Source organism: Pseudomonas sp. BN606 (assembly GCF_029873115.1).
Lineage (GTDB): Bacteria > Pseudomonadota > Gammaproteobacteria > Pseudomonadales > Pseudomonadaceae > Metapseudomonas.
This window is the reverse complement of record NZ_SSOF01000077.1, coordinates 229,856-284,984: the sequence shown is the minus strand read 5'-3', so window position 1 is coordinate 284,984 and position 55,129 is coordinate 229,856. Positions and strand designations below refer to the sequence as shown.

Annotated in this window: 56 protein-coding genes and 1 pseudogene (2 of these 57 cut by a window edge); 42 read left to right on the top strand and 15 right to left on the bottom strand. The window is 64.5% G+C overall.

What is annotated here, in order from left to right; all coding sequences use genetic code 11:
- From E8E75_RS20270 to E8E75_RS20210, 13 genes are all read left to right on the top strand, one after another.
- Window positions 1-486 carry the end of a PleD family two-component system response regulator gene (locus E8E75_RS20270; protein WP_120654321.1) on the top strand. The gene continues 1,131 nt to the left of window position 1, outside the view, so only the last 486 of its 1,617 coding nucleotides appear in the window; its start codon lies beyond the left edge, outside the window; it ends in the stop codon at window positions 484-486.
- Between the two features lie 74 nt (window positions 487-560).
- Window positions 561-2,525 (top strand): methyl-accepting chemotaxis protein, encoded by a 1,965-nt coding sequence (locus E8E75_RS20265; RefSeq protein ID WP_120654320.1) that lies wholly within the window; start codon window positions 561-563, stop codon window positions 2,523-2,525.
- A 194-nt stretch (window positions 2,526-2,719) separates the two neighbouring features.
- On the top strand, window positions 2,720-4,498 hold the full coding sequence (locus tag E8E75_RS20260) for a protein-disulfide reductase DsbD (RefSeq protein ID WP_120654319.1): 1,779 nt from the start codon (window positions 2,720-2,722) through the stop codon (window positions 4,496-4,498).
- A 122-nt stretch (window positions 4,499-4,620) separates the two neighbouring features.
- Entirely contained in the window at window positions 4,621-5,064 is a 444-nt protein-coding gene (gene aroQ, locus E8E75_RS20255) for a type II 3-dehydroquinate dehydratase (RefSeq protein WP_120654318.1), read from the top strand.
- 26 nt (window positions 5,065-5,090) lie between these two features.
- Window positions 5,091-5,555, top strand: coding sequence for an acetyl-CoA carboxylase biotin carboxyl carrier protein (gene accB / locus E8E75_RS20250; protein ID WP_120654317.1), 465 nt, complete (start codon window positions 5,091-5,093; stop codon window positions 5,553-5,555).
- A gap of 17 nt (window positions 5,556-5,572) precedes the next feature.
- Window positions 5,573-6,922, top strand: a complete 1,350-nt coding sequence (accC, locus tag E8E75_RS20245; protein ID WP_120654316.1) for an acetyl-CoA carboxylase biotin carboxylase subunit — start codon at window positions 5,573-5,575, stop codon at window positions 6,920-6,922.
- 125 nt (window positions 6,923-7,047) lie between these two features.
- Window positions 7,048-7,926 carry a 50S ribosomal protein L11 methyltransferase gene (prmA, locus tag E8E75_RS20240; RefSeq protein WP_120654315.1) on the top strand — a complete coding sequence of 293 codons (879 nt, stop codon included), beginning with the start codon at window positions 7,048-7,050 and terminating at the stop codon, window positions 7,924-7,926.
- A gap of 49 nt (window positions 7,927-7,975) precedes the next feature.
- Window positions 7,976-9,343 (top strand): DUF3426 domain-containing protein, encoded by a 1,368-nt coding sequence (locus E8E75_RS20235; protein ID WP_120654314.1) that lies wholly within the window; start codon window positions 7,976-7,978, stop codon window positions 9,341-9,343.
- A 178-nt stretch (window positions 9,344-9,521) separates the two neighbouring features.
- Window positions 9,522-10,517 carry a tRNA dihydrouridine synthase DusB gene (gene dusB / locus E8E75_RS20230; RefSeq protein WP_153918064.1) on the top strand — a complete coding sequence of 332 codons (996 nt, stop codon included), beginning with the start codon at window positions 9,522-9,524 and terminating at the stop codon, window positions 10,515-10,517.
- A complete protein-coding gene (fis, locus tag E8E75_RS20225) occupies window positions 10,514-10,834 on the top strand; it encodes a DNA-binding transcriptional regulator Fis (protein WP_120654312.1) in 321 nt (106 codons plus the stop codon). Before dusB ends, fis begins: the two co-directional genes overlap by 4 nt.
- 115 nt (window positions 10,835-10,949) lie before the next feature.
- The gene (purH, locus tag E8E75_RS20220) at window positions 10,950-12,557 is read left to right on the top strand and encodes a bifunctional phosphoribosylaminoimidazolecarboxamide formyltransferase/IMP cyclohydrolase (protein WP_153918066.1); all 1,608 of its coding nucleotides are present in this window, start codon (window positions 10,950-10,952) and stop codon (window positions 12,555-12,557) included.
- 226 nt (window positions 12,558-12,783) lie between these two features.
- Complete coding sequence (gene purD / locus E8E75_RS20215) at window positions 12,784-14,073, top strand: phosphoribosylamine--glycine ligase (RefSeq protein WP_120654310.1); 1,290 nt, start codon at window positions 12,784-12,786, stop codon at window positions 14,071-14,073.
- Between the two features lie 111 nt (window positions 14,074-14,184).
- Complete coding sequence (locus E8E75_RS20210) at window positions 14,185-16,962, top strand: hybrid sensor histidine kinase/response regulator (protein ID WP_280359659.1); 2,778 nt, start codon at window positions 14,185-14,187, stop codon at window positions 16,960-16,962.
- 124 nt (window positions 16,963-17,086) lie between these two features.
- On the opposite strand, the gene E8E75_RS20205 is transcribed toward E8E75_RS20210, so the two are convergent.
- On the bottom strand, window positions 17,087-18,166 hold the full coding sequence (locus E8E75_RS20205; RefSeq protein WP_120654308.1) for an exo-alpha-sialidase: 1,080 nt from the start codon (window positions 18,164-18,166) through the stop codon (window positions 17,087-17,089).
- Between the two features lie 21 nt (window positions 18,167-18,187).
- Entirely contained in the window at window positions 18,188-18,457 is a 270-nt protein-coding gene (locus tag E8E75_RS20200; protein ID WP_120654307.1) for a MoaD/ThiS family protein, read from the bottom strand.
- A 139-nt stretch (window positions 18,458-18,596) separates the two neighbouring features.
- Between E8E75_RS20200 and E8E75_RS20195 the strand changes: the two genes are divergently transcribed.
- The 15 genes and pseudogenes from E8E75_RS20195 (at window position 18,597) to E8E75_RS20125 (ending at window position 32,241) form a co-directional block, all read left to right on the top strand.
- Window positions 18,597-19,193: a MarC family protein gene (locus E8E75_RS20195; RefSeq protein ID WP_120654306.1), complete on the top strand. Its 597-nt coding sequence runs from the start codon at window positions 18,597-18,599 to the stop codon at window positions 19,191-19,193.
- A gap of 216 nt (window positions 19,194-19,409) precedes the next feature.
- On the top strand, window positions 19,410-21,212 hold the full coding sequence (gene atzF / locus E8E75_RS20190; RefSeq protein ID WP_256660908.1) for an allophanate hydrolase: 1,803 nt from the start codon (window positions 19,410-19,412) through the stop codon (window positions 21,210-21,212).
- A gap of 2 nt (window positions 21,213-21,214) precedes the next feature.
- Window positions 21,215-21,931 carry a GntR family transcriptional regulator gene (locus E8E75_RS20185; protein WP_120654304.1) on the top strand — a complete coding sequence of 239 codons (717 nt, stop codon included), beginning with the start codon at window positions 21,215-21,217 and terminating at the stop codon, window positions 21,929-21,931.
- A gap of 86 nt (window positions 21,932-22,017) precedes the next feature.
- Window positions 22,018-23,283 (top strand): urea ABC transporter substrate-binding protein, encoded by a 1,266-nt coding sequence (gene urtA / locus E8E75_RS20180; protein WP_120654303.1) that lies wholly within the window; start codon window positions 22,018-22,020, stop codon window positions 23,281-23,283.
- A 208-nt stretch (window positions 23,284-23,491) separates the two neighbouring features.
- Entirely contained in the window at window positions 23,492-25,060 is a 1,569-nt protein-coding gene (gene urtB, locus E8E75_RS20175; protein ID WP_120655341.1) for an urea ABC transporter permease subunit UrtB, read from the top strand.
- Window positions 25,060-26,148, top strand: a complete 1,089-nt coding sequence (gene urtC / locus E8E75_RS20170; RefSeq protein ID WP_120654302.1) for an urea ABC transporter permease subunit UrtC — start codon at window positions 25,060-25,062, stop codon at window positions 26,146-26,148. Before urtB ends, urtC begins: the two co-directional genes overlap by 1 nt.
- Window positions 26,149-27,009, top strand: a complete 861-nt coding sequence (gene urtD / locus E8E75_RS20165; RefSeq protein WP_153918068.1) for an urea ABC transporter ATP-binding protein UrtD — start codon at window positions 26,149-26,151, stop codon at window positions 27,007-27,009.
- Between the two features lie 102 nt (window positions 27,010-27,111).
- Window positions 27,112-27,810 carry an urea ABC transporter ATP-binding subunit UrtE gene (gene urtE / locus E8E75_RS20160; protein WP_120654300.1) on the top strand — a complete coding sequence of 233 codons (699 nt, stop codon included), beginning with the start codon at window positions 27,112-27,114 and terminating at the stop codon, window positions 27,808-27,810.
- 74 nt (window positions 27,811-27,884) lie between these two features.
- Window positions 27,885-28,724 (top strand): urease accessory protein UreD, encoded by an 840-nt coding sequence (locus E8E75_RS20155; protein WP_153918070.1) that lies wholly within the window; start codon window positions 27,885-27,887, stop codon window positions 28,722-28,724.
- Complete coding sequence (ureA, locus tag E8E75_RS20150; RefSeq protein ID WP_120654298.1) at window positions 28,724-29,026, top strand: urease subunit gamma; 303 nt, start codon at window positions 28,724-28,726, stop codon at window positions 29,024-29,026. The genes E8E75_RS20155 and ureA overlap by 1 nt, the downstream gene beginning before the upstream one ends.
- Window positions 29,027-29,034: 8 nt before the next feature.
- Complete coding sequence (locus E8E75_RS20145; RefSeq protein WP_120655340.1) at window positions 29,035-29,535, top strand: GNAT family N-acetyltransferase; 501 nt, start codon at window positions 29,035-29,037, stop codon at window positions 29,533-29,535.
- Window positions 29,536-29,539: 4 nt separating this feature from the next.
- Window positions 29,540-29,845 carry an urease subunit beta gene (locus E8E75_RS20140; protein WP_021222397.1) on the top strand — a complete coding sequence of 102 codons (306 nt, stop codon included), beginning with the start codon at window positions 29,540-29,542 and terminating at the stop codon, window positions 29,843-29,845.
- Window positions 29,846-29,926: 81 nt separating this feature from the next.
- Window positions 29,927-31,627, top strand: a complete 1,701-nt coding sequence (gene ureC / locus E8E75_RS20135; protein WP_280359658.1) for an urease subunit alpha — start codon at window positions 29,927-29,929, stop codon at window positions 31,625-31,627.
- A gap of 94 nt (window positions 31,628-31,721) precedes the next feature.
- A complete protein-coding gene (locus E8E75_RS20130; RefSeq protein ID WP_120654296.1) occupies window positions 31,722-31,967 on the top strand; it encodes a type II toxin-antitoxin system Phd/YefM family antitoxin in 246 nt (81 codons plus the stop codon).
- Window positions 31,957-32,241 (top strand): annotated as a pseudogene (locus E8E75_RS20125) (type II toxin-antitoxin system RelE/ParE family toxin). The gene E8E75_RS20130 and the pseudogene E8E75_RS20125 overlap by 11 nt, the downstream one beginning before the upstream one ends.
- A gap of 8 nt (window positions 32,242-32,249) precedes the next feature.
- On the opposite strand, the gene E8E75_RS20120 reads toward E8E75_RS20125, so the two are convergent.
- Together E8E75_RS20120 and E8E75_RS20115 are read right to left on the bottom strand one after the other, a co-directional pair.
- Window positions 32,250-32,516: a DksA/TraR family C4-type zinc finger protein gene (locus E8E75_RS20120; protein WP_120654295.1), complete on the bottom strand. Its 267-nt coding sequence runs from the start codon at window positions 32,514-32,516 to the stop codon at window positions 32,250-32,252.
- A gap of 97 nt (window positions 32,517-32,613) precedes the next feature.
- The gene (locus E8E75_RS20115; protein ID WP_120654294.1) at window positions 32,614-33,480 is read right to left on the bottom strand and encodes an oxaloacetate decarboxylase; all 867 of its coding nucleotides are present in this window, start codon (window positions 33,478-33,480) and stop codon (window positions 32,614-32,616) included.
- Between the two features lie 192 nt (window positions 33,481-33,672).
- Here E8E75_RS20115 and E8E75_RS20110 point away from each other — a divergent pair, with 192 nt between their 5' ends.
- The 3 genes from E8E75_RS20110 to E8E75_RS20100 all read left to right on the top strand — a co-directional run bounded on the left by E8E75_RS20110 (window position 33,673) and on the right by E8E75_RS20100 (window position 35,131).
- Window positions 33,673-34,119 (top strand): YqaA family protein, encoded by a 447-nt coding sequence (locus E8E75_RS20110; protein WP_120654293.1) that lies wholly within the window; start codon window positions 33,673-33,675, stop codon window positions 34,117-34,119.
- A gap of 168 nt (window positions 34,120-34,287) precedes the next feature.
- Window positions 34,288-34,641 carry a DUF6152 family protein gene (locus tag E8E75_RS20105; protein ID WP_120654292.1) on the top strand — a complete coding sequence of 118 codons (354 nt, stop codon included), beginning with the start codon at window positions 34,288-34,290 and terminating at the stop codon, window positions 34,639-34,641.
- 7 nt (window positions 34,642-34,648) lie between these two features.
- Window positions 34,649-35,131 (top strand): hypothetical protein, encoded by a 483-nt coding sequence (locus E8E75_RS20100; RefSeq protein WP_120654291.1) that lies wholly within the window; start codon window positions 34,649-34,651, stop codon window positions 35,129-35,131.
- A 37-nt stretch (window positions 35,132-35,168) separates the two neighbouring features.
- On the opposite strand, the gene E8E75_RS20095 is transcribed toward E8E75_RS20100, so the two are convergent.
- Window positions 35,169-35,438, bottom strand: coding sequence for a PsiF family protein (locus tag E8E75_RS20095; RefSeq protein ID WP_120654290.1), 270 nt, complete (start codon window positions 35,436-35,438; stop codon window positions 35,169-35,171).
- Between the two features lie 118 nt (window positions 35,439-35,556).
- Here E8E75_RS20095 and E8E75_RS20090 point away from each other — a divergent pair, with 118 nt between their 5' ends.
- The 3 genes from E8E75_RS20090 to osmE (E8E75_RS20080) all read left to right on the top strand — a co-directional run bounded on the left by E8E75_RS20090 (window position 35,557) and on the right by osmE (E8E75_RS20080) (window position 37,863).
- Window positions 35,557-36,822 carry an Hsp70 family protein gene (locus E8E75_RS20090; protein ID WP_120654289.1) on the top strand — a complete coding sequence of 422 codons (1,266 nt, stop codon included), beginning with the start codon at window positions 35,557-35,559 and terminating at the stop codon, window positions 36,820-36,822.
- 112 nt (window positions 36,823-36,934) lie between these two features.
- Window positions 36,935-37,300: an osmotically-inducible lipoprotein OsmE gene (gene osmE / locus E8E75_RS20085; protein WP_120654288.1), complete on the top strand. Its 366-nt coding sequence runs from the start codon at window positions 36,935-36,937 to the stop codon at window positions 37,298-37,300.
- A gap of 224 nt (window positions 37,301-37,524) precedes the next feature.
- On the top strand, window positions 37,525-37,863 hold the full coding sequence (gene osmE / locus E8E75_RS20080; protein WP_120654287.1) for an osmotically-inducible lipoprotein OsmE: 339 nt from the start codon (window positions 37,525-37,527) through the stop codon (window positions 37,861-37,863).
- A gap of 46 nt (window positions 37,864-37,909) precedes the next feature.
- Here the strand turns inward: osmE (E8E75_RS20080) and E8E75_RS20075 are convergent, their stop codons facing one another.
- The gene (locus E8E75_RS20075) at window positions 37,910-39,958 is read right to left on the bottom strand and encodes an AsmA family protein (protein ID WP_153918073.1); all 2,049 of its coding nucleotides are present in this window, start codon (window positions 39,956-39,958) and stop codon (window positions 37,910-37,912) included.
- Between the two features lie 284 nt (window positions 39,959-40,242).
- On the opposite strand from E8E75_RS20075, the gene E8E75_RS20070 reads away from it, so the two are divergent.
- On the top strand, window positions 40,243-40,653 hold the full coding sequence (locus E8E75_RS20070) for a phage infection protein (RefSeq protein WP_280359657.1): 411 nt from the start codon (window positions 40,243-40,245) through the stop codon (window positions 40,651-40,653).
- A 249-nt stretch (window positions 40,654-40,902) separates the two neighbouring features.
- On the opposite strand, the gene E8E75_RS20065 is transcribed toward E8E75_RS20070, so the two are convergent.
- Together E8E75_RS20065 and E8E75_RS20060 are read right to left on the bottom strand one after the other, a co-directional pair.
- Window positions 40,903-41,964 (bottom strand): fatty acid desaturase, encoded by a 1,062-nt coding sequence (locus E8E75_RS20065; protein WP_153918078.1) that lies wholly within the window; start codon window positions 41,962-41,964, stop codon window positions 40,903-40,905.
- 8 nt (window positions 41,965-41,972) lie between these two features.
- A complete protein-coding gene (locus tag E8E75_RS20060) occupies window positions 41,973-43,076 on the bottom strand; it encodes a ferredoxin reductase (protein ID WP_153918080.1) in 1,104 nt (367 codons plus the stop codon).
- A gap of 140 nt (window positions 43,077-43,216) precedes the next feature.
- On the opposite strand from E8E75_RS20060, the gene E8E75_RS20055 reads away from it, so the two are divergent.
- The 6 genes from E8E75_RS20055 to E8E75_RS20030 all read left to right on the top strand — a co-directional run bounded on the left by E8E75_RS20055 (window position 43,217) and on the right by E8E75_RS20030 (window position 47,548).
- The gene (locus E8E75_RS20055; protein ID WP_120654284.1) at window positions 43,217-43,852 is read left to right on the top strand and encodes a TetR family transcriptional regulator; all 636 of its coding nucleotides are present in this window, start codon (window positions 43,217-43,219) and stop codon (window positions 43,850-43,852) included.
- A 170-nt stretch (window positions 43,853-44,022) separates the two neighbouring features.
- On the top strand, window positions 44,023-44,523 hold the full coding sequence (gene ureE, locus E8E75_RS20050) for an urease accessory protein UreE (RefSeq protein WP_153918082.1): 501 nt from the start codon (window positions 44,023-44,025) through the stop codon (window positions 44,521-44,523).
- Entirely contained in the window at window positions 44,520-45,194 is a 675-nt protein-coding gene (locus tag E8E75_RS20045; RefSeq protein ID WP_120654282.1) for an urease accessory UreF family protein, read from the top strand. The genes ureE and E8E75_RS20045 overlap by 4 nt, the downstream gene beginning before the upstream one ends.
- A gap of 14 nt (window positions 45,195-45,208) precedes the next feature.
- Window positions 45,209-45,820, top strand: coding sequence for an urease accessory protein UreG (ureG, locus tag E8E75_RS20040; protein WP_120654281.1), 612 nt, complete (start codon window positions 45,209-45,211; stop codon window positions 45,818-45,820).
- Between the two features lie 27 nt (window positions 45,821-45,847).
- Window positions 45,848-46,420, top strand: coding sequence for a HupE/UreJ family protein (locus E8E75_RS20035; protein WP_153918084.1), 573 nt, complete (start codon window positions 45,848-45,850; stop codon window positions 46,418-46,420).
- Between the two features lie 216 nt (window positions 46,421-46,636).
- Window positions 46,637-47,548 (top strand): glycerophosphodiester phosphodiesterase, encoded by a 912-nt coding sequence (locus E8E75_RS20030; RefSeq protein ID WP_120654279.1) that lies wholly within the window; start codon window positions 46,637-46,639, stop codon window positions 47,546-47,548.
- Here the strand turns inward: E8E75_RS20030 and E8E75_RS20025 are convergent.
- Window positions 47,529-48,293, bottom strand: coding sequence for an SDR family oxidoreductase (locus tag E8E75_RS20025; RefSeq protein ID WP_120655339.1), 765 nt, complete (start codon window positions 48,291-48,293; stop codon window positions 47,529-47,531). The two genes, E8E75_RS20030 and E8E75_RS20025, sit on opposite strands and share 20 nt — an antisense overlap.
- Before the next feature lie 567 nt (window positions 48,294-48,860).
- Between E8E75_RS20025 and E8E75_RS20020 the strand changes: the two genes are divergently transcribed.
- On the top strand, window positions 48,861-49,184 hold the full coding sequence (locus E8E75_RS20020) for an antibiotic biosynthesis monooxygenase (RefSeq protein ID WP_120654278.1): 324 nt from the start codon (window positions 48,861-48,863) through the stop codon (window positions 49,182-49,184).
- A gap of 99 nt (window positions 49,185-49,283) precedes the next feature.
- Here E8E75_RS20020 and E8E75_RS20015 read toward each other — a convergent pair whose 3' ends face one another.
- From E8E75_RS20015 to E8E75_RS19990, 6 genes are all read right to left on the bottom strand, one after another.
- Window positions 49,284-50,216: an ornithine cyclodeaminase family protein gene (locus E8E75_RS20015; protein ID WP_120654277.1), complete on the bottom strand. Its 933-nt coding sequence runs from the start codon at window positions 50,214-50,216 to the stop codon at window positions 49,284-49,286.
- Between the two features lie 103 nt (window positions 50,217-50,319).
- Window positions 50,320-51,036 carry an ABC transporter ATP-binding protein gene (locus E8E75_RS20010; RefSeq protein ID WP_120654276.1) on the bottom strand — a complete coding sequence of 239 codons (717 nt, stop codon included), beginning with the start codon at window positions 51,034-51,036 and terminating at the stop codon, window positions 50,320-50,322.
- Entirely contained in the window at window positions 51,033-51,908 is an 876-nt protein-coding gene (locus E8E75_RS20005; RefSeq protein WP_120654275.1) for an ATP-binding cassette domain-containing protein, read from the bottom strand. The genes E8E75_RS20010 and E8E75_RS20005 overlap by 4 nt, the downstream gene beginning before the upstream one ends.
- Window positions 51,905-53,191 (bottom strand): high-affinity branched-chain amino acid ABC transporter permease LivM, encoded by a 1,287-nt coding sequence (livM, locus tag E8E75_RS20000; protein WP_120654274.1) that lies wholly within the window; start codon window positions 53,189-53,191, stop codon window positions 51,905-51,907. Before livM ends, E8E75_RS20005 begins: the two co-directional genes overlap by 4 nt.
- Before the next feature lie 2 nt (window positions 53,192-53,193).
- A complete protein-coding gene (locus tag E8E75_RS19995) occupies window positions 53,194-54,108 on the bottom strand; it encodes a branched-chain amino acid ABC transporter permease LivH (RefSeq protein ID WP_120654273.1) in 915 nt (304 codons plus the stop codon).
- A 226-nt stretch (window positions 54,109-54,334) separates the two neighbouring features.
- On the bottom strand, window positions 54,335-55,129 hold the 3' portion of the coding sequence (locus E8E75_RS19990) for a branched-chain amino acid ABC transporter substrate-binding protein (RefSeq protein ID WP_120654272.1). The gene runs 327 nt beyond the window's last position; 795 of the gene's 1,122 nt are visible here — the last part of the coding sequence; the start codon falls outside the window, past its right edge; its stop codon occupies window positions 54,335-54,337.

Genomic DNA, 55,129 nt, shown 5'->3' with positions numbered 1-55,129 from the left:
CGCGACAGCCTCACCGGGCTGTTCAATCACACCCATACGCTGCAACTGCTGGAGGACGCCTGCTCCCGCGCCCGCCGGGAAGGCAAGCCGCTGTGCTTCGCCATGCTCGATATCGATCACTTCAAGAAGGTCAACGACACCTATGGCCATCCCATGGGCGACCGGGTGATCAAGAGCCTTGCGCTGTTCCTCAAGCAGCGCCTGCGCAAGACCGACCATATCGGCCGCTACGGTGGCGAGGAATTCGCGGTGGTCCTGCCGGATACCGATCTCGACGCGGCCCATCGCGTGCTGGAGGAAATCCGCCGGCGCTTCGCGGAGATCCGCTACCCGGCCCAGCCCCACGACCTGTCCTGCACTTTCAGCTGCGGTATTGCCCAACTGCATGACGACCTCGATATCAACCAGCTGTCCAAGCAGGCGGACGAAGCGCTCTATTGCGCCAAGCACGGCGGTCGTAATCGGGTTGAGCTGCACCGCGACTGAGAACCGTCGTCACGGGACTGTCACCAAACAGCAATATCATCTAGCCATCCCCTCAGCTGTCTGTCGAGGACGCGATGCGCCTGAAACTGCTCACCAACCTCATTACCTTGCTGCTGGTCACCGTGTGCCTGGCATTGGGAGCCACGCTCTGGTGGTCGCAGCGGGCACTTGAACGCCCCTATCAACTCATGGAGCAGTACCTGGACCTGGCCCAGCGTTTCCAGGGTGAGGTGGTGGACAACGTTCAGGCCTACCTCAACAGCGGCGATGCGTTGCGTCACAGTGCCGCCGCCCAGGGCATCGACAGCCTGGAGCAACGCCTCGCCCAGCTCCCGAGCGAACTGACCCAGGACCTGCTCCCCAGCTTTGTTGAGCTGCGCGAATTCACGCGCGACGAACTGCTCGCAGCCGGCAAGCTGGCAGGTGATCCCCAGGGCCTGCTGATCCAGGCCGAGCGGGAAATCGCCGGCTCCCTCGACCAGCTCGCCCAGTACGCCGACTCCGCCAGCTCGCCGCCTGCCAGCGATTATCGAGCCCCCTTGTTCGCCGCCGCCCAGCACCTCAACCGCCTCAGCCAGGCCCGCGCGAAGCTGGTGGCCAGCGGGCGCGACGAACTGGCCGCCGACGTCGAGCGCGAACTGGAGGCACTCGGTCGTGACAGCGCCCGGCTGGACCAACTGCCCCTGCTCGGCGTGGCCGACAGCAGCAATTCGGCCGCCGATGACTTCGCCGCGATGATGGGCCTGGAAAGCAGCAATGAAACCAGCCAGACCGAAGATCGCGGCATCGCCCTCAAGCGTGAACTGGCCGGTCTGCTCAAGCGTTATCCGGGCGAACTGGCGCGCACCCGCGACCTGATCCAGCGGCGCAGCGAACTCGCCGCTGCCACCACCCAGCGCGTGGATGCCCTGCAAACCGCACTGGCCGCCCTGGAGCCCGAAGTGCGTGCCGAACACGGTCGCATCCAGGCTGAAGTGCGGGTCATGCAAGGCCTGATGATCGGCCTGATTCTGCTCATCGCCCTGTGCATCGACCGCATCCAGCGCCGCCTGACCCAGGTGCTCGGGCGTCTGGTCAGCGCCCTGGGAGCCTGGGCCGCCGGCGATTTCAGCCGCCCCATAGCCCTGGGCTCCCGCACGCTCGACCTGCGTCGCATCGAAGACTCGCTCAATCGCCTGCGCGACTATCTCGGCGAACTGGTGGGCACCATTCGCCAGCACGCCGAGAAAGTCGCCGGCAGCAGCAGCACCCTGGCCGAGCTGAACAACGGACTCCACGCCGGCGCCGAGGACCAGGCGGGCGGCACCGCACAGATCCGCGATGCCCTGGGCGAACTGGAAAACACTATCCAACAGGTGGCCGGCGATGCCAGCCTGGCCGCCGATGCCAGCCGCGATGCCGGTCTGGCCGTGGAACAGGGCCAGAGCGTGATCGACCAGAGCCTGGCCGGACTTCACCAACTGGTGGGCGAAGTGCAGAACAACGCCCAGGCCGTGGAGCGCCTGGCGGAAGAGACCGAAACCATCGACAAGGTGCTGACGGTGATCCGTGGCATCGCCGAGCAGACCAACCTGCTGGCGCTCAACGCCGCCATCGAGGCCGCTCGGGCGGGTGAAATGGGCCGCGGCTTCGCAGTGGTCGCCGAGGAAGTGCGCTCCCTTTCCCAGCGCACTGCGGGGGCCACGGCTGAAATCCAGCAGCTGATCGCTCGCCTCCAGCAGGCTGCACGGCAATCGGTCGACGCCATGCGTATCCAGGTCGAACATGCCGAAGCCAGCGCCGAACAGGCCGCCGCCGCCGACGGCGCACTGGTGGAAGTGGTCAGTGCGATTCGCACGATCGCCAGCATGGCCGAACGGATTGCCGACGCCACTGCCCAGCAGAGCGGCGCAGTCAGCGAAATCCGCGACCACAGCGAACAGATCCACCAGCTCGGCGGCAGCAACCTCGCGCGCATTGACGAAAGCCGCAGCCAAGGCGAACGCCTGCTGCGCCTGGGGGGTGAATTGCACACGGCCGTGCAGGCCTTCCGCGTCTGACGAAACGGCGCGACCTATTGTCGCGCCCATTCAATCGCCCGACGATTCCGCGTGGCGCACAGAAGTCCATCATGCCTATAGGCACCGTCCGCACGACCTTTCGCCCTGAGGACAAAACCGCTTACAGCCCGGAGCCTGCAGGAAGCCGTCGAGGTCCGTTATGATGCGAGCGTTTTCCGCCCCAAGAGACCTCCATGCGCCGTCTGCTGAGCCTGATCTTTCTGCTGGTGGCCCTGCCCGCCGCCGCAGGGTTGCTGGACAACCGCCCGAGCCCGACCCTGGGTGCCTCCCTCAATAACAGCGGAGACTTCCTGCCGGTTCGCGAGGCCTTCCGCCTCAGCCTCGTGGAAAGCAGCCCCACCTCGGTGAAGCTGCGCTTCACCAATGCCGAGGGTTATTACCTTTATCGTCACCGCTTCCAGTTCCGCGCAGAGCCCGCCGACAGCGGCCTGGGCCAGCCCGTGCTGCCGGCCGGCAAGCACAAGACCGACGAGTACTTCGGCGACGTCGAGGTGTACTACGGCGTCACCGACGTCAACCTGCCGGTGGACCCGTCACGCAAGGCCCCCACCGAGTTGCGAGTGACTTACCAGGGGTGCGCCGACAAGGGCCTGTGCTATCCGCCAGAGACCGAGGTCATCAAACTGGCTGAGGGTGGCGCCAGCAGCGGCATTGACTCCTTGGGCAGCAGCACCGCCGGCACGGGCTGGGGCTGGCACGAACTGGCCCTGTTCTTCCTCGCGGGCCTCGGTCTGACCTTCACGCCCTGCGTGCTGCCAATGCTGCCGATTCTTTCCGGCGTGGTACTGCGCGGAAAGGCCGGCGGCGGACGCGGCCTGACGCTTTCGTTGGCCTACATCCTACCGATGGCCGCCTGCTTTGCCCTGCTGGGTGCGCTGATGGGGTTGTTCGGCGCCGAACTCAACCTGCAGGCACGCTTGCAGTCGCCCTGGGTACTGGTGCCCTTCGCCGGCTTCTTCACCCTCTTCGCGTTGGCCATGTTCGGCCTTTATGAACTACGCCTGCCGCGCTTCATCAGCGGCCCGCTGGATTCGCTGGCGGGCAGCACCAAGGGTGGCTCGATCTGGAGCGCCGCGCTGCTCGGCGTGGTCTCCAGCCTGCTGGTCTCGCCCTGCGTCTCTGCGCCGCTGGCCGGAGCCCTGCTCTATATCAGTGCAAGCGGCGACGCCCTGGGAGGCGGCCTCAAGCTCTTCGCCCTCGGCCTGGGCATGGGCGCCCCGCTGGTATTGTTCGCCACCGGCGGCGGTGCGCTGCTGCCCAAGGCAGGCCAGTGGATGGTCAGCGTACGCAATGCCTTCGGCGTGCTGCTGCTGGCGGTAGCGGTATGGATGCTCGAACGCGTCCTGCCCGGCCCCCTGGCATTGGGCCTCTGGGGCCTGCTTGCCGGCGGCGTTGCGCTGTTCCTCGGCGCCCTGGAATTCACCCCCAAGGCTCCGCGCGAGCGCCTGGGTCAACTGGCAGGACTGGTCCTGCTGGTCTACGCAGTGGCTGCCTGGTCGGGCGCCCTCAAGGGAGAATCCGATCCGTTGCGTCCGCTCGGCCGTGCGCACCTGGTTGGTGCGCCGTCCGTCGCCCCGGCCAGCGGAGCATGGCAAACGATCAAGACTCCGGTGGAACTCACCGGGGTCCTCGCAGAGGCCAAAGGCTCTGGCCAGCCGCTGCTGCTGGACTGGTATGCCGACTGGTGCATTAGTTGCAAGGTGATCGAGCGTGAAGTCCTTACCGCCATGGAGGTTACCTCGCAGCTGGGCGGCTACCGCCTTATCCGCTTCGACATGACCGAGAGCAATCCGGAACAACGCGCCCTGCTCGATCGCTACAAGCTGTTCGGGCCGCCGGCCATCCTGTTCTTCAACGGCAAGGGTGACGAATTGGCCGATCTGCGTGTCGTAGGTGAAGTCGATGCCAAGGCCTTCGCCGCCCGTCTGCAACAGGCGAATGCGTCGCGCTGACGCATGCAACGTCATATATTTGCCGCAAACACCGGGCATCTTGTCGATTACTGTCGGCAACTGGACAGCCTTTTCCGCTGTCCGGCATAGTGCCGCCTGGCCTCCAATAAGGAACAAACAGCATGGCCACCCTGCTCGTCCTGCACGGCCCCAACCTCAACCTGCTGGGCACCCGCGAACCCGATAAGTACGGGGCCACGACCCTGGCCGAGATCAACCAGGGCCTGGAGCGCCGCGCTCGCGAGGCCGGCCATCACCTGATGTACCTGCAGAGCAATGCCGAGTACGAACTCATCGACCGGATTCATGCGGCCCGCGGTGAAGGAGTGGACTTCATCATCATCAATCCTGCTGCTTTCACGCATACAAGTGTCGCCCTACGTGACGCATTGCTCGCAGTGAGCATCCCATTCATCGAAGTGCACCTGTCCAACGTGCACAAACGGGAACCTTTCCGCCACCACTCCTACTTCTCCGACGTTGCAGTAGGAGTGATCTGCGGTCTGGGTGCCACCGGCTACCGCCTGGCCCTGGACGCGGCGCTAGAACACCTTGAACGCCCCTGACCTCACCCCTTGGGAGTTGATGATTAATGGATATCCGTAAAGTCAAGAAACTGATCGAACTGCTGGAAGAGTCCGGTATCGACGAACTGGAGATCCGCGAGGGCGAAGAGTCCGTGCGCATCAGCCGTCACAGCAACAAGGCCTTCGCGGCCCAGCCGGTTTACGCCGCCGCCCCGGCACCGGTAGCAGCACCTGTTGCCGCTGCCGCTCCGGTCGCCGCAGCTGAAGCCGCTGCACCGGCAGCACCGAAGCTGAACGGCAACGTCGTGCGCTCTCCGATGGTCGGCACTTTCTACCGTGCCGCCTCCCCGACCTCGGGCAACTTCGTCGAAGTCGGCCAGAGCGTGAAGAAAGGCGACATCCTCTGCATCGTCGAAGCCATGAAGATGATGAACCACATCGAAGCCGAAGCCAGTGGCGTGATCGAGTCCATCCTCGTGGAAAACGGTCAGCCGGTTGAGTACGACCAGCCGCTGTTCACCATCGTCTGAACCGCGGAGAGCCTGCGATGTTGGAAAAAGTCCTGATCGCCAACCGTGGCGAGATCGCCCTGCGCATCCTGCGCGCCTGCAAGGAACTGGGCATCAAGACGGTGGCGGTGCATTCCACGGCCGACCGTGAGCTGATGCACCTGTCCCTGGCCGACGAGACCGTTTGCATCGGCCCGGCTTCGGCAGCCCAGTCCTACCTGAACATCCCGGCGATCATCAGCGCCGCCGAAGTAACCGGCGCCACTGCTATCCACCCGGGTTACGGCTTCCTGGCCGAGAACGCCGACTTCGCCGAGCAGGTGGAGAACTCCGGTTTCGCCTTCATCGGCCCGAAAGCCGACACCATTCGCCTGATGGGCGACAAGGTATCGGCCAAGGACGCCATGAAGCGCGCCGGCGTACCGACCGTGCCGGGCTCCGACGGCCCGCTGCCGGAAGACGAGGAAACCGCGCTGGCCATCGCCCGTGAAGTGGGCTACCCGGTGATCATCAAGGCCGCCGGTGGCGGTGGTGGTCGCGGCATGCGCGTGGTGTACGAGGAAGAAGAACTGATCAAGTCGGCCAAGCTGACCCGCACCGAAGCCGGTGCCGCGTTCGGCAACTCCATGGTCTACCTGGAGAAGTTCCTCACCAACCCGCGCCACGTCGAAGTCCAGGTCCTGTCCGACGGCCAGGGCAATGCCATCCACCTGGGTGACCGCGACTGCTCCCTGCAGCGCCGCCACCAGAAGGTGCTGGAAGAAGCCCCAGCCCCGGGTATCGACGAGAAGGCCCGCGCCGAAGTACTGGACCGCTGCGTCCAGGCCTGCATCGAAATCGGCTACCGCGGCGCTGGCACCTTTGAGTTCCTCTACGAGAACGGTCGCTTCTACTTCATCGAGATGAACACTCGCGTGCAGGTGGAGCACCCGGTCACCGAAATGGTCACCGGCATCGACATCGTCAAGGAAATGCTCAGCATCGCCGCTGGCAACAAGCTGTCGATCAAGCAGGACGACGTCGTCATCCGTGGCCATGCGCTGGAATGCCGGATCAACGCCGAAGACCCGGACAACTTCATGCCGAGCCCTGGCAAGGTGACCTACTTCCACGCCCCAGGCGGCAACGGCGTTCGCGTCGATTCGCACCTGTACAGCGGCTACGCGGTTCCGCCGAACTACGACTCGCTGATCGGCAAGCTGATTACCTACGGCAAGGACCGCGACGAAGCCATGGCGCGCATGCGCAATGCGCTGGACGAGATTGTCGTTGACGGCATCAAGACCAACATCCCGCTGCACCGCAACCTCACTCGCGACAAGGGTTTCTGCAAGGGTGGCATCAACATCCACTACCTGGAAAAGAAACTCGGCATGGACAAGCACTGATTCAGGGTGCCTGATCCACGATCACAGGGGCTGCCATATGGCGGCCCTTGTGTTTTTCCGGCCTGTGCTCAAGTAAGCTTGCGCGCCTGCCGCATGTGCACGCTGAATTTTCAAGAGGTCCCGTCATGCCCTGGTTACAAGTTCGACTCGCCATCACCCCGGAACAGGCGGAAACCTACGAGGACGCCCTGCTGGAAGTGGGCGCTGTCTCGGTAACCTTCATGGACGCCGAAGATCAACCGATCTTCGAACCGGACCTGGGGACCACCCCACTCTGGTCCAATACCCATCTGCTCGCCCTGTTCGAGGCCGATACCGACGAAGCCAACCTGGTGGCGCACCTGGAACTGCTGACCGGCGGCGCGCTACCGGAGCACCAGATCGAGCGCATCGAAGACCAGGACTGGGAACGCAGCTGGATGGACAACTTCCAGCCCATGCGCTTCGGCCGCCGCCTGTGGATCGTACCGAGCTGGCACGACGCCCCCGAGCCGGGCGCGGTGAACCTCCTGCTGGACCCGGGCCTGGCGTTCGGCACTGGCACGCATCCAACCACCGCCCTCTGCCTGGAATGGCTCGATGGCCAGGACCTCGACGGCTGCGAAGTACTGGATTTCGGCTGCGGCTCGGGCATCCTCGCCATCGCCGCGCTGCTCCTGGGTGCGCGCCAGGCAGTCGGCACCGACATCGACCCGCAAGCCCTGGAAGCCTCCCGCGACAATGCCTCGCGCAACGGCATCGACCCGGCGCGCTTCCCGGTCTACCTGCCGGCCGACCTTCCAGCCAAACCCGCCGAAGTGGTAGTGGCGAATATCCTTGCCGGCCCGCTGGTCTCGCTGGCGCCACAGATCACCAGCCTCGTGGCAGCCGGCGGACGCCTGGCGCTGTCCGGCATCCTCGCCGAGCAGGCCGAGGAAGTGCGCACGGCCTATGCCGGCGCCTTCGACCTCGACCCTACTGCAGAGAAGGACGGCTGGGTACGCATCAGTGGCGTGCGCCGCTGAAAGCCAGCAGATCGAGTAAAATAGCCTTTCGTTTCGACCGGATCGCCGCATGACCGACAGCTTCGTCACCCAGTGCCCGCATTGCCAGACCAGTTTCCGCGTCAGCCGCGCACAGCTGGCCGTAGCCCATGGCGCCGTGCGCTGTGGCGCTTGTCTGCATGTGTTCAATGCGGCTCAGCAGCTGTTGGCGGCCAAGGGCCAGGCGATAGCGCCGGCGACCCCGAAGCCCAAGCCCGCGGCACCGACAGCGCCACCCAGGCCGGCAACACCCCAGGCACCGGCCGCGCCAGTGCCCAGCGTCGCCACCGTGCTCAAGCCGCCGGTTGCACCGCAGACGACGCCGGTCAAGCCAGCCAGTAGCGACACCCTGTGGATTCACGACGACCTGGACCTCGACAGCCTCGACCTGGACGAAGAACTGGCCAAGCTGGAGCAGGAAGAGCAGCGCCTGTCCCGTGACCTGCTGGGCCCCGCCGCACCCGTGCGGACCGAAGCGCAACCGACGCCGCGTCACGATGAAGGTTGGGCCGAAGCTCTGCTGGAGGCCGAGGAGCCCTCTGCGGAACTGGCCGCCGAGCGGGACGACGAGCACGAACCCGAAGCTGGGCCTGACTTCGAACTGCGCGCCGAGCCAGTTGCCGAGCCGGTGAGTCGCACGCCAGTGGAGCCGCCCAAGCCTGCTCCGGCAGAGCGCACCGAACCCAGCCTGTCCATGGACCTGGTAGAGGACGAGCCCGGCCCGGACTTCAGCCTGGGTTCAGCCCGCGACGACGAACCCGAAGACCTGCGCGACGATGACGACGAGCTGGACGAGCCGCCTGCTACCGAGCCCGTGCGCCTGCAACACTCGCGCAACGAACCTGCCCTCCGCGACGACGGCCTCCTCGACCTGAATGACGAGCCGCTGCAGCTGGACTGGCAGGAAAGCAGACGCCCCTGGGGCCGCTGGATCGGCTGGTTCCTGCTGAACCTGATCGCAATCGGCGCACTGTCCACCCAGTACATCTGGTACCACTTCGATGAACTGGCCCGGCAGGACCAGTACCGCCCCTGGTTCCAGCAAATCTGCCCGGAAATCGGCTGCCAGCTGCCCTCCAAGGTGGATATCGACCTGATCAAGAGCAGCAACCTCGTGGTGCGCAGCCACCCCGAGTTCTCCGGCGCCCTCGTGGTCGACGCCATCCTCTACAACCGCGCCGCCTTCGCCCAGCCGTTCCCACTGCTGGAGCTGCGCTTTGCCGACATCAATGGCCAATTACTGGCCAGCCGTCGCTTCAAGCCAGGCGAATACCTTTCCGGCGAACTGGCCGGACAGGCGGAAATGCCTCCGCAAACCCCTATCCACATCAGCCTGGACATCCTCGACCCAGGCACCAAGGCTGTGAACTACAGCCTCAGCTTCCACTCCCCCGAATAAGCTGGAGACGCCGGATTCCGGAGTCTCCAGGCGTTTTCTAACTCCCGGCGATAAGCACAGGGCTGTTCAGAATTTGTTCAAAACAGCCTTTATCCAGTCACCGAGAGCGGGTATCATGCCCACCCTTTTTCGAACTCCCCCAGCACTCAACTGAGCAGGCCCCAAACAGGGAAGACCTATGTCGGCGGTTAGCATTGGCCCTTATGCCTTGCCCAATCCAGTGATTCTCGCCCCCATGGCGGGTGTGACCGACCGGCCGTTCCGTCTGCTGTGCCGCCGTCTTGGCGCCGGCATGGTGGTATCGGAAATGGTCACCAGCGACGTGCGCCTGTGGAACAGCCGCAAGTCGCGGCTGCGCCTGCTCCACGAGGGCGACCCGGAGCCCCGTTCCGTCCAGATAGCCGGCGGTGATCCGGAGATGCTGGCCGAAGCGGCCAGGGCTAATGTTGATCTCGGTGCCCAGATCATCGATATCAACATGGGCTGCCCGGCGAAGAAGGTCTGCAACAAGGCCGCCGGCTCGGCGCTGATGAAGGACGAAGCCCTGGTGGCCGATATCCTCAACACCGTGGTCAAGGCCGTCGATGTGCCCGTCACCCTGAAGATCCGCACCGGTTGGGACCGATCGAACAGGAACGGCATCAACGTGGCGAAAATCGCCGAACAGGCTGGCATCCGGGCCCTGGCCGTCCACGGCCGGACCCGCGCAGACCTGTACACCGGCGAAGCCGAGTACGACACCATCGCTGCGATCAAGCAGGCGGTGTCCATTCCGGTCTTTGCCAACGGCGATATCGATTCGCCACAGAAAGCCAGGCAGGTCCTCGACGCCACCGGTGCCGATGCCCTGCTGATCGGTCGAGCGGCCCAGGGGCGACCCTGGATATTCCGCGAGATCGCGCATTACCTGACGACCGGTGAACTTCTGCCGGCGCCGGGCTTGATCGAAGTGGAACAGATACTGCTGGAGCACCTGGCCGCACTGCACGCCTTCTACGGCGACGAGATGGGCGTTCGCATCGCCCGCAAGCATGTCGGCTGGTATCTGGCAACCCTGCCGGGCGCCAGGGAGTTTCGCGCCAAGTTCAATCGTTTGGAGTCCACGGACGCGCAGTGCGCCAACGTTCGGGAGTTCTTCGCCGAGCGTCACAACGAAGGGGAAAAGGCCGCATGACGACGATGACCGAGAATTTTTTTGATGGGGCAACACCCGTGAGCGACACCGCCAACCTTAAACAGCACCTGACGGCACCTACCGCTGAGGGCCAGACCCTGCGCGGCAGCGTCGAAAAGGCGCTGCACAATTATTTCGCCCATCTTGAGGGCGCCGCCGTCACGGACGTGTACAACCTGGTGCTTTCCGAAGTGGAAGCGCCGCTGCTGGAATCCGTGATGAATTACGTCAAGGGTAACCAGACCAAGGCTTCCGAGATGCTCGGCCTCAACCGGGGCACGCTGCGAAAGAAGCTCAAGCAATACGACCTGCTCTGAAAGGCGGGAACCTGAAGCCGGAAGCCTGAAGCGGGAACCAGACCCGACGCTCAGCCTTCCGGCTTCCGGTTTCAGGCCCAACCGCTAAATCTTCTCCCACTCGAATGGTTCCGAAATGACCGACCAGACCACCCGCCTTCCCGTTCGCCGCGCCCTGATCAGCGTTTCCGACAAGACCGGCATCGTCGAGTTCGCCCGTGAACTGGCTGCCCTCGGCGTAGAGATCCTCTCCACCGGCGGTACCTACAAGCTGCTCAAGGACAACGGCATCGCCGCCGTGGAAGTCGCCGACTACACCGGTTTCCCGGAAATGATGGACGGCCGCGTGAAGACCCTGCACCCGAAGATCCACGGCGGCATCCTTGGCCGTCGCGACCTCGATGGCGCGGTGATGGAACAGCACGGCATCAAGCCGATCGACCTGGTCGCGGTCAACCTGTACCCCTTCGAAGCCACTGTCGCCAAGCCTGACTGCGACCTGCCGACAGCCATCGAGAACATCGACATCGGCGGTCCGACCATGGTCCGCAGCGCCGCGAAGAACCACAAGGACGTCGCCATCGTGGTCAACGCCAGCGACTATGCCAGCGTCCTCGAAGGCCTGAAGGCTGGTGGCCTGACCTACGCGCAGCGTTTCGACCTGGCCCTCAAGGCGTTCGAGCACACCTCCGCCTACGACGGCATGATCGCCAACTACCTGGGCACCATCGACCAGGCACGCGACACCCTGTCCACCGAAGGCCGTAGCGCCTTCCCGCGCACCTTCAACAGCCAGTTCGTCAAGGCCCAGGAAATGCGCTACGGCGAGAACCCGCACCAGAGCGCGGCGTTCTATGTAGAAGCGAAAAAGGGCGAGGCCAGCGTCTCCACCGCCGTGCAGCTGCAGGGCAAGGAACTCTCCTTCAACAACGTGGCTGATACCGACGCTGCGCTGGAGTGCGTGAAGAGCTTCGTCAAGCCGGCCTGCGTCATCGTCAAGCACGCCAACCCGTGCGGCGTGGCCGTCGTACCGGAAAACGAAGGCGGCATTCGCAAGGCCTACGACCTGGCCTACGCCACCGACACCGAATCCGCTTTCGGCGGCATCATCGCCTTCAACCGCGAACTGGACTTTGATACCGCCAAGGCCATCGTCGAGCGCCAGTTCGTCGAAGTCATCATCGCGCCGAAAATCTCCGCCGCCGCTCGTGAAGTGGTCGCTGCCAAGGCCAACGTGCGCCTGCTGGAATGCGGTGAATGGCCGGCTGAGCGTGCCGCAGGCTGGGACTTCAAGCGCGTCAACGGCGGCCTGCTGGTACAGAGCCGCGACATCGGCATGATCAAGGCAGAAGACCTGAAGATCGTCACCCAGCGCGCCCCGAGCGAGCAGGAAATCCACGACCTGATCTTCGCCTGGAAAGTGGCCAAGTTCGTCAAGTCCAACGCCATCGTCTACGCCAAGAACCGTCAGACCGTCGGCGTCGGCGCCGGCCAGATGAGCCGCGTCAACTCCGCCCGCATCGCCGCCATCAAGGCCGAGCATGCCGGTCTTGAGGTGAAGGGTGCGGTCATGGCTTCCGACGCTTTCTTCCCGTTCCGCGACGGCATCGACAATGCGGCCAAGGTCGGCATCACCGCCGTGATCCAGCCGGGCGGCTCCATGCGTGACAACGAAGTCATCGCCGCCGCCGACGAAGCCGGCATCGCGATGGTGTTCACCGGCATGCGCCACTTCCGCCACTGAGTGACAGGGACGCACTGAAGCGGGCATCTGCTGCGTTGTCCGGCCCTTCCCCAATGCTCATTGCCAGAAGGCAACTCCGCTGGGTGAAGGACCGGACGCCTTGCATCTACCCGCTCCATCGCGCCCCCTACAGTCCGTCGTAGAAGATTCGTAGCTTTTGTAGGGTGGATGACGCTCTTCTCATCCACCGTTGGGGCCCCAGGCCCGCCTCCTGAAGGAGAATTCAATGAACGTACTCATTATCGGCAGCGGCGGTCGTGAACACGCCCTGGCCTGGAAAGTGGCCCAGGACCCGCGCGTCGAGAAGGTCTTCGTCGCCCCGGGCAACGCCGGCACCGCGACCGAAGCCAAGTGCGAAAACGTCGCTATCGACGTGCTGGCCCTGGAACAACTGGCCGATTTCGCGGCCCAGAACGTCCAGTTGACCATCGTCGGCCCGGAAGCGCCGCTGGTGAAAGGCGTGGTCGACCTGTTCCGCTCGCGCGGCCTGGACATCTTCGGCCCCACCGCCGGTGCTGCCCAGCTGGAAGGCTCCAAGGCCTTCACCAAGGACTTCCTGGCCCGCCACAAGATCCCCACCGCCGACTACCAGAACTTCACCGAGGTAGAACCGGCCCTGGCCTACCTGCGTGAGAAAGGCGCCCCCATCGTCATCAAGGCCGACGGCCTGGCCGCTGGCAAGGGCGTGATCGTCGCGATGACCCTGGAAGAGGCCGAAGCCGCCGTACGCGACATGCTCGCCGGCAATGCCTTCGGTGACGCCGGCTCGCGCGTGGTGATCGAGGAGTTCCTCGATGGCGAAGAAGCCAGCTTCATCGTCATGGTCGACGGCCAGAATGTGCTGCCCATGGCCACCAGCCAGGACCACAAGCGCGTGGGCGACGGCGACAGCGGCCCGAACACCGGCGGCATGGGCGCCTATTCCCCCGCTCCGGTGGTCACTGCCCAAGTGCACCAGCGCGTGATGGACGAAGTCATCTACCCGACCGTGCGCGGCATGGCCGAGGAGGGCAACGTCTACACCGGCTTCCTCTATGCCGGTCTGATGATCGACAAGAGCGGCGCGCCCAAGGTCATCGAATTCAACTGCCGCTTCGGCGATCCGGAAACCCAGCCCATTATGGTGCGCCTGGAATCGTCCCTGGTCCTGCTGGTGGAGGCCGCCCTGGCCAAGGCCCTGGACAAGGTCGAAGCCACCTGGGACCCGCGCCCCACCGTTGGCGTGGTACTGGCCGCAGGCGGCTACCCGGGCGACTATGCCAAGGGTGACGTCATCGAAGGCCTGGCCGATGCCGCAGCCCTGGACGGCAAGGTGTTCCATGCCGGCACCGCGCTGAAGGACGGCAACATCGTCACCGCCGGCGGTCGCGTGCTTTGCGCCACCGCCATCGGCGCCAGCGTCTCCGACGCCCAGCAGCAGGCCTATCGCCTGGCGGAGAAGATCCGTTGGAACGGCTGCTTCTATCGCAAGGATATCGGCTACAGGGCCATTGCCCGGGAACGCGGCGAAGGGTAAGAAGTCAATAGATAGTGCTCACCAAGGCGGCCCGATGGCCGCCTTGGTCATATTCCGCACGAGATGGCCTTGACTATAATCCGGCCACTCACCCACGAAGGGACCTCGAACGTGCCCCGGCTCAGGATTGCCACAGCATTGATCGCCAGCCTGCTTCTGGCCCTGTTTTATCTGCTGCCCGCCCAGGCGGCCGGGGAGCGGCAGTGGAGCATGCTGCTCGATCCGAGCGCCAACCTGCAGCTGCAGGAAATCCGCACCCAGCAGGCCCTTTCCCAGTTCACCCCGGTCGACCTCGACCAGCTTTACACTCCCGGCGGCAGCAGCGCGCTCTGGCTGCATTACCGCCTCCCCCCCGGCCAGCAGGAACAGCTGCTGCGGGTCTTCGCCCCCTACCTGGCCTATCTCGACCTCTACGTCCTCAGGGGCGATGAACTGGTCGCCCACACCCGCACCGGCAGCCGCCTGCCCTTCAGCGAGCGCCCATTGCCCAGCCGCGACTTCCTCCTGCCGCTTCCGGTACAGCAGGAACCGCTGGACATCTACCTGCGCATGGCCTCGGAACATGCCCTGCGTCCGACCGTGGAACTGCGTTCCTCGGCGCTGATGGCAGCGGACGACACCCGCCCGCTGCTTTTTGGCCTGATGCTCGGCGGCCTGGGCATGCTGGTGTACTACAACCTGGTGCGCTACGCGTATTCCCGCGCAGCTGTCAGCCTCTGGCTCGCCGCCGCGCAGGGTTGCCTGATGGTCACCGGCGTCAGCCTGCTGGGCATCAGTTCGCCCTGGCTGGGTGACTGGCAGAGCGCGCAACCACAGATCGCCAATCTCTCCATGCTGATGGCCATGGTCTGTGCCCTGGCCTTCACCGTCAGCTTCTTCCACAAGGTCTGCCCGAGCACGCCGCTGACCGGCCTGCTTCTGGGCGAGATCGTGCTGATCAGCCTCACCGCCGCCCTGTTGCTGATCGTCACCGAGTTGCAATTCAACCAACTGGTCTATGTGATGGCCGCCATCGCCAGCCTGAGCATGTTCGTGTTCGCCATCCTCCACTGGCGCCAAGGCTACCGCCCGGCACGGCTGTTCAGTCTGGCCCTGGGTGTGTTCTGCATTGCCATTCTCGGCGCCCTGCCCGCCCTGTTCGGCTACTGGCAGCTGCAGTCCGACTGGCTGGCCTACACCCTGCTGGCAATCTCCACGATCAGCGGCGTATTCCTCAGCATGGCCCTGAGTGAACGCCAGCGACGCATCCAGAACGAGGTCTTCAGCGCCAGCCGTGCCCTGGCCGCCAGCTCCGCCGAGCTCAAGGCCAAGGGCGAGTTCCTCGCCAAGATCAGCCACGAAATTCGCACGCCGATGAACGGCGTACTGGGCATGACCGAGCTGCTCCTCGGCACACCGCTGTCGGCCAAGCAGCGCGACTACGTGCAAACCATCCACAGCTCGGGTAACGAACTGCTCACCCTGATCAACGAAATCCTCGACATCTCCAAGCTGGAATCCGGGCAGATCGAACTGGACGACGTGCAGTTCGATCTCAACGCCCTGATCGACGACTGTCTCGACATCTTCCGCGCCAAGGCCGAGCAGCAGCGGGTCGAACTCATCAGCTTCATGCAACCCCAGGTACCCCGCGTGGTCAGCGGCGACCCCACGCGGCTGCGTCAGATTCTCCTGAGCCTGCTCGACAACGCCTTCAAGCAGACCGACGAAGGCGAAATCCTGCTGGTGGTGGCCCTGGACAACAGCAGCACCCAGCCCCGCCTGCGCATCGCCGTGCAGGACAGCGGTCGCCCCCTGGAAGCCGGCGAGCGCTCCGCCCTGCTCAACGCCGAAGTACAGAGCAGCGACTTCCTCGCCTCCTCCAAACTCGGCGGCCGCCTGGGCCTGGTCATCGCCCGCCAGTTGGTACGCCTGATGGAGGGCGAGTTCGGCATCCAGAGTGGCGCAGGGCAAGGCAGCACGCTGTGGTTGACGCTGCCGCTCGACGCCCAGCACCTCGAGCGCCCGGCCGCCGACCTCGACAGCCCGCTGGAAGGCGCGCGCCTGCTCGTGGTGGACGACAACGACACCTGCCGCAAGGTACTGGTCCAGCAATGCGGCGCCTGGGGCTTGCAGGTCAGCGCCGTGCCGTCCGGGAAGGAAGCCCTGGCCCTGCTGCGAACCAAGGCGCACTTGCGCGAGTATTTCGACGTGGTCCTGCTGGACCAGGACATGCCCGGCATGACCGGCATGCAGTTGGCCGCCAAGATCAAGGAAGACCCCAGCCTCAACCACGACATCCTGATCATCATGCTTACCGGCATCAGCAACGCACCGAGCAAGATCATCGCGCGCAACGCCGGCATCAAGCGCATCCTCGCCAAGCCAGTGGCGGGGTACACCCTGAAGACCACGCTGGCCGACGAACTCAACCAGCGCAAGAACGGCGGCTCGATCTCCCTGCCGGGCTCCCAGGTCAGCGAACCACTGCATGTGCCCACCGACTTCCGCATCCTGGTGGCAGAAGACAACAGCATTTCCACGAAGGTCATTCGCGGCATGCTGAGCAAGCTGAACCTCGAACCGGACACGGCCAGCAACGGCGAGGAAGCCCTGAGCGCAATGAAGAACCAGCACTACGACCTGGTACTGATGGATTGCGAGATGCCGGTGCTCGATGGCTTTACCGCCACCGAGATGCTGCGCAACTGGGAAAACCTGGAGCAGCGCCCGCGCACGCCGGTGGTCGCACTGACCGCCCATATCCTCAGCGAACACAAGGAACGCGCCCGCCTCTCCGGCATGGACGGCCACATGGCCAAGCCGGTTGAACTGTCGCAACTGCGCGAGCTGATCGAATACTGGGTAGCCGAGAAGGAACTGCGCGAACGGCATGCGATGCATAGCTGATCGGGCGAACGACCTATGGGGGCGAACTCATTCGCCAAGGGCCGCGCAGCGGCCCCAACCCTCTCCCAGAGGGAGAGGGGGTTTTCAGCGCCATTGCTGACTGTTTTCTGGCTGCCCGCAGGCCCTACCCAAACCTCACCGCAAAGATCGGCGGAAGGTGCCCCGCCACAAGGTTCCAGCTGTCTCCCTGGTCCTCGGATACCCACAGATGCCCGGTGGTGGAGCCCATCACCAGGCGCTGCCCGCTGCCATCCACATCCAGCCCGTGCCGGTACACCAGGTCGTAACAGAGCTGTTGTGGCAGGCCCCGCTCGAGCACATCGAAACGCTTGCCGCCATCGCGCGTACGGGTAACCCGCAGGCGTTGGTCGGCGGGAACGCGGCATTCGTCCTTCACCGCCGGCACGAACCAGGCGCAATCCGGATCGGACGGATGCACCGCCACGGCGAAACCGAAGGTGGATGGCCCGGCTTGCTGCACTTCCCGCCAGTTCAATCCGCGATCGGCGCTGACGAAGATACCGTTGTGGTGCTGCACCCAGAGCCGCTCCGGGTCCGCAGGGCAGGCCACCATGCGGTGTGGGTCCTGGATGTCAGGCTCCTCGGCACGCTCCGGCGGCATGTAGGCGGCGCGCATGCCTCGGGTGCGATAGCTCCAGCTGACGCCTTCGTCCTCGCTGTGCCAGACGCCGCCACAAGACACTGCCAGCGTCAGGTGCCGACTGTTGCGCGGGTCGACGCAAATGGAGTGGATGCCCGGCTGGTCATAGCCTCCGCCGAACCAGTTGGCCCGCTCCGGGCGTTCCCAGAGGCTGTCCACCAGGCTCCAGGACGCACCATGGTCACGCGACCTGAACAGTCCCCCGGGAATGGTTCCGGCCCAGAGGGTTCCGGGCTGGTCCGCCCCTCCCGGCTCAAGGCACCAGATCATCTCGACCGAGGGGCCATCCTCGCCCCCGTCTACCTGGGCGAAGGCCGGGGCGGCGATCTCCTCCCAGTTCTGCCCGTCATCAGCCGAGCGCCACAACTTGGGGCCGAAGTGCCCAAGGTGCAGGGCTGCATAGAGGTGGTCATCGCGCGGGTCGGCCAGCAACATGCTCACCGGCTCGCCAAGGAAATCCTGGCGAGCCAGTCGCCAGCCATCACCCTTCGGCTCGAATCGCAGCAGACCCTTGCGGGTCGCCACGTGGATGCATCGGCTCATGCTCCTTCTCCTTGCGCCGGCTCAGCCGCCGGACAGCGCCTGGACAACGAAGATGTCACTGGATGGTCCCACGGGATCGCTGAGGCGTCGGCGGTCACTGACCTGCTGGGCATCGACGAAGATCGCCACATGCCGGCGCAGGCGACCCTGATCATCCAGCAGGTAGCTGCGCAGGCGTGGATTGGCGACGAAAGCGGCTTCCAGCGCCTCGGCCACGGAGGAAGCCGCGACGTCCAGTTCGGGGACATCGAGGTGACGCTGGAGGTTGGGGGTAAAGCTCATGCGCGCCATCAACGGCTCCCTGCGCGACGAAACGACCCAGTGGGGGAAGGTATAGCCGACCCCGGTGACGCGGTTATAGTTGTGCGCCCAATGGCAGGGCAGCCTCTACACTGATGAGCGGCCCTCGCAGTCAAGAATGGATGCCCCCATGCTCGAAAGCCTTTCCAGCCTGTACCTGAAGATGCTGGTGCTCTACAGCCCCTTCTTCGTGCTCTCCTGCTTCATCAGCCTGACCCGCGGATACACGGTGAAGGAGCGCAAGAAGCTCGCATGGAAAGTCGCCCTCGGTACGCTGGTGGCGAGCGCCCTGCTTTACCTGTTCGGCCAGGCCATCTTCAATGTCTTCGGCATCACCATCGACGCCTTCCGTATCGGCGCCGGCACCGTGCTGTTCATCTCTGCCCTTGGCATGGCCCAGGGCAAGCCGGCAGTACAGGCGGACAACGTGCAACAGGACGTCACCATCGTCCCGCTGACCATTCCGCTGACCGTCGGCCCCGGCACCATCGGCGCCATGCTGGTGATGGGTGCCGGCCATGTGCACTGGAATGACAAGTTCACGGCTCTTTTCGCCATCGCCATCGCTTCGGCCACGGTCGGAGCCATCCTCTACCTTTCCGACCACATCGAACGCATCCTCGGCGACCAGGGCCTGCAGATCGTCAGTCGCCTGATGGGCCTGTTCGTCTGCGCCCTGGCCGCGCAGATCATCTTCACCGGGGTGAAGAATTACCTGGTGCTGTAGCTTCGTGCGCAATGCCCAACTCGGCGTTGGGCTTCGCTTCGCTTTGCACCAACCTACGTCCTGATTCGCCGCCCATGCCCTGGCGCGGTGCGCATCGAGGCGCACCGCGAACATCGCGAATAAGCCCTGACCCCAGCAATGGCGCGGCTTTCCAGACTCTGGCACCAGCCTTGCTCAAGGGAATTCCAACTTGGATACAAGATGGAACTCCAGAGCATGTCCGAAGCCCCTCTCGCCTTCACCCTTTCAGACTGGCAACAGGCCTACCGCGACCAACTGCAACCCGCCGATTTGCTGCACGCCCTGCTCCAGCGCCTCGATGCAGAAGACAACGCCTGGATCAGCCTGGCCAGCGCCGAGCAGCTCGATGCCCAGCTCATCGAACTCGCTGACCTGCTGACCGCTGCCGAAGGCCGGCGTGAGCGCCTGCCCCTCTACGGTGTCCCCTTCGCCATCAAGGACAACATCGACGCCGCGGGCTGGACCACCACCGCCGCCTGCCCGGCCTTCGCGTATGAAGCCATCGACGACGCCCACGTGGTTGCCCGCCTGCGCGCCGCCGGCGCCATCCTCATTGGCAAGACCAACCTCGACCAGTTCGCCACCGGCCTGGTGGGAACCCGCTCGCCCTATGGGGCCGTCGCCAACACCTTCGATCCGGACTACGTCAGCGGCGGCTCCAGTTCAGGCTCCGCCTCGGTCGTGGCGCGCGGCCTGGTGCCCTTTTCCCTCGGCACCGATACCGCCGGCTCCGGCCGCGTGCCAGCGGGTTTCAACAACATCGTCGGGCTGAAACCCACCAAGGGCTGGCTGTCCAACGCCGGCCTGGTGCCGGCCTGCCGCACCATCGACTGCATCTCGGTGTTCGCCTTGACGGTGGCCGACGCGGAAACCGTCGCGCGCATTGGTGGCGGTTACGACGCCCGCGACCCGTACTCCCGGCAAAACCCCAACAGCAATCCGGTCGGCGTGTCCGCGAGGCCAAAGCTGGCAGTGCCGGACACCCTGGAGTTCTTCGGTGACGAGCAGACCCGTGCCGTCTTCGAGGCCGCGCTGGACAAACTTCGTACCCTCGGCGCCGAGATCACCCCAATCGACTTCAGCCCCTTCCGCCAGTTGGCCGCGCAGCTCTACCAGGGTCCCTGGGTGGCCGAACGCACCGTGGCGGCCGGCGCCATCTTCAGCGATCAGCCCGATGCCATGGATCCGGTGGTGCACGGCATTCTCGCCAACGGCCTGAACTACAGCGCCTGCGACGCCTACCGCGCCGAATACCTGCGTGCCGAACTGGCGCGCCAGATCAACCTGGCCCTCGAACCCTTCGACGCCCTGGTGGTGCCCACCTCGCCGACCATCCGCCGCATCGCCGAGATGGCCGAAGAGCCGGTACTGTTCAACGCCCAGTTCGGCACCTACACCAACTTCACCAATTTCTCCGACCTCGCCGCCCTGGCCCTGCCCGCCGGGTTCCGGGCCGATGGCCTGCCGGCCGGCATCACCCTGCTCGCCCCAGCCTGGCACGACGCCGCGCTAGCCGACTTCGGCAAACGCTGGCAAGCCAGCCTCGGCCTGCCACTGGGCGCCACTGGACGCGTGCTGCCGCCCCTGGCGCCCGCGAGCCAGGCGCCAGGATGTGTCCGCGTTGCGGTGGTCGGCGCCCACCTCACAGGCATGCCGCTGAACTTCCAGCTCACCGCCCGAAACGCCGTGCTGGTGGAAGAAACCCGCACCGCTACCGACTACCGCCTGTTCGCCCTGCCCGGCACCGTGCCGCCCAAACCAGGTCTGGCGCGCAGACCGGATGGCGCCGCGCTGATCGTCGAGCTCTGGGACATCCCGCTGGCGCGCTTCGGCGAGTTCGTCGCCGAAATCCCGCCGCCGCTGGGCATCGGCAACCTGCAGCTGGAAGACGGTCGCTGGGTGAAGGGCTTCATCTGCGAGCCCTACGCACTGGAAGGCGCCCGCGACATCACCGGCTTCGGTGGCTGGCGCGCCTTTATCGCCAGTCAGCAGCGCTGACCATGCAACTCGCCAGCACCAGCAACGGGCGCCAGGAGCGCCCCGACAGCCTGGCCGGACGCATCTACGCCCGACTCAAGGAGGACATCAGCGAGTTCCGCCTGCTGCCCGGCGACCGCTTCAGCGAAGGCGATATAGCCGAGCGCATGGCCGCCAGTCGTACGCCGGTGCGCCAGGCCCTGCATCGTCTGGAGCGCGAGGGCTACCTGGAAGTGCGCTTTCGCAGCGGCTGGCAGGTGAAGGCGTTCGACTTCGATCACTTCGAAGAGCTGTACGAACTACGCATCGTCCTGGAACTGGAGGCCGTACGTCGCCACTGCTGCCGCCCCACTGGCGAGCAACCCGAGGCACTGCAACGGCTCAGTCGCACCTGGATGGTGCAACCGCGACCGGACGACGGCTTCGAAGTGTCGCGCCTGGACGAGGATTTTCATTGCCAGTTGGTGGAAGCCGCAGGCAATCGCGAGATGGCCCGTATCCACCGTGAAGTCAGCGAAAAGATCCGCATCATCCGGCGCCTGGACTTCACCCAGACACCTCGTGTCGACGCCACCTACGTCGAACACGCCGCAATTCTCCAGGCCATCACGCACCGCCGCTGCGAAGAGGCACAGCAATTGCTGAGGACCCATATCGAAACCAGCAAGGCCGAAGTACGCAAGATCACCCTGCACATGTTGCACAGCGCTCGGCAGAGACCGCAGCCCGCCCAAGGGTGACGAGGAAGCCCCTTTGAATACTGCCCGGACACCAAACCAATAAACGCAGTTATTTCAAAAACTTGGATAAGAACGGAGATCGACCCATGCAACGTCGCAGCCTGATCAAGGCGTTCACCCTTTCCGCATCCATCGCCGCCATGGGCATGTCCTGGACCATTCAGGCGGCCGAGACCATCAAGGTCGGCATCCTGCACTCCCTCTCCGGCACCATGGCGATTTCCGAGACCTCGCTCAAAGACATGGCGCTGATGACCATCGACGAGATCAACGCCAAGGGCGGCGTCAACGGCAAGCAACTCGAGCCGGTGGTGGTGGACCCTGCGTCCAACTGGCCGCTGTTCGCCGAGAAGGCCCGCCAGCTGCTGACCAAGGACAAGGTGGATGTGGTCTTCGGTTGCTGGACCTCGGTATCGCGCAAGTCCGTGCTGCCAGTCTTCGAGGAGCTCAACGGGCTGCTCTTCTACCCGGTGCAGTACGAGGGTGAAGAACTCTCCCCCAACGTCTTCTACACCGGCGCCGCGCCGAACCAGCAAGCCATTCCGGCCGTCGAGTACCTGATGAGCGAAGACGGCGGCAGCGCCAAGCGCTTCTTCCTGCTGGGCACCGACTACGTCTACCCGCGCACCACCAACAAGATCCTGCGCAGCTTCCTGCATAGCAAGGGTATCGCCGACAAGGACATCGAAGAGGTCTACACCCCCTTCGGCCACAGCGACTATCAAACCATCGTCGCCAACATCAAGAAGTTCTCCGCTGGCGGCAAAACCGCAGTGATCTCCACCGTCAACGGCGACTCCAACGTGCCCTTCTACAAGGAACTGGCCAACCAGGGCCTGGAAGCCACCGACGTACCGGTGGTGGCCTTCTCGGTGGGCGAGGAAGAACTGCGCGGCATCGACACCAAACCGCTGGTGGGCCACCTGGCCGCCTGGAACTACTTCGAGTCCGTGGATAACCCGGTCAACGGCAAGTTCGTCGAGCAGTGGAAGGCCTATGCGAAAGCCAAGAACCTGCCCAACTACCAGACTGCGGTGACCAACGACCCGATGGAGGCCACCTACGTAGGCATCCATATGTGGGCGCAGGCCGTGGAGAAAGCCGGCACCACCGATGTGGACAAGGTCCGCGAAGCCCTGGCCGGCCAGTCCTTCGCCGCGCCGTCCGGCTACACCCTGACCATGGACAAGACCAACCACCACCTGCACAAGCCGGTGATGATCGGCGAGATCCAGGAAGACGGTCAGTTCTCGGTGGTCTGGCAGACCGAAGGCCCGCTGCGCGCTGAGCCCTGGAGTCCCTTCATCCCCGGCAACGACAAGAAGCCGGACTATGCGGTGAAGAGCAACTGAGCTGAATGAGGTTGTCCGGGACACCGTGCCGAACCAGGTTCCCTCCCCCCTAGCCCCTCTCCCGGAGGGAGAGGGGAATCGTTCGGAGCCTCGGGGAAACACGGTGCCCGGCACCACGTCACCCCTCTCCCCCTGGGAGAGGGGCCGAGGGTGAGGGAAGTGTCAGTCGGCACAGCCCTCTACTCGCGCAATGAACCAGGACCATCCCATGCCCTCCGCCTTCTACCGAATCCTCCTCGCCCTGGCCCTGCTGCTTCCCCTCGAAGCACTGGCTGGCGACGCCAACGACTTCGCCGCGGCCAATCCGGCGCAGCAGGCGAAACTGCTGGAGCGCTGGGCCGCCGAGCCCGACGCCGCGCGCCAGCCGCTACTGGATGCCCTGCAGCAGGGCCGCTTCGCCATCGACGCCAAACAGGCCTTCCTCGAACAGGACGGTGCCTTCATCGCCGCCGAAGGTGATGCTGCTGCCGTCGGAACGCCGAAGAAGCTGCGTCTGAACAACCGCCTACGCGGCCTGCTGATCACCGCCCAAGCCAGCCACCAGTTGCTCGCCGCCGAACCCGCCGCGCGCCTGGAAGCCGCTCGTCAATTGCAGAAGAGCGCCAAGCCCGCGCAACTGCCATTGCTCAACCAGCGCATGGTGGCCGAAGAAGATACCGGCGTACGCGACGCCATCAGCCTCGCCCTGGCCAACCTGCAGCTGGTCGACCCCGATCCTGCCATCCGCCTCAACGCCGTGCGCCTGCTCGGCGAAACCGGCGACCCGCTGGCCCGCACCCGTCTCGAAACCCTGCTCGACCCGAGCGTGGAAACCGATGCTGGCGTACGCACCGCCGCCGAAACCAGCCTGGCCCAGGTCAAGCGCCGGCTGCTTGTGGGCGAGCTACTCGGCCAGGCCTTCAGCGGCCTGTCGCTGGGTTCCATCCTGCTGCTCGCGGCCCTCGGCCTGGCCATCACCTTCGGTCTGCTCGGGGTGATCAACATGGCCCACGGCGAAATGCTGATGCTCGGTGCCTACACCACCTACATGGTGCAACTGGGCTTCCAGCACCTGGCGCCGGAAATGCTCGCGCTCTATCCGCTGGTGGCGCTGCCGGTGGCCTTCTTCGTCACCGCCCTGGTGGGCATGGCGCTGGAGCGCACGGTGATCCGCCACCTCTATGGCCGTCCGCTGGAAACCCTGCTGGCGACCTGGGGCATCAGCCTCATCCTGATCCAGCTGGTTCGCGTGATCTTCGGTGCGCAGAACGTCGAAGTGGCCAACCCCACCTGGCTGTCCGGGGGGATGCAGGTGCTGCCCAACCTCGTGCTGCCGTACAACCGCATCGTGATCATCGGCTTCGCCCTGTTCGTGGTGGTCCTGACCTGGCTGCTGCTGAACAAGACCCGCCTGGGCCTCAACGTGCGTGCCGTCACCCAGAACCGCAACATGGCCGCCTGCTGCGGCGTGCCCACTGGCCGCGTGGACATGCTCGCCTTCGGCCTCGGCTCCGGTATCGCCGGCCTTGGCGGCGTCGCCCTGTCGCAGATCGGCAACGTCGGCCCTGACCTTGGCCAGGGCTACATCATCGACTCGTTCCTGGTGGTGGTGCTGGGTGGCGTCGGCCAGCTTGCTGGCAGCGTCCTGGCTGCCTTCGGTCTCGGCGTGGCGAACAAGATCCTCGAACCGCAGATCGGTGCCGTGCTGGGCAAGATACTCATCCTGGCGCTGATCATTCTCTTCATACAGAAGCGCCCGCAGGGCCTCTTCGCACTGAAAGGCAGGGTGATCGACTGATGACTCAACCACTCAACCAGACCCTGCTTGCCCGCGCCACGGCCACCCTCGGCCCACGCACCTCGCTGGCCATCGGCGCGGTGGTGCTTGCCCTACTGCTGGCCATGCCATTGCTGCACCTGCTGCCGGCGGACAACCCGCTGCAAGTCTCGGCCTACACCCTGACCCTGGTGGGCAAGATCCTCTGCTACGCCATAGTCGCCCTCGCCCTGGACCTGGTCTGGGGCTACGCGGGGCTCCTGTCCCTCGGCCACGGGCTGTTCTTCGCCCTGGGCGGCTATGCCATGGGCATGTACCTGATGCGCGAAGCCGCCGGCGACGGCCTACCGGCCTTCATGAGCTTCCTCGCCTGGACCGAGCTGCCCTGGTACTGGGCCGGCACCCAGCACTTCCTCTGGGCCATGTGCCTGGTGGTGTTGGCGCCAGGCTTGCTGGCGCTGGTGTTCGGCTTCTTCGCCTTCCGTTCGCGGATCAAGGGCGTGTACTTCTCGATCATGACCCAGGCGCTGACCTTCGCCGGCATGCTGCTGTTTTTCCGTAACGAAACCGGCTTCGGCGGCAACAACGGCTTCACCGACTTCAAGCGCATCCTCGGCTTCGACGTTACCGCGCCGGGCACCCGCGCGGTGTTGTTCCTGGCGACGGTGGCGCTACTGGTGGGCAGCCTGCTGCTCGGCTGGCGTCTGGCCCGGAGCAAGTTCGGCCGCGTGCTCACGGCGTTGCGCGACGCCGAGAACCGCCTGATGTTCTGCGGCTACGACCCGCGTGGTTACAAGCTGTTCATCTGGGTGCTGTCCGCTGTGCTCTGCGGGCTGGCCGGTGCGCTTTATGTACCCCAGGTGGGCATCATCAATCCCAGCGAGATGTCGCCCACCAACTCTATCGAAGCGGCCGTGTGGGTCGCCCTCGGCGGTCGCGGCTCGCTGATCGGTCCACTGCTCGGCGCCGGCCTGGTCAACGGCATGAAGAGCTGGTTCACCGTAGCCTTCCCCGAGTACTGGCTGTTCTTCCTCGGCGCCCTGTTCATCCTGGTCACCCTCTATCTGCCCAAGGGCGTGATTGGCCTGGTCAAACGGGGAGAAAAGTAAATGCGTGCAGCTCCGGTACCCGAACTCATGCTCGAACCCGCCTTCGATCCCAACCGCGACGCCGGCAGCGGCCGTGACTCGCTGGGCCTCGGCCGCACCGCTGGCCAGGGCCTGGACGTGCGCCACGGCACCATCCTCACCCTGGAAGACATCAGCGTCAGCTTCGATGGCTTCAAGGCGCTGCGCGATCTCAACCTCTACATCGGGGTCGGTGAGCTGCGCTGCATCATCGGCCCCAACGGCGCGGGCAAAACCACGCTGATGGACGTGATCACCGGCAAGACACGACCCGACACCGGCAAGGCCTGGTTCGGCGAAACACTCGACCTCACCCGCATGAGCGAAGTTGAAATCGCCCAGGCCGGCATCGGCCGCAAGTTCCAGAAGCCCACCGTGTTCGAGGCGCTCTCGGTGTTCGAGAACCTGGAGCTGGCGCAGAAGACCGACAAATCCGTCTGGGCCAGCCTGCGGGCGAAGCTCACCGGCGAGCAGAAGGACCGCATCGACGAAGTGCTCGCGGTGATCCGCCTGGAAGCCTCGCGCAATCGCCCGGCCGGCCTGCTCTCCCACGGCCAGAAGCAGTTCCTCGAGATCGGCATGCTGCTGATGCAGGACCCGCAACTGCTACTGCTCGACGAGCCGGTGGCAGGCATGACCGATGCCGAAACCGAGTTCACCGCCGAGCTGTTCAAGAGCCTCGCCGGCCAGCATTCGCTGATGGTGGTGGAGCATGACATGGGCTTCGTCGGCTCAATCGCTGACCACGTCACCGTGCTGCACCAGGGCCACGTCCTGGCCGAAGGCTCGCTGGCCGACGTGCAAGCCAACGAACAGGTGATCGAGGTCTACCTCGGTCGCTGAAGAAACAACACTCGTAGGGTGGATGACGCTTTTCTCATCCACCGCCTTGCAGGGTGGATCGATGAAGCGCGATCCACCCTACGCAAAGACAAGGACATCGACATGCTGACAGTCGACAAGCTCCACCAGTACTACGGCGGCAGCCACATCCTTCGCGGCCTGTCGTTCGACGTGAAGATCGGTGAAGTCACCTGCCTGCTCGGGCGCAACGGGGTGGGCAAGACCACCCTGCTGAAATGCCTGATGGGCCTGATTCCGGCCAAGGAAGGTGCGGTGAACTGGGAAGGCCGCGCCATCACCGGTTTCAAGCCGCACCAACGGGTACATGCGGGCATCGCCTACGTGCCCCAGGGCCGCGAAATCTTCCCGCGCCTGACGGTGGAAGAGAACCTGCTGATGGGCCTTTCCCGCTTTCCCGCCGGCCAGGCCAAGGCGGTGCCGGAATCCATCTACGAGCTCTTTCCCGTGCTGCGGGAGATGAAGCACCGCCGCGGCGGCGACCTCTCCGGCGGCCAACAGCAGCAACTCGCCATCGGCCGCGCCCTGGCCAGCCAGCCGCGCCTGTTGATACTCGACGAGCCCACCGAAGGCATCCAGCCCTCGGTGATCAAGGAGATCGGCGCGGTGATCAGGAAGCTCGCCGAGCGCGGCGACATGGCCATCCTGCTGGTGGAGCAGTTCTACGACTTCGCCGCCGAACTGGCCGATCAGTACCTGGTGATGAGCCGGGGCGAAATCGTCCAGCAGGGGCGTGGAGAAAACATGGAAGCCGAGGGCGTGCGGGGCCTGGTGACCATATGATGTGCCCCTGCCAACAACTTCGCACCGCGTGGGTTACGTCGCTTCGCGACTAACCCACCCTACAAGAACGACTTATGAACGCACCTGCCGACACAGCCCTCTTCACCCCCAGTTGGCACGCCGAACTGGAGCTGGCCTATGCGCTCGATGGAGCTACCACGCGCCCAGTGCAGCGCCGTCACAAGGGCCCTCTGCGGGTACAGAAGCACCTGCATGCCGAAGGCCCGCAAGTGTGCCAGCACATCATCGTCCACCCACCCGGCGGCATTGCCGGCGGCGACCGCCTGGACATCTCTGCACGCGCTGGCAAAGGCGCCTGGGCGCAGCTCACCAGCCCCGGCGCGGCCAAGTGGTATCGCGCCGCCAGTCCGGCCTTCCAGCAAGTCGAACTCAACGTCGAGTCCGGCGCCACGCTGGAATGGCTGCCCCAGGAAACCATCGTCTTCTCGGGTGCCAAGGCCGAGCTTTCCACCCGCATCGAACTGGCCGACGACGCCCGCCTGTTCTATTGGGACATGGTCGCCCTCGGCCGCCCCGCTGCCCGCGAACGCTTCGTCGAAGGCCACTTCCAGGCGCATCTGGATATCCGCCGCAATGGCACGCTGATCTGGCACGAACGCCAGCGCGTCGAAGGTGCCGACGGCCTGCTCGACTCCCCCATCGGCCTTGCCGGCCATCCGGTGTTTGCCACCCTGATCGTTACCGGCGAGATCGACTCCAACCTGCTCGAACGTTGCCGCGAACTCCCCTGTGCAGGGCGCGGCGACCTGACCCAATTGCCCGGCCTGCTGGTGGCCCGCTGCCTCGCCTCCGAGGCACTGCACGCCCGCGCCTGGCTGATCGACCTCTGGCGCCTGTTGCGCCCTGCCTTGCTCGGCCGCGAGGCCGCGCCTCCTCGCATCTGGAGTACCTGATGGACCTCACCCCAAGAGAGAAAGACAAGCTGCTGATCTTCACCGCTGGCCTGGTGGCCGAACGACGCCTGGCCCGTGGCCTGAAGCTCAACTACCCGGAAGCCATGGCGTTCATCTCCGCCGCCCTGCTGGAAGGTGCCCGCGACGGCCAGACCGTGGCCGAGCTGATGCACTTCGGCACCACCCTGCTCGCCCGTGACCAGGTGATGGAAGGCGTGCCGGAGATGATCCCGGAGATCCAGATCGAGGCCACCTTCCCCGACGGCACCAAGCTGGTGACCGTGCACCAGCCAATTGCGTGACCACTGCCATGACTTACGACATTCGCGATGCCATCGAGGCTGACCTCCCCGGCATCCTCGCCATCTACAACGACGCCGTGGAGAACACCACGGCGATCTGGAACGAAACCCTGGTCGATCTGGCCAACCGCTGCGCCTGGCTGGCCGACCGAGCGGCGGCAGGCTTCCCGGTGCTGGTGGCAGTGAACGCGGCGGGCGATGTACTCGGCTACGCCAGCTACGGCACCTGGCGCACCATCGAGGGCTTCCGCCACACCGTGGAGCACTCGGTCTACGTGCACGGTGACCAGCGCGGCCAGGGCCTCGGGCCAGCGCTGATGCAGGCGCTGATCGAACGCGCCCGCAAGGCTGGCCTGCACGTGATGGTCGCCGCCATCGAGAGCGAGAACGCCGCCTCCATCCGCCTGCACGAACGCCTCGGCTTCGTCACCACCGGGCAGATGCCCCAGGTGGGCCGCAAGTTCGAGCGCTGGCTCGACCTCACCTTCATGCAACTCATCCTGGAGTGACCTGATGATCCCCGGCGAATACCAGATCCAGGACGGCGAGATCGAACTCAACGCCGGCCGCCGCACCCTGACCCTCTCCGTGGCCAATACCGGTGACCGGCCGATCCAGGTCGGCTCCCACTACCACTTCTTCGAAACCAACGATGCGCTCGCCTTCGACCGTGCGGCCGCACGCGGCATGCGCCTGAACATCCCGGCCGGCACCGCCGTGCGCTTCGAGCCCGGCCAGAGCCGCGAGGTGGAACTGGTCGACCTGGCCGGTTTACGCCGCGTGTTCGGCTTCGCCGGCCGGGTGATGGGCGACCTCTAACACAACCCTCCTCTCCCTCCGGGAGAGGGGCTGGGGGTGAGGGTAGACCCGCCCCGCATGGAATCAACGGAAGCACTGACGATGAAAATCAGCAGACAAGCCTATGCCGACATGTTCGGCCCCACCGTCGGCGACAAGGTGCGCCTGGCCGATACCGACCTGTGGATCGAAGTCGAGAAGGACTTCACCACCTACGGCGAAGAAGTGAAGTTCGGCGGCGGCAAGGTGATCCGCGACGGTATGGGCCAGGGCCAGTTGCTGGCCGCCGATGTGGTCGACACCCTGATCACCAACGCGCTGATCATCGACCACTGGGGCATCGTCAAGGCCGACGTCGGCCTCAAGGACGGCCGCATCGCCGCCATCGGCAAAGCCGGCAACCCGGACATCCAGCCCGACGTCACCATCGCCGTTGGCGCCAGCACCGAGGTGATCGCTGGCGAGGGCATGATCCTCACCGCCGGCGGCATCGACACCCACGTCCACTTCATCTGCCCGCAGCAGATCGAAGAGGCGCTCATGAGCGGCGTCACCACCATGATCGGCGGCGGTACGGGCCCGGCCACCGGCACCAACGCCACCACCTGCACCTCGGGGCCGTGGCACATGGCGCGCATGCTCCAGGCCGCCGACGCCTTCCCGATGAACATCGGCTTCACCGGCAAGGGCAACGCCAGCCTGCCGGAGCCGCTCATCGAGCAGGTGAAGGCCGGCGCCATCGGCCTCAAGCTCCATGAAGACTGGGGCACCACGCCGGCAGCCATCGACAACTGCCTGTCGGTCGCCGACCAGTACGACGTACAGGTGGCCATCCATACCGACACCCTGAACGAGTCCGGCTTCGTCGAAACTACCCTTGGCGCGTTCAAGGGCCGCACCATCCACACCTATCACACCGAAGGCGCCGGCGGTGGCCACGCCCCGGACATCATCAAGGCCTGCGGCTTCTCCAACGTGCTGCCCAGTTCGACCAACCCGACCCGGCCCTTCACCCGCAACACCATCGACGAGCACCTGGACATGCTCATGGTCTGCCATCACCTGGACCCGAGCATCGCCGAGGACGTGGCCTTCGCCGAAAGCCGCATCCGCCGCGAGACCATCGCCGCCGAAGATATCCTCCACGACCTTGGCGCCTTCAGCATGATCAGCTCCGACAGCCAGGCGATGGGGCGCGTAGGCGAAGTCATCACCCGCACCTGGCAGTCCGCCGACAAGATGAAGAAACAGCGCGGCGCCCTGCCCGAAGACGCGCCCGGCAACGACAACTTCCGCGCCAAACGCTACATCGCCAAGTACACCATCAACCCGGCCATCACCCACGGCATCAGCCATGAAGTGGGCTCGATCGAAGTAGGCAAGTGGGCGGACCTGGTGCTCTGGCGCCCGGCCTTCTTCGGCGTGAAACCGACGCTGATCCTCAAGGGCGGCGCCATCGCCGCGAGCCTGATGGGCGACGCCAACGCCTCGATCCCCACGCCGCAACCCGTGCACTACCGCCCTATGTTCGCCAGCTACGCCGGCAGCCGTCACGCCACCAGCATCACCTTCATCAGCCAGGCGGCATTCGAAGCGGGCATCCCCGAACAATTGGGATTGAAGAAGCAGATCGGCGTGGTGAAGGGCTGCCGCGACGTGCAAAAAAAGGACCTGATCCACAACGGCTATGCGCCGACCATCGAAGTCGACCCGCAGAACTACCAGGTGAAAGCAGACGGCCAACTCCTCTGGTGCGAACCGGCGGACGTGCTGCCGATGGCGCAGCGGTACTTCCTGTTTTGACTCACGAAGTCAACGCAACTCCCAGACCAACCTGTGGCTTGAGTAAGCGCCATAAAAAGACCAGGATTTGGCTCCCTATATAGGAGCCAAATTCATGCAGAGCGTTCTTGCCAATGTTGCCGTCAGCGTATCCGAGCTGAAGAAAAACCCTTCAGCCGTAGTGTCCGGTGCGAAAGGTGCCCCGGTGGCTGTTCTCAATCACAACAAGGTCATGGCCTACATGGTTCCGGCTGAAACCTTCGAAGCGCTGATGGACTATCTGGACGATCAGGATCTCGCCGAGATAGTCCGCAGCCGTGCCCACGAGAAGGGAGTTAAAGTCAGCCTCGATGATCTATGAACTGGAGTTCCTGCCTTCGGCGCTGAAGAAATGGCGCAAGCTCGGCGATACCGTCCGGGAGCAATTCAAGTAGAAGCTGAAACAGCGGTTGCAACGACCGCGAGTACCGGGCGATGCCCTTCACGGCATGCCTGACTGCTTCAAGATCAAGCTCCGCACTGCCGGGTATCGGTTGGTGTACCGGGTCGAAGATCAGCGAATCACAGTGGTCGTGATCAGCGTCGGCAAGCGTGAGCGCGGGCTGGTCTACAGCAAAGCGCAGGATCGACTCTAGATATCGCCCTACCGCAACTGACTGTCCTTGCTCCCCCGCCGGTTGTACCCGGTAAAGGCCGCATTTTCCTTGTCGTGTTCGGTCTGGCAGGCGACGCACAGGTGCACGCCGGGGATCGCCTTGCGGCGGGCTTCGGGGATAGGGGCGTCGCACTCCTCGCAGTGCGTCAGGCTTTCGCCCTTCGGCAACTGGCTGCGCGCGCGCTGAATGGCATCTTCGATAGTGCTGTCGATCTGTTCCTGGACGGCGCCATCGCCGGCCCAACCGCTGGCCATGCTGACCTCCCGCTTGCTCAAGGCTCTGTGGAAGATTTGGGCTTTCTTCCGGCCTTTTGCAAGGGGGGCGGTCGTCAGGCGACAAGTGGAGGTCGCGCTACTCCTTCACGTCCATGAACTCCTCGGCCCAGATGATGTAGTCCTCGGGCAAGGTGTACTTGTGGGTGAGTTCGGTGGCGGTAAGTTCGGTGCCGGTGGCTACCTGGCGCTGCTCGCGCAGGCAGTCGTAGGTCGCCTTGATGGCGGCGAAGTAGGCAGCGTGTCCATTGACCACGATGCGCACGCCAAGGCGGGCGAGGCGCTCGTTGTCACGCAGTTTGGGGTTGCCGTACGTGACCAGCATCAGCGGAATGCTCAAGTGCTCGGCGATCTTTTCCAGATGCTCGAAGTCAGCCACGCCGACCATGCAGATGCCATCTGCGCCGGCAGCCTCATAGGCCTTGGTGCGCTTGATCACTTCGTCGGTACTGAGCACACCGGCGTGGGTGCGGGCGATGATCGCCAGGTCCGGATCGACGCGCGCCTCCAGGGCAGCGCGGATCTTGCCGACGCCCTCTTCCACCGGGATCAGGTCGGTGGACTTGCGGCCGAACTGGGCCGGCAGCAGGGTGTCTTCGATGGTCAGTGCGGCGATGCCGGCACGCTCCAGTTCGACCACGGTACGCATCACGTTGAGGGCGTTGCCGTAGCCGTGGTCGGCGTCGGCGATGACCGGCAGGCGCGAAACGCGGCCGATGCGGGTGGCCTGTTCGACGAACTCGCTGAGCGTGATCAGGGCGAAGTCAGGCGCGGCGAGCACCTGCAGGGACGCAACCGAGCCACCGAGAATGCCGACTTCGAAACCGAGGTCAGCAGCGATGCGGGCGGACATGGGGTCGAACACCGAAGCGGTGTGATAACAGGAATCCGAGTCCAGCAGCGCACGAAAGGCCGTGCGCAACTCGTGATGAGAAGCTCTACGCATAAAGGGCACCAAAGATCAGAAGGGGGTCAGAATGAAGCCGGCTCCGTAACTCTGGAGTCGACGCCCCCGTTTTTCCATTGTCAGACTGCGCCCATTCTAACGGATCAGTCTTTCAATTCGCTTAAGCGCCACCCGACTTGTCCGGCACTTCGTCGGCCGCCACACTGACGCCCCCTTTTTCGAGACGCTGCCGTGCTGGCACTCACCGCCTACCTGGGCCTGTTCCTGTCCGCCTTCGGCGCCGCCACCCTGCTCCCCCTGCAATCAGAAGCCGTGCTGGTCGGACTTCTGCTGGGCAAGGCCCATCCGGCCTGGGCGCTGGTGGCGGTAGCAACCTTCGGCAATGTATTGGGCTCGCTGGTGAACTGGTGGCTGGGACGCTACCTGGAGCACTTCCGCGAACGCCGCTGGTTCCCGGTAAAGCCGGCGCAGATGGAACGGGCTCAGGCCTTCTACCACCGCTACGGGCGCTGGTCGCTGCTGCTGGCCTGGGTACCGGTGATCGGCGATCCACTGACCCTTGTGGCCGGGGTGATGCGGGAATCCTTCTGGGTGTTCCTAGCGCTGGTGACGCTGGCCAAAGCGGGGCGTTACCTGGTGCTGACGTCTCTGACTCTGGGCTGGATGGGGATGCCGTAGGGGGATCACGCTTCACCGATCCGGCAATCCGCTGTGGGAGCGATTTCAATCGCGAAGGAATTCGCTCCCGCAGTTGCTCAGCGACCATTGTGTTTCGGGAAACTGCCCCGGCGGCGATTAATCCATAGAGCGCCTACGCTTTCCGGGTCGCTGCCTGGAGGCCACCCAATGAGAAAGCTCACCCTGCTGATCGCCTTCTTCGCCCTGGTACTCGGCGCCACCGCTGCCTTAGCCCATCACGGCTGGAGCTCCTATGACGCCGGCAAGACGCTGACCATCGAGGCGCCGGTCAAGGAACTCTCCTACCGCAATCCCCATGCGCATATCACCATCGACTACGAAGGCCGTGAATGGCACGTGGTGCTGGCGCCCATCAGCCGCATGGCGGCGCGAGGATTACCGGAAGCGGACCTGCTCCCCGGCAAGCGGGTGAGCATTATCGGGTACCCACGCAAGGACGGCACGGCGGAGATCCGCGCGGAGCGAGTGATCGTCGACGGACGCACGGTGGAGCTGCGCTGAGGCGGTGATGGAGTTCGTCCTGCCCTGGGCGGAACAGCTGGAGGCCTCGCCCTTTGGCACGCTGATGCGCGAGTCCACGCTGTTCTACCCGGCGGCCAACCTGCTGCACCTGCTCGGGCTGGTGATGTTGCTCGGCTCGATGCTGCTGCTCGATCTGCGCCTGCTCGGACTTGCCCGCGAAGTGCCGCTGCAGGAGACGTCGCGCCGCCTGACACCGATCGGAATTGCCGGGTTGCTGCTCCTGCTGTTTACCGGTTTCTGCCTGTTCGCCGCCGACGCGGGGCCACTGTTGGGGAACTGGCTGCTGCAACTCAAGCTGCTGCTGGTCGCCGTGGGAGTCGTCAACGCCTTGCTGTTCCGCGCTCTGTGGAGCGCACGGCTGGTGGACTGGGACCAGCAGCCACCCGCTGGCGGGCGGCTGCAGGTGGCGCTGTCGATACTGATCTGGTGCGGGGTAATGTCGGCAGGCCGGTTACTGGCGTACATCTAGCCAGTTCAATGTCGGGAAGCTGGCGTCGAGGCTTGCGCTAGTCCTTCTTCAGGCACTGGCTCATGAAAGCCTTGCGCTCGTCACCTTTCAGGGTCTTTTCCGAAGCGTCCTTGTTGCAGGCCGTCATGCGCTCCTGCTGGGTCATCTTCAGGCACTTGCTCATGAAGGCCTTGCGCTCGTCGCCCTTGAGGGACTTGGCCGAGGCGTCGGCGTTGCAGGTTTTCATCTTTTCCTGCTGGGTAGCGGCGAAGCCCTGGCCGGCGGCCAGCAGGGCGATGAACATCACGGGCAGGCATAGTTTCTTCATGGAAGGGTCTCCCTGTTTATCCACAGGAGGGAAGTCTAGCCAGCGCGACGAACTGTGCCGGACAACCTGATTCCGCTCGCGTAAACTGCTCGGCCGTTTTTTTCGGAACACCCGCGACATGAGCAACGTCCTCTCCGCCCAGGCCCTGGGCATCGACTTCGGAACCTCCAACTCCACCGTCGGATGGTGGCGCCCGGATGTGGAGCCGCTGATCGCCCTGGAGGACGACAAGTTCACCCTGCCTTCGGTGGTTTTCTTCAACACCGAGGAACGCCGCCCGGCCTATGGCCGCCAGGCCCTGCACGAATACCTGGAAGGCTATGAAGGCCGCCTGATGCGCTCGCTGAAGAGCCTGCTGGGCTCGCCGCTGCTCAAGAGCGAAACCACGGTGCTGGGCAGCGCCCTGCCCTTCAAGGACCTCCTTGGCCTGTTCATCGGCCAGCTCAAGCAGCGCGCCGAAACAGCTGCCGGCCACGAGTTCGAGCAGGTGGTACTGGGTCGCCCGGTGTTCTTCGTGGATGACGATCCGGAAGCCGATCAGGAAGCCCAGAACACCTTGGTGGCCGTGGCGCAGAAGCTCGGCTTCAAGGATGTGTCCTTCCAGTTCGAACCCATCGCTGCTGCGTTCGACTACGAGCGCGAAATCGAGCGTGAGGAACTGGTGCTGATCGTCGACATCGGCGGCGGTACCTCGGACTTTTCCCTGGTACGCCTCTCGCCCGAGCGCCGCGAAGTGGCCGATCGCCAGGACGACATTCTCGCCACCGGCGGCGTGCACATCGGCGGCACCGACTTCGACAAGCAACTCAGCCTGCAAGGCGTGATGCCGCTGTTCGGCTATGGCAGCCGCATGAAGAGCGATGCGCTGATGCCCACCAGCTACCACCTTAACCTGGCTACCTGGCACACCATCAACGCCGTGTACGCCCAGAAGGCGCAACTGGCGCTGAAGAACATGCGCTACGACATCGTCGACGCGACCGGCATCGACCGCCTCTTCAGCCTGATCGAGCAGCGCGCCGGCCACTGGCTGGCGATGCAGGTGGAAGACAGCAAGATCGAGCTGACCGAGGGCGAGAACCGCCGCATCGACCTGACACGTATCGAACCCGGCCTGGACGTGATGCTGACCCGCGCGCTGTTCGAGAGCGCCATCGACGACCTCCTGGTGCGTATCCGCGCCAGTGTCGATGCCCTGCTGAACCAGGCCGGCGTGCGAGCCGACCAGGTCGACACCCTGTTCTTCACCGGTGGCTCCAGCGGCATTCCGGCGCTGCGCCAGAGCGTGGCGGCGATGCTGCCCAATGCCCGCCAGGTGGAAGGCAACCTGTTCGGCAGCATCGGCAGCGGCCTGGCCATCGAAGCGAAGAAACGCTACGGCTGAGGATTCAACGGCGAACCGGGACACCCCATCGACAGCGCAGGTAGTTTTTCAACTGCCTGCTAGGCTCAACCCCATCGCGGGGCGAGCCCGCGCCAGATAGGGAAGTTCTGCCATGAGCAAGCAAGCGTTGCTGCTGGCCTGCGCCCTGGCCTCGATGGCCGGCTGCGCCAGCAAGTTGGAAAACCCCACCGACTACTACACCTACCGCGACCAGCCGCTGGTCAAGCAGGTCGAAGAAGGCATGACCGAATCGCAGGTGCGCAACATCGGCGGCCCGCCATCGTCGTCTGCCCGTCGCAAGGTCAATGCCGGTATCTGCAACGATTACATCCTCAACCAGGACGGCCACCAGCAGGCGTACCACGTCAGCTTCGACGGCAGCGGCCGGGTCGAGGAAAAGGGCTTCATGACCTGCCAGCAACGCGAGCAGGCCGAGCGCGAGAAGGCCCAGAAGCAGGCGGAACACGACGGTTATTGATCGGCCTTATCGCTACCGAACGGTGGCATCGGGCAATTCGCCATCAGATCTCCTGAAAGCCTCGCCCGCCGGGGCTTTCAGTCCCTCCTCCAGGCATTTCGCCAGCTGCTGGCGCAATGCCGTCCATCGCCTGCTTCGCCTACCGGCGAACTCGGGCGAACTCTCCCCAGTTTCCGATGATCCAAGCGCTGTGTTTCAACAGCGTTAACCCATGAGGACCCATGATGTACAAGCAAGCGCTTGTCATGGCTTGTGCCCTGGCATCGATGGCGGGCTGCGCCAGCAAGATCGAAAACCCCACCGACTATCTCACCTTCCGCAACCAGCCTCTGGTGGAGGAAGTCGAACCCGGAATGAGCCGGCAGCAGGTGCTGATCATCGGTGGGCGTCCCTCTTCAGTCGTCCAGCGCAGCGTGCACCCGGGTTCCTGCAACAACTACATCCTCAATGAAGAAGGGCACCAACAGCCCTATCACATCAGCTTCGACAGCACCGGCCGCGTACGTCACAAGGGCTTCATGACCTGCGGCCAGCGTGAGCAGGCGGAGCGCGATCAGCTTTGAGGCCGGCCCGGCAAACGCATCAGCGAGTCCTCGGTAAAGCGTCCGCCTAACGCTTGTGCATCTGCTGCAACAGGGGCTGGCACGCATTACCCTCGCCGCCTCCGGCCGCCGGCGCCACCAGCGCCAGCAAGGCAGCTGCCGGCGCTACCGCCACACCCAACGCCAGCATGCCAGCCCCGCGCACCACCAACGGCACTGTCTGAACCCCGGCCTGGGGATTCTTGAAGGTGCCGCGCACGTAGAGTGGCGAACGCAGCGAGAACACCCGCACGCCCTTGGAATCCGGATTGACGCTGAGATCCAGGCGCTCGTTGCGGAAGTTGGCATTGCCGTCGATCCGCACCAGTGCATTCTCGGTGTCGAAGACGAACAGGCGCGGGGTCATCAGGCCGTCCTTCAGGCCCAGGTCTGCCGCCGCGCAATTGATCTTCACTTCCTCGTCGCCGAACAGCCGCCCCACCAGGTAATTGCCCATATTGAGCCCGGCGATCTCCATCAGGTTGCGGCTGATGGTGCCGTCGTTGACCAGCATCTGCACATCGCCATTGGCCGTGCCCAGCAGCGCTGCCACCGAGTTTCCGGTGCCGGAAAGGTCCGCCGTGCCGTTCAGTTCGCCCAGGCTGTTGCGCATAGCCTGGACATTTGGGAACAGCGCCTTGAGCTTGAAGTGCCGCGCCTTGATCTGCGCCCTGCCAGTCAGTGGCATGCGTCGCCCGTCGAGACGGATCGTGGAATCCAGGTCGCCACCAGCTACGCCAAAGCGCAGAGGTGCAAGGCTGAGCAGGCCGTCATCGAGCAGCACATGGGTGGAGAGGTCGGTGAAGGGCAGCTTCTCGCTGTGCTGGATGCGCTTGCCGGTGAAATTCACATCGGCATCCATTGCCCGCCAGCGTTCGGTGCGGAATTCCTCCACCGGCAGCACCTTGTCCGTCGGCTGCCGCGTAGTGACGCCACGCGCCTGCTGACCCGCCCGTGAATCAGCGCCGATCAGTGGGCCGAGATCGGCGAAGCGTAGCTGTTCCGAAGTCAGGGTGCCGGAGAGCTTGGGCCGGGGCTGGCTGGCGACATACGTGAGATCGCCATGGATATCGCTACCGCCAATGCGACCGTTGAACCCCTGGTAGTGGAACTTCGCCCCACCGGGTTCTTGCAGTTGGGCCACCAGCCGGCCGTCGGTGGAGTAAGCCGGAGTTTCCGGCAGCGTGACGCCCGTCAGCGGATAGAGCTGGGCGAGGCTCTTGCCGGAAAGCTGCAGACGCAGGTCGAGGGCGCCGAGCTCGCGCGGGTCAGTCAAGGTTCCCAGCAAGGCGATGCGAGTGTCGCCGGCCTTGATTTCAGCCTGCAGCGGGAATGGCAGGTCGGCATTCTGCAACGCCAGCAAGCCACCCGCCTTGCCCTTGCCATCCAGCGGCTGGCTCTTGTAACTGCCCTTCGCCTGCCAGCCGAAGGCGTAGTCCTGAGCGGTGGTCGCCGCCGGCCGGGCTCCCTTGGCCGGCAGCAGCTCACTGAACGGAATGGGCTTGCCCAGTGGATCGATGAGAATGTCGAGCCGGGTGCCGGTCTGGGCGTCATCCACCTTGACCTGGCCCTTGTCGAAGCCAATGGTGCCGATATCCAGGCTCCAGCTGGAGCCCTGCTGCTGTCCGTCCTGCGGCTTTTCCGGCAGCTCGAAGGTCCAGTTATTACGGCCATCCGACAGGCGCCGGACGTTGGCCTTGGGGCTACCCAGATCGATGCGCGGGATGCTCAGCTGCTGCCAGAGCAGCGGCAGCGGCGCGACACGGAACTCCACCCGTTCCAGCGTGACGAAGTCGCCCCCCTTGGCCCATTCGGGATTCCCCAGGTGCAGCTTCTCGGCCACGAAATGCGGCCAGGGCAACAGGGCACGCCAGCCCCCCTCACCTTCCTCGCGCTGCCAGATGACGCTGAGATCGCCTTCGATGGCGAACTCCCGCCCCAGCTCGGCGGATACACGCTGGTTGAGTGCCGGTTTGATGCGGTTCCAGTCGAAGGTGGCAACCAGCACCAGCAAGGCCGCCAGCAGCAGCGCCAATGCCAGGACCGTCCTGGCCAGGATGCGAAGACCTCGCGTCATGCACTTCTCCCCGTTGCTCACGGCAGCCGCTCGCGGGCCACGTGATCTCCATGCCTTATCGACCTGCGAATGTGCCGAGATGCTCCATCGAACGCATCGCTTCCATTGCCGCCTATTCCGCCCACATGCCTGCAAGTTGGCGCAAGGCATTGATTATAAAAGGCTCCACAGAACATTAACGGCGTTGATGTTCCCTATCTAGAGTGATCACTTTTTAATCGAATCCCCGTCCGTAGAATTGGCTCCGTACCCCGCTTCCAGCCCCCTTCGAGGAGCCCACGATCATGAAAACCCAAGCCTTCGCCGCCCTGTTCATCGCCGCCCTGAGCACCAGCGCTTTCGCCCTGCCGGCCGCTTTCCAGCCAGTACTGGGTGAATCGAAGGAAGGTACCAGCATCCAGGTCATCGAGCCGGTTGCAGTGGAAGGCGGCTTCATGGTCCTGGACCGCGTGGCTGAGGGTGGCTCTGATCGCACCAATGCCCTGCGCGTCGCCGAAGGTGGCGCCGATCGCACCAACGCCCTGCGCGTCGCCGAAGGTGGCGCCGATCGCACCAACGCCCTGCGCGTCGCCGAAGGTGGCGCCGATCGCAACAACGCCCTGCGCGTCGCCGAAGGTGGCGCCGATCGCACGAATGCCCTGCGCGTTGCCGAAGGTGGCGCCGATCGCCTGCCACAAGCCCAGCGCATCAGTTGATCGCAGTAAGCGGCAAACCCTCAAAGCCCGGCGGATGCCGGGCTTGTTGTTTGTGGATATCCGCAATCTGTACGGGCGAGTTCATTCGCCAAGCGGACCGCAGGTTCGCCCTTGGGCGCCAGAGCGGCCACAACCGTCCCTCACTCCCAACCCCTCTCCCAGAGGGAGAGGGAAGCGCCTGCCGTTTGGCTTCGTTCCTCGGCGGAGCGCCGCCCGACCCAACCCACAAGCACGTGTTCACTTGCGAACTCAGGCCAACCGGTACTTCCAGATGCGCTTCATCACGCTGCCGAACTGCACCGACAAACGACCGCTGTTGTAATCCTGCCCATATCGCCGGGCGATCTCCCGCACCTGCTTGGCCATCTCGGAATAACGCCGCGCCGGCAGGTCGGGGAACAGATGGTGTTCGATCTGGTGACTGAGGTTGCCGGTGAGGATATGGAACAACGGGCCACCTTCCAGATTGCTGGAGCCGCGCAGTTGGCGCAGGTACCAGTGACCACGACTTTCCCCTTCCAGCACGTCGGCGGGGAAGACCGCCGCGCGCTCAGTGAAGTGGCCGCAGAAGATCACGGTAAAAGTCCACAGGTTGCGGATCAGGTTGGCCAGTAGACTCCCCACGAGCACCGCCGTCACGCTCCCTCCCACCAGCAACGCCAGGAGCGGAAAAGCCAGGTAATCCTTCACCGATTGGCGCAGTACCTTGGCATTGAACTGACGCAGTAGCGGGCGCAATTCATCGGCGCTCATACGGCCCTTGACGTACTGATCCAGGCGCAGGTGCTGCACGGCTACCGAGTACTGGAACAGCACAGCCTGCAACGCCACCCACAATGGTTGCCAGCGGTAGAAGGGCTTCCAGCGCTGCTCGGGAAACAGCCGCACCACGCCATAGCCCACGTCATCATCCATGCCGAGCACGTTGGTGTAGCTGTGGTGGATGTGATTATGGGTATGTCGCCAGAAGTCGGAAGGCCCGGCGATATCCCATTCATAGCGGGTGCCGCGCAGCTCCGGGTCGTTCATCCAGTCGTACTGGCCATGCATGACGTTATGACCCAGCTCCATGTTTTCGAGGATCTTGCCCAGCCCGAGCAGGGCCACGCCCAGCAGCCAGCTGGGTGGGAACCAACCGAGCAGCAGCAAGACGCGCCCGCTCCAGCAGCAGAAACGCACAGCCGCACGGATGCGGCGAATGTAGCGGGCATCGGCTTCGCCCAGGTCGTCCAGGGTGCGCTGGCGCAAGTCGTCCAGCTCAACGCCGAAGGCATCCAGCTCGGCAGGGGTAAGTTCGCGGTCGCTTCGCATCACAAGTCCTAGAGTTCCAATTCCACATCGCCCACCGGCGCGCTGACGCAGAGGCGGATCGGCAGACCCGGCCCGGCTGTCACAGCGCCGGTGCGCAGGTCTCGCACGCTGCCGGCCAGCAGCTGGCAGGTGCATCCCGCGCAGATGCCCTGGCGGCAGCCATGGGGCGGGCGCAAACCGTGGGATTCGGCCTGTTCCAGCAGATTGACGGCGCTGCTGCCGGGCAACTCCCGATGCGACCGGGCAAAACGCAGGCGCACTGCTGTGCCAATCCCGACCGCGGGCGCCGGAGGCGTGAAGGCCTCCAGTTGCAGGCTGCCGTCGCGGGGCAATGCCTGCCACCAGTCACGAACGCCCGCCACGAAACCATGCGGCCCGCAAGCCAGCAGGCTGTGGGCCGGCCACCCGGCCAGATGATCCGCCCGGAAGCGCCCCATCAGCTCATCGGCCAAGGGTGCCTCGCCGCTGATAGCCCAGCGCACCTGAAGGTTGGGATGGCGCCGCATCAGTGCCTGCAGTTCTTCGCTGAAGGCGCGCTGACTGCGCCGACGCACGTAGTGCAACAGTGTCACCGGCGCACTGAAGCCACGGGCCAGCGCCTGGCGCAGCAGGCCGAGCAAGGGGGTGATGCCCGAGCCGGCGGCCAGTAGCAATACGGAAGCCGCGTCGCTCGGCCAAGCCAGTTCACCCTGGGCCGGTTCCAGCTCCAGCACGTGGCCCACCTCCAGCCGATCCAGCAACCCGTTGGAAAGGCGTCCACCCGGTTGGCGTTTCACCGCCAGTTCGATGCGTCCGTCCACCTCCGCCGCCAGCAGGCTATAGCTGCGTCCATGACGGACGCCATCCAGCTCCTGGTAAAGCCGCACATGCTGGCCGGGTCGCCAGCCGTGCGCATTGCCATTGGTGCGCAGGCCGAGAGCGAGCATGTCGTCGGCCACCCAGCGACGGGACTCGACGCGGGCGAACACCCGGTTCAGTCGCAGGACCGGATGAGCGCGGCGCAGCAGGCAATCCAGTTCGGACTCCTGCAACCACCCTCCGGCGACCAGCGCACGCAGAGGCCAGAGCGCAGGGCCGAAACGGCGCGCCAGGGATAGGGACAAAAGGGGCATGGACAGACTCTAGTGAACAGTTGTGCACTAGGCTGCATGAAGAGACGAATTACAGTCAACACGTGTTCACTGAAGCGGGTTCGACGCCCCCAAAGCGCTTTTGCTAGAGTGCGCCGCACATTCGCCAACGGCCGCGCCCCATGACTCAACGCTCGGAACAGAAGCAGCAGACCCGCCACGCCCTGATGGACGCCGCGCGCCTCCTGATGGACAGCGGACGCGGCTTCGGCGGCCTGAGCCTGCGGGAAGTGGCGCGCAACGCCGGCATCGTGCCCACCGGCTTCTATCGCCATTTCAACGATATGGACGAACTCGGCCTGGCCCTGGTCGAGGAAGTCGGCGAGACCTTTCGCGCAACGATCCGCATGGTGCGCCAGAACGAGTTCGAGCTGGGCGGCATCATCGAAGCCTCGGTGCGCATCTTCCTGGATGCAGTTGCCGCCAATCGCGGCCAGTTTCTCTTCCTCGCCCGCGAGCAATACGGCGGCTCGCATGCCGTACGCCAGGCCATCGGCGCACTGCGCCAACGCATCACCGATGATCTGGCTGCGGACCTCAAGTTGATTAACCGCATGCCGCACCTGGATGACGACTGCCTGGACCTGGTAGCCGACCTGGTGGTGAAAACGGTATTCGCCACCCTTCCGGAACTGATCGACCCGCCGGCGGACAATCTGCCGCCGCACCTCCTGCCTGCCGCCAAGATCACCCAGCAGCTGCGCTTCATCATGATCGGTGGCAAACACTGGCTCGGCCCCGGCAAGCCAAAAAGCTGACCGTTCCGCCAATACCGCCGCACCACCTGGGTGCAGCTCGCACCATCACGGACCATCATCACGCCCCACAGGCAGGCACGGCTTCGCCAAAGCCCCTGTGAGCGGGCGCCCGGCCATCTTGGCAAGGGCCTTGCTCTGCACCCGGCATTGCACACTGCCGGATTCACCCGATGCTGGTCATCCACGAACGAATAGAAGCCCAATCGAGCTGGGACGAAGAGCTGTTGCTGACCTATGAAGGGCGCAGCAAGAGCCGTCTGCGCTGCTTCACGGTGAAGGGCGAAGACGTCGGCCTGTTCCTCGAACGCGGCCAGCCGCCCCTGCGCGACGGCGATTGCCTGCGCAGCCAGGACGGCCGAGTGGTGCGCATCAGCGCCCGCCCCGAAGCCCTGCTCCATGTCACCTGCGTCAGCGCCTTCGAATTGACCCGCGCTGCCTACCACCTTGGCAACCGCCACGTCGCCCTGCAGATCGGCGATGGCTGGCTGCGCCTGCTGGACGATTACGTGCTGAAGGCGATGCTCGAACAACTGGGCGCCACGGTGGAAAACATCGAAGCGGGCTTCCAGCCCGAGCACGGCGCCTATGGCGGTGGCCATCACCATTCTCATCAGCTCGAAGCCGATTTCAGCTACGCACCACGCCTGCATCAGTTCGGTGTGCGCAAGTGAACAACGCCTGGCAATTGCTCCGCCTCGCCAGTCCGCAGCTGCCCATTGGCGGCTACAGCTATTCCCAGGGGCTAGAGCTGGCCGTGGACTCGGGCCAGGTGCATGACCCGGATAGCGCCGCGCGCTGGATCAGGGATCAGCTGCTACTCAACCTTGCGCGCTTCGAGGCGCCCTTGTTGCTGGCCCACTGCGATGCAGCAGCACGCGAAGACTGGATCGAGCTGAAGCGCCTCGCCGAGCGTCATCGCGCCAGCCGCGAAACCCGCGAACTGCAGTTGGAAAGCCGGCAAATGGGTTATTCCCTGCAGCAACTCCTGCATGACCTCCCCGAGCAGGACGACGCCGCGCGCCATCTGCTCGGCGAGCTGGAAGAACCCGGCCTGGCCGTGGCCTGGGCCCTGGCCGCCCGCGCCTGGTCCATCGCGCCGCCGGACGCCCTGGCCGCCTGGCTCTGGGGCTGGCTGGAAAACCAGCTGGCGGTGCTGATGAAGACCCTGCCGCTGGGCCAGCAGGCCGCCCAGCGCCTGACCTCCGCCCTGCTGCCCTGCCTGGAGCAGGCGCAGCGCGAAGCCAGTGAAATCCCCCCGACCCGCTGGGGCAGCGCCGCCTTCGGCCTGTCCTTGGCGAGCATGGCGCATGAGCGTCAATACAGCCGTCTGTTCCGTTCCTAGGAGATGCACAGCATATGAACAGCCAACCCTTGCGCGTCGGTATCGGCGGCCCGGTAGGTTCCGGCAAGACCGCCCTGACCCTGGCCCTCTGCCGTGCGCTGCGCGAGCGCTACAACCTCGCGGTGGTGACCAACGACATCTACACCCAGGAAGACGCCCAGTTCCTGGTGCGCAACGAGGCCCTGGCGCCGGAGCGCATCATTGGCGTCGAGACCGGAGGCTGCCCGCACACCGCGATCCGCGAAGACGCCTCGATCAACCTCGAAGCCGTGGAGCAGCTCAATCGCCGCTTCCCCGGTCTGGACCTGATCCTGGTGGAGTCCGGCGGCGACAACCTTTCCGCCACCTTCAGCCCGGAACTCTCCGACCTGACCATCTACGTGATCGACGTTTCCGCCGGCGACAAGCTGCCACGCAAGGGCGGCCCCGGTATCTGCAAGTCCGACCTGCTGGTGATCAACAAGGTGGATCTGGCGCCCATGGTCGGCGCGTCCCTGGAAGTGATGGACCGCGACGCCCGCAAGATGCGCGGCGAGCGGCCATTCGTGTTCAGCAATCAGAAGGTCGGCCAGGGTCTCGACGAGATCATCGCCTTCATCGAGAAGCAGGGCCTGCTGGCCGCCTGAACCTAAACATGAGAAAGGAGCCTCACCATGAACCTGCGCAAGACGCTCTTCGCCATCGCCCTGTTTCTCACACCGGCCATGGCCTTCGCCCATGCTGGCCATGACCACGCCGGCATGATGTCGGGCATCGCCCACCCGATTTCCGGCCTCGATCACCTGCTGGCCATGCTCGCCGTCGGTCTCTGGGCCGCACAGCAACAGGGCCCCGCTCGTTGGGCACTGCCGCTCACTTTCGTCGGCACCATGCTGCTGGGGGGCCTGCTGGGCTTCGCCGGTGTGGAAATGCCGCTGATGGAAACCGGTATCGCCGGCTCGGTGCTCGCCCTCGGCCTTTTGGTCGCCTTGGCGGTGCGCCCGCCGCTGTGGCTGGCCGTGGGTCTGACTGTGGCGTTCGCCCTGGCCCACGGTGTCGCCCACGGCCTCGAACTGCCGGACCTGTCCAGCCCATTGGGCTACGCCGCCGGTTTCGTCGCCGCCACTGCCGCCCTGCATGCCGCCGGCTACGGCCTGGTTCGCGCTTTGCCGCGTACCGCCGCACCACTGGTGCGCATCGCAGGTGGTGTTTCGGCCAGTGCCGGCGTGTGGTTGCTGGCGAGCTGAGTCCAAGGACACCCCATCCGGGGTTTTCGCGAATGAATTCGCTCCCACAAGGGCGTGTGCGGGTTCTTCTGTGGGAGCGAATTCATTCGCGATAGATATTGCAACGAGTTCCTTGTCCCAACCCGCACACCTCCCCCTCGCCTCACCGTCACGTCTTTGTCATAGTCCCCGCGTTTGATTCGGCACGCCTGTCCACGTCTTACGGATAAGAACAACATGAAGCGCTTCGCCCGATTCTTTCTCGCCCCCCTGTTCCTTGTCGTTGTCGCCTTGCTTGCGCTGGCCCTGACCAGCCGCCCGGCGGAACGCCCTGCCGTGCTCGCAGGTCTGGGCGACCACCCGCTGGTTATTGCCCATCGCGGCGGTCGCGGCCTCTGGCCGGAGAACACCCTGTTCGCCTTCGAGCGGGCCGCCGCCCTCAAGGTGGACATGCTCGAAATGGATGTCCGTCGCACCCGCGACGGCGAGCTGGTGGTACTGCATGACCCGCGGGTGGACCGCACCACCAACGGCGACGGCCAGGTGGCCGACCTCGCCCTGACGGACGTGCAGGCCCTGGACGCCGGCTACCGCTGGAGTGCCGACGGTGGCGAGAGCTACCCGTACCGTGGCCAGGGCATTCGCATCCCCACCTTCGCCGAGGTGCTGGAGCGTTTTCCGGAGCAACCCAAGGTCGTTGAGATCAAGGTGCCGGATGTGGGCATGGAGGAGCAGTTGTGCGCGTTGCTGGACAAGCACCAGCAGCGCCAGCGAGTGCTGGTGGGGAGTTTCTACGAACGCAGCCTCAAGCGCTTCCGCGAAGTCTGTCCCGGCGTCGCCACGTCGGCCGGCCCCACTTCCGTGCGCCTGTTGGTGGCATTGAACTGGATCGGCCTGGGCAGCCTGGTCAGCCCCTCCTACCAGGCCTTGCAGATCCCCGAGCGCAGCGGCGGTCTGCAAGTGGCCAGCGACAGCCTCATGCGGACCGCCCTGCAGCGCGGCCTGGCAGTCCAGATGTGGACCATCAACGAGCAACCGGCCATGCGCCACCTGCTGGACATGGGAGCGAATGGCCTGATCACCGACTACCCGGATCGCGCCCTGCAGCTGCTGGGGCGCTCGACACGTATCACTTCGCTGAACGATTGACCGCGAAGCCCGCCCAGGTCTGGCTCACTGGCATGAGCTCCAGGCTGTTGATGTTCACGTGGGCCGGCTGGTTCATGATCCAGAAAATGGTTTCGGCGATGTCTTCCGGCTGGATGGCTTCGGCGCCGGCGTATGTGGCGTCGTACTTGGCCTGGTCTCCGCCGAAGCGCACCAGGGAAAACTCGCTCTCGCACAGGCCCGGCTCAATGTTGGTGACACGCACGCCGGTGCCCACGAGGTCGTTGCGCAGGTTCAACGAGAACTGGCCGACGAACGCCTTGGTGGCTCCGTACACGTGGCTGCCAGGATAGGGCCAGTTGCCGGCCACCGAACCCAGGTTGACGATGCTCGCACCACGGCCATGGGCGATCAGGTGCGGCAGCAGCAGACGGGTGCTGTACATCAGGCCCTTGATGTTGGTATCGACCATGACGTCCCAGTCATCCAGGTCGCATTTGGGCGCGGGGTCGGCGCCCAGGGCCAGGCCGGCGTTGTTGATCAGGCCACGGATCTTTTCGTACTTCGCCGGCAGGCCTGCAATGGCCGCTTCCATGGCCTTGCGATCGCGCACATCCAGCTCCAGCGTGTGCACATCGGTCAGGGCCGAAAGCTCATCCTTGAGCGCCTGCAGGCGTGCGGCGCGGCGGCCGGTCAGCACCAGCGACCAGCCGGCCTGGGCGAATCGCCGGGCGCAGGCTTCGCCAAATCCCGAGGTGGCGCCGGTGATGAAAAGGGTGGAAGTCATGCTGTTCTCCTTGCTCTGGGGCACGGGCCCGTTGCGATAGACCGGCATAGGTTACGACATCCACAGGGACGAGCTGATGGCGAAAAAACCAGCACCTCCATGCAACCCTCGCCAGCACTGGGCCGCAGCCTTTACTCCCAAGCTTATCCACAGCTTTCCACACAGCTGCCGGGGACAACTCGATGGTCGGGGGTGCTGTAGCGAAGGAAGTGCGTAAGCCACTGTTTACCCGGCACTTAGCCAAACTGATCAGTTTATGAGCAGCGCTTTTGGGGCTGCGGACTGTGGGGCGTGGAAGCAATTGCTCCCAAGTTATCCACAGAACGCTGCACAGAGATTGTGATCAACTCCGTCGTGAGGGCGATTCCATACGCCAAGCAGGCCAAGAGGCTGCCCTTGAAGGTCAATGGGGACAGCTGCGCCGCCCTTGGCGAATGAATTCGTCCCCTACAGGAAAACTCGCCGCGCTTCCCATTGGTTGTGGATATCTCCACTTCGGACAAGCGGGTCTGGCTCTCTCTTCCATCGGCCTAGACTTGCCTGCCTCACCCACAGAGGAGTCGAGACATGGTCAAAGTCGCCTTACTGGTACGCCTGGAAGCCAAACCGGGCAAAGTCGCCGAAGTGGAGGACTTCCTCCGTGGCGGCCTGCGACTGGTGCAGGAAGAGCCCGATACCACGGCCTGGTTCGCCCTGCGCATGGGGTCGACGACCTTCGGCATCTTCGATGCCTTCACCAACGATCTGGGGCTGCAGGCCCACATCACCGGAAAAGTCGCGGAAGCCCTGATGAGTCGAGCCGACGAACTGTTCAGCGAGCCGCCGACGATCGAACGAGTGGAAGTGCTGGCGGCGAAGCTGCCCGCTGTCGTGGAAGGGGATGAACTCTGAACAGCCGTGGGAGCGAGTTCATTCGCGAAAGCAGGCCGCAGGGCTGCCGAGAAAGACCACTGCACGCCCCGTCGCGAATGAATTCGCTCCTACAACGGCTTATTGCACCGCCTGCAACAACACCTGCGCCGCAATCAAGTCTTCCAGGGCGTAGCCCACGGACTTGAACAGGGTGATTTCGCTGTTGGTCTGGCGATGGCCACGGCCATGCAGCAGGTCGGCGAGTTCGAAGTGGATGGCCTGCTCCGTGATGGCACCGTCAGCGATGGCGAACAGCAGGTCGCCGGCTTCTTCCAGGGCTCCGGCACGGGTGTCGACGACGATACGCGAGCGGGCCACGGCGGCACTGTCGGTTTCCCGCATGGTCGGCAGGAAGGCGCCCACAAGGTCCAGATGGGTGCCTGGCCGCAGCCAGTCCCCGAGGATCAGCGGAGAAGTGGAAGTGGTGACGCAACTGATGCAGTCAGCCTGCTGGGCGCAGGTCTGCAGGTCGGGCGCGACATGCACCGGATAACCTTCGTCGGCGAGGGTACGTACCAGTTCGGCAGCCTTGTCCGGATGGCGGCCCCAAATATCCACACGCTCGTACTGTCGCACCACGCAGTGGGCCCGCACCATGTGCGCGGCCAGGGTGCCGGTGCCCACCACCAGCAGTCGGCTGGCGTCATGTCGGACCAGCGCGCTGGCGGCCAGCGCCGAGGTACAGGCGGTGCGTCGGGCGGTCAGTTCGGAGGCTTCCAGCACCGCCAGCGGCCGCCCTGTGGCGTCGTCGAACAGCGTGAAGAGTGCGGCGACCGAGGGCAGCCCCTTTTCGCCGTTGTGGGGATACACGGTCACCAGCTTCACGCCGACGCCGTGCCCTTTCTGCCAGACCGGCATGCAAAGCAACGTTGCGTCTTGTGGCAGCGCGTGGCAGGCGCGCACCGGGGCTTCGGCCGGGTTGGCCAAGCCATGGCGCAAGGCTTCGATCAGTTGTGGGTAATCCAGCGCCGCAGCGACATCGGCGTTGGTGAAGAAGCGCAGGGTTTGCATCTTGGACTCCCTGGTAGAGCGGGGGTGAACAGACATCCCTCTCCCCCGACCCCTCTCCCTGAAGGGAGAGGGGAGACGCTCGGAGAAAGGTGTAGCCGGTGTGTCAATGCCCGCCGAGATAGGCGTTGCGGACGTCCTGGTTGCCCAGTAGCTCCTCGCCCGTGCCGCTCATGCGGATTTCCCCGGTGACCATCACATAGGCGCGGTCGGAAAGCTTGAGCGCATGGTTGGCGTTCTGCTCGACGAGGAAGATGGTCATGCCGGTCTGAGCCAGCTCCCGCAGGGTCTGGAAGATCTGCTTGACCACGATGGGCGCAAGGCCCAGGGACGGTTCGTCGAGCAACAGCAGCTTGGGCCGGCTCATCAGCGCACGGGCGATGGCGAGCATCTGCTGTTCGCCGCCGGACATGGTCATGGCGCGCTGGTTGCGCCGCTCCTTGAGACGCGGGAAGAGGTCGAACATGCGTTGCATGTCTTCGTCCGCATGGTCCGTGCCGACGGGAATGGTGCCCATCAGCAGGTTCTCTTCCACGCTCATGTCGGGAAACACCCGGCGCCCTTCCGGCGACTGAGCGACGCCGTTGGAGGCAACGAAGTGCGCCGACCTGTGGGTGATGTCCGTGCCCCGGTAGACGATGGCGCCATTGGCTGCGCGCGGCTGGCCGAAGATCGACATCAGCAACGTGGATTTTCCCGCGCCGTTGGCGCCGATCAGGCTCACCGTCTCACCTTCATTGATGTGCAGGCTGACCTTTCTCAGGGCCTGGATGGGCCCGTAGAACACATCGACATCCTTGAATTCCAGGAGGGGTGCACTCATGCCACTTCCTCCTCTTCGGCGCCAAGGTACGCGGCGATCACCTTGGGATCGTGGCGGATGTCGTGGGGGTTGCCTTCGGCAATCACTTCGCCGTGGTCCAGCACCACGATGTGGTCGGAAATGCTCATCACCATGCCCATGTCGTGTTCGATCAGCAGAACGGTCTGGTCGTGCTCGTCGCGCAGCTTGCGGATGATCCGGCTGAGCGCTTCGGTCTCGGCCGGATTGAGCCCGGCGGCGGGCTCGTCGAGGCAGATCAGTTGCGGTCGGGTGCACATGGCGCGGGCGATTTCCAGGCGGCGCTGCTGGCCGTAGGAAAGCTCGCCGGCCAGGCGGTTGGCGCAGTCCACCAGGTCCACCACTTCCAGCCAGTAGAATGCATGGTCAAGGGCGTTCTCTTCGGACTTGCGGAAGCCCGGTGTATTGAACACGCCCGCCAGCAGGCTGCGGTTCACCCACATGTGCTGGGCCACCAGAAGGTTCTCCACCACCGACATTTCACGGAACAGACGGATGTTCTGGAAGGTGCGCGCAAGCCCTGCGCGGTTCACCAGATGGGTACCGCCGAACATCTTGTAGTGCAGGCGGCTGGCGAACTGCGCCGGATTGACGAAATCGGTGGGCTGGAAGGGTTCGCCCAGTACCTTGATCACGTCGGTGCTGGCGCTCCGGGTGTTGAGCTGGATGCGTCCGCCGGTGGCCTTGTAGAAACCGGTCAGGCAGTTGAATACGGTGGTCTTGCCGGCGCCGTTGGGGCCGATCAGCGCGGAGATCGAGCCGCGCTTGATCTTCAGGCTGACATCATTGAGCGCCTTGATGCCGCCGAAGTGCATCATCAGGTGCTCGACGCTGAGGATGTTTTCGTCGCTCATGGGGCTACTCCTTTACGCGGGGTGAAACCGGCACGGCTGATACGGATCAGCCCGCGCGGCCGCCAGATCATCATCACCACCATGAGCACGCCGAAGAGCAGCACACGGTAGTCGGCGAAACTACGCAGCAGCTCCGGCGCGACAGTGAGGACGAACGCAGCGATTACCACGCCAACGGTGGAGCCCATGCCCCCAAGCACGACGATGGCAAGAATCAGCGCCGACTCGAAGAAGGTGAAGGACGACGGGTTCACGAAGCCCTGGTAGCTGGCGAAGAACACGCCGGCCAGGCCTGCAGTGGAGGCGCCCAGCATGAAGGCCGAGAGCTTCACCAGCACGTGGTTCAGGCCCATGGCGCGGCAGGCGATTTCATCTTCGCGCAGCGCCTCCCAGGCACGACCGACCGGCATGCGGGTCAGCCGGTGCTTGATATAGAGCACCAGCATCACCACCAGGAAGAGCACCACGTAGATGAACAGGAACTTCAGGTTGGGGTTGTAGGTGAAACCGAAGAACTCGTGGATCGGCACCCCGCCATCCTTCGCCCGGCGGCCGAATTCCAGGCCGAAGAGGGTCGGCGACGGGACCGACATGCCGTTCGGGCCACCGGTGAAGCTCAGCCAGTTGTTGAGGATCAGGCGGATGATCTCACCGAAGCCCAGGGTCACGATGGCCAGGTAGTCACCGTGCATGCGCAACACCGGGAAGCCCAGCAACGCGCCGGCCAGCGCTGCGGCAACGGCGGACAATGGCAAGGCGGACCAGAAGCCCAGCCCCAGGTGCTCGTAGCCCAGCGCCAGGCCATAGGCACCGATGGCGTAGAAGGCCACGTAGCCGAGGTCGAGCAGGCCGGCGAGGCCGACCACGATGTTCAGGCCCAGGCCCAGCAACACGTAGATCAGGCCGAGGATCACCACGGTGAGCAGGTACTTGCTGGCGAAGAACGGGAAGATCACCGCGGCGACGATCAGCAACGGGATGATCCAGCGCAACCGGCTCTTGTAGTCGGGCTCACGCACGTGCACGCCGGAGCCGGTGGTCTCGAAACGCTGCATCAGCACTTCGCCGCGCGGGGTCTGCAGGTAGAGGCTGAGGAAGAAACGACCGAGCATCACCACGGCCATCATCACGCCAACCCGATTGAACTCCAGGTTGAAGCTGTAGCCGTCGAGTACCACACCCATGATGGGGCCGAAGACGATAAGGGCGAGCAGACCGGCGATAACGGCGTCGATCAGGCTCTTCTTGAAATCCAGGGGTTTCCTGGCAATGGCAGAAGTCATGATTACACCTTGGCGACGTGCGGGCGGCCCAGCAGGCCCTGGGGACGGAAGATCAGGATCAGTACCAGCAGGGAGAAGCTGAACACGTCCTTGTAGTCGGTGTTGACCATGCCGGAGAACTGCGCCTCGGCGATGCCCAGGATGATCCCGCCAAGCATGGCGCCGGGCAGCGAGCCGATGCCGCCGAGTACCGCGGCGGTGAACGCCTTGATGCCGATGATGAAGCCGGCATAGAAGTCGAAGGTGCCGTAGTTCATGGTGATCAGCACGCCGGCCAGGGCCGCCATGGCAGCACCGATGACGAACACGTAGGAGATCACCCGGTCGGTATTGATACCGAGGATCGACGCCATCTTGCGGTCCTGCTGGGTGGCGCGGCACATGCGGCCGAGCTTGGTGCGCTGGATGATGTAGGTCAGCACCGCCATGCCGAGGAAGGCCGCCACCAGGATGAACACCTTGGTGTAGGTGAGCTGCACGAAGCCATCACCGATATGGAACTTCAGCGCACCGTCGAGCAGGGTGGGCACGCCTTGCTGGCGGGCGCCCTGGCTGAGCTGCACGTAGTTCTGCAGGATCAGCGACATGCCGATGGCGGAGATCAGGGGCGCCAGGCGGGTAGAGTTGCGCAGCGGCTTGTAGGCGATGCGTTCGATCACGAAACCGTACACGCCGGTCACCGCAATGGTGAACAGCAAGGTGCCAAGGATCAGCAGCGGGAAGGATTCGAGTCCGAAGAAGGCCAGGATGGCCAGGGTGATCGCGGCGATGTAGGCGGAGATCATGTAAACCTCGCCGTGGGCGAAGTTGATCATGCCGATGATGCCGTAAACCATGGTGTAACCGATGGCGATCAGACCGTAGACCGACCCGAGGGTCAGCCCGTTGATCAGCTGTTGCAGGATAATACCGTCCATCACTCTGTCTCGTCTTTTGGGGGTCCGGCCTTGGGTTCGGCCAGCTCCCGCGAGTGGAATCAGACGGGCACCACTGAATTACCGGATCGGGAGTTCGGGACTCCCGGCTCGAGCAGAATAGGACTTCAGCAGTTTCCCGGAATGCACCGACCGGCCAGGCGCGGGTAGCGCCTGGCCGGTCAGCCGAGCTAACGGTTCGCGCTCCTTGCGGAGTGCGAGCCGCCTATCACTGCTGGGAGTACTTCCCTTTGTCATCCCACTCGTAGATCACGTAGTCGGAGACTTTCAGGTCGCCCTTGGAGTCCCACTCCTTCTTGCCCATCACCGTCTGCACCGGATGGCCCTTCAGCCATTCGGAAGCCTTGGCCGGGTCGTTGGAACCGGCGCCATTGAAGCCGGCAGCCAGGGCTTGCAGGGTTGCATAGGCATACAGGGTGTAGCCTTCCGGCTCGAAGCCGCCGGCGCGGAACTTCTCGATCACCGCCTTGCCGTCCGCGATCTTGCGGGGGTCGGCGCCGAAGGTCATCAGCACACCCTTGGTGTATTGCGGGCCGCCGGCGGTGGTGACCAGTTCGTCGGTCACGATGCCGTCGCCGGAGAGGAACTTGGCGGTCAGGCCCTGCTCACGCATCTGGCGAACCAGCGGGCCGGCTTCCGGGTGCAGACCGCCGAAGTAGACGACCTCGGCGCCGGAGGCGCGAATCTTGGTGACCAGGGCGTTGAAGTCTTTCTCACCGCGGGTCAGGCCTTCGTACAGGACTTCCTTCACGCCGCGCTTGGCCAGCTGTGCCTTGGTGGCGTCGGCCAGGCCCTGACCGTAGGTGTCCTTGTCGTGGATGATCGCGACCTTGGTGGCCTTCAGCACGTCGACGATGTAGTCGCCGGCCACGATGCCTTGCTGATCGTCACGACCGCACATGCGGAACATGCCGGACAGGCCGCGCTCGGTCACTGCCGGGTTGGTGGAGCCCGGTGTCATGGCGAGGATGCCGGCTTCGTCGTAGACCTCGGAAGCAGGAAT

What these genes read in the sequence shown, in the direction of transcription:
- E8E75_RS20265 (WP_120654320.1), top strand. Translation starts at nt 561, where the DNA reads ATGCGCCTGAAACTGCTCACCAACCTCATTACCTTGCTGCTGGTCACC.
- E8E75_RS20260 (WP_120654319.1), top strand. Translation starts at nt 2,720, where the DNA reads ATGCGCCGTCTGCTGAGCCTGATCTTTCTGCTGGTGGCCCTGCCCGCC.
- aroQ (WP_120654318.1), top strand. Translation starts at nt 4,621, where the DNA reads ATGGCCACCCTGCTCGTCCTGCACGGCCCCAACCTCAACCTGCTGGGC.
- accB (WP_120654317.1), top strand. Translation starts at nt 5,091, where the DNA reads ATGGATATCCGTAAAGTCAAGAAACTGATCGAACTGCTGGAAGAGTCC.
- accC (WP_120654316.1), top strand. Translation starts at nt 5,573, where the DNA reads ATGTTGGAAAAAGTCCTGATCGCCAACCGTGGCGAGATCGCCCTGCGC.
- prmA (WP_120654315.1), top strand. Translation starts at nt 7,048, where the DNA reads ATGCCCTGGTTACAAGTTCGACTCGCCATCACCCCGGAACAGGCGGAA.
- E8E75_RS20235 (WP_120654314.1), top strand. Translation starts at nt 7,976, where the DNA reads ATGACCGACAGCTTCGTCACCCAGTGCCCGCATTGCCAGACCAGTTTC.
- dusB (WP_153918064.1), top strand. Translation starts at nt 9,522, where the DNA reads ATGTCGGCGGTTAGCATTGGCCCTTATGCCTTGCCCAATCCAGTGATT.
- fis (WP_120654312.1), top strand. Translation starts at nt 10,514, where the DNA reads ATGACGACGATGACCGAGAATTTTTTTGATGGGGCAACACCCGTGAGC.
- purH (WP_153918066.1), top strand. Translation starts at nt 10,950, where the DNA reads ATGACCGACCAGACCACCCGCCTTCCCGTTCGCCGCGCCCTGATCAGC.
- purD (WP_120654310.1), top strand. Translation starts at nt 12,784, where the DNA reads ATGAACGTACTCATTATCGGCAGCGGCGGTCGTGAACACGCCCTGGCC.
- E8E75_RS20205 (WP_120654308.1), bottom strand. Translation starts at nt 18,166, where the DNA reads ATGAGCCGATGCATCCACGTGGCGACCCGCAAGGGTCTGCTGCGATTC.
- E8E75_RS20200 (WP_120654307.1), bottom strand. Translation starts at nt 18,457, where the DNA reads ATGGCGCGCATGAGCTTTACCCCCAACCTCCAGCGTCACCTCGATGTC.
- E8E75_RS20195 (WP_120654306.1), top strand. Translation starts at nt 18,597, where the DNA reads ATGCTCGAAAGCCTTTCCAGCCTGTACCTGAAGATGCTGGTGCTCTAC.
- atzF (WP_256660908.1), top strand. Translation starts at nt 19,410, where the DNA reads ATGTCCGAAGCCCCTCTCGCCTTCACCCTTTCAGACTGGCAACAGGCC.
- E8E75_RS20185 (WP_120654304.1), top strand. Translation starts at nt 21,215, where the DNA reads ATGCAACTCGCCAGCACCAGCAACGGGCGCCAGGAGCGCCCCGACAGC.
- urtA (WP_120654303.1), top strand. Translation starts at nt 22,018, where the DNA reads ATGCAACGTCGCAGCCTGATCAAGGCGTTCACCCTTTCCGCATCCATC.
- urtB (WP_120655341.1), top strand. Translation starts at nt 23,492, where the DNA reads ATGCCCTCCGCCTTCTACCGAATCCTCCTCGCCCTGGCCCTGCTGCTT.
- urtC (WP_120654302.1), top strand. Translation starts at nt 25,060, where the DNA reads ATGACTCAACCACTCAACCAGACCCTGCTTGCCCGCGCCACGGCCACC.
- urtD (WP_153918068.1), top strand. Translation starts at nt 26,149, where the DNA reads ATGCGTGCAGCTCCGGTACCCGAACTCATGCTCGAACCCGCCTTCGAT.
- urtE (WP_120654300.1), top strand. Translation starts at nt 27,112, where the DNA reads ATGCTGACAGTCGACAAGCTCCACCAGTACTACGGCGGCAGCCACATC.
- E8E75_RS20155 (WP_153918070.1), top strand. Translation starts at nt 27,885, where the DNA reads ATGAACGCACCTGCCGACACAGCCCTCTTCACCCCCAGTTGGCACGCC.
- ureA (WP_120654298.1), top strand. Translation starts at nt 28,724, where the DNA reads ATGGACCTCACCCCAAGAGAGAAAGACAAGCTGCTGATCTTCACCGCT.
- E8E75_RS20145 (WP_120655340.1), top strand. Translation starts at nt 29,035, where the DNA reads ATGACTTACGACATTCGCGATGCCATCGAGGCTGACCTCCCCGGCATC.
- E8E75_RS20140 (WP_021222397.1), top strand. Translation starts at nt 29,540, where the DNA reads ATGATCCCCGGCGAATACCAGATCCAGGACGGCGAGATCGAACTCAAC.
- ureC (WP_280359658.1), top strand. Translation starts at nt 29,927, where the DNA reads ATGAAAATCAGCAGACAAGCCTATGCCGACATGTTCGGCCCCACCGTC.
- E8E75_RS20130 (WP_120654296.1), top strand. Translation starts at nt 31,722, where the DNA reads ATGCAGAGCGTTCTTGCCAATGTTGCCGTCAGCGTATCCGAGCTGAAG.
- E8E75_RS20120 (WP_120654295.1), bottom strand. Translation starts at nt 32,516, where the DNA reads ATGGCCAGCGGTTGGGCCGGCGATGGCGCCGTCCAGGAACAGATCGAC.
- E8E75_RS20115 (WP_120654294.1), bottom strand. Translation starts at nt 33,480, where the DNA reads ATGCGTAGAGCTTCTCATCACGAGTTGCGCACGGCCTTTCGTGCGCTG.
- E8E75_RS20105 (WP_120654292.1), top strand. Translation starts at nt 34,288, where the DNA reads ATGAGAAAGCTCACCCTGCTGATCGCCTTCTTCGCCCTGGTACTCGGC.
- E8E75_RS20100 (WP_120654291.1), top strand. Translation starts at nt 34,649, where the DNA reads ATGGAGTTCGTCCTGCCCTGGGCGGAACAGCTGGAGGCCTCGCCCTTT.
- E8E75_RS20095 (WP_120654290.1), bottom strand. Translation starts at nt 35,438, where the DNA reads ATGAAGAAACTATGCCTGCCCGTGATGTTCATCGCCCTGCTGGCCGCC.
- E8E75_RS20090 (WP_120654289.1), top strand. Translation starts at nt 35,557, where the DNA reads ATGAGCAACGTCCTCTCCGCCCAGGCCCTGGGCATCGACTTCGGAACC.
- osmE (WP_120654288.1), top strand. Translation starts at nt 36,935, where the DNA reads ATGAGCAAGCAAGCGTTGCTGCTGGCCTGCGCCCTGGCCTCGATGGCC.
- osmE (WP_120654287.1), top strand. Translation starts at nt 37,525, where the DNA reads ATGTACAAGCAAGCGCTTGTCATGGCTTGTGCCCTGGCATCGATGGCG.
- E8E75_RS20075 (WP_153918073.1), bottom strand. Translation starts at nt 39,958, where the DNA reads ATGACGCGAGGTCTTCGCATCCTGGCCAGGACGGTCCTGGCATTGGCG.
- E8E75_RS20070 (WP_280359657.1), top strand. Translation starts at nt 40,243, where the DNA reads ATGAAAACCCAAGCCTTCGCCGCCCTGTTCATCGCCGCCCTGAGCACC.
- E8E75_RS20065 (WP_153918078.1), bottom strand. Translation starts at nt 41,964, where the DNA reads ATGCGAAGCGACCGCGAACTTACCCCTGCCGAGCTGGATGCCTTCGGC.
- E8E75_RS20060 (WP_153918080.1), bottom strand. Translation starts at nt 43,076, where the DNA reads ATGCCCCTTTTGTCCCTATCCCTGGCGCGCCGTTTCGGCCCTGCGCTC.
- E8E75_RS20055 (WP_120654284.1), top strand. Translation starts at nt 43,217, where the DNA reads ATGACTCAACGCTCGGAACAGAAGCAGCAGACCCGCCACGCCCTGATG.
- ureE (WP_153918082.1), top strand. Translation starts at nt 44,023, where the DNA reads ATGCTGGTCATCCACGAACGAATAGAAGCCCAATCGAGCTGGGACGAA.
- ureG (WP_120654281.1), top strand. Translation starts at nt 45,209, where the DNA reads ATGAACAGCCAACCCTTGCGCGTCGGTATCGGCGGCCCGGTAGGTTCC.
- E8E75_RS20035 (WP_153918084.1), top strand. Translation starts at nt 45,848, where the DNA reads ATGAACCTGCGCAAGACGCTCTTCGCCATCGCCCTGTTTCTCACACCG.
- E8E75_RS20030 (WP_120654279.1), top strand. Translation starts at nt 46,637, where the DNA reads ATGAAGCGCTTCGCCCGATTCTTTCTCGCCCCCCTGTTCCTTGTCGTT.
- E8E75_RS20025 (WP_120655339.1), bottom strand. Translation starts at nt 48,293, where the DNA reads ATGACTTCCACCCTTTTCATCACCGGCGCCACCTCGGGATTTGGCGAA.
- E8E75_RS20020 (WP_120654278.1), top strand. Translation starts at nt 48,861, where the DNA reads ATGGTCAAAGTCGCCTTACTGGTACGCCTGGAAGCCAAACCGGGCAAA.
- E8E75_RS20015 (WP_120654277.1), bottom strand. Translation starts at nt 50,216, where the DNA reads ATGCAAACCCTGCGCTTCTTCACCAACGCCGATGTCGCTGCGGCGCTG.
- E8E75_RS20010 (WP_120654276.1), bottom strand. Translation starts at nt 51,036, where the DNA reads ATGAGTGCACCCCTCCTGGAATTCAAGGATGTCGATGTGTTCTACGGG.
- E8E75_RS20005 (WP_120654275.1), bottom strand. Translation starts at nt 51,908, where the DNA reads ATGAGCGACGAAAACATCCTCAGCGTCGAGCACCTGATGATGCACTTC.
- livM (WP_120654274.1), bottom strand. Translation starts at nt 53,191, where the DNA reads ATGACTTCTGCCATTGCCAGGAAACCCCTGGATTTCAAGAAGAGCCTG.
- E8E75_RS19995 (WP_120654273.1), bottom strand. Translation starts at nt 54,108, where the DNA reads ATGGACGGTATTATCCTGCAACAGCTGATCAACGGGCTGACCCTCGGG.